At 41.6% G+C, this 52982-nt stretch carries 69 protein-coding genes and 4 tRNA genes; 53 read left to right on the forward strand and 20 right to left on the reverse strand.

All coding sequences use genetic code 11. The features are described from left to right. Positions 1 to 373 precede the first annotated feature (373 nt). Positions 374 to 556: a hypothetical protein gene (locus IV71_RS04575; protein ID WP_010017686.1), complete on the reverse strand. Its 183-nt coding sequence runs from the start codon at positions 554 to 556 to the stop codon at positions 374 to 376. A gap of 129 nt (positions 557 to 685) precedes the next feature. On the opposite strand from IV71_RS04575, the gene IV71_RS04580 reads away from it, so the two are divergent. Then, positions 686 to 1063, forward strand: coding sequence for a hypothetical protein (locus IV71_RS04580; protein WP_010017687.1), 378 nt, complete (start codon positions 686 to 688; stop codon positions 1061 to 1063). A 90-nt stretch (positions 1064 to 1153) separates the two neighbouring features. Here the strand turns inward: IV71_RS04580 and IV71_RS04585 are convergent, their stop codons facing one another. Together IV71_RS04585 and IV71_RS04590 are read right to left on the reverse strand one after the other, a co-directional pair. Continuing rightward, a complete protein-coding gene (locus IV71_RS04585; RefSeq protein WP_010017688.1) occupies positions 1154 to 1693 on the reverse strand; it encodes a GNAT family N-acetyltransferase in 540 nt (179 codons plus the stop codon). A 129-nt stretch (positions 1694 to 1822) separates the two neighbouring features. Then, positions 1823 to 2449 carry a helix-turn-helix domain-containing protein gene (locus IV71_RS04590; RefSeq protein WP_010017689.1) on the reverse strand — a complete coding sequence of 209 codons (627 nt, stop codon included), beginning with the start codon at positions 2447 to 2449 and terminating at the stop codon, positions 1823 to 1825. Between the two features lie 149 nt (positions 2450 to 2598). On the opposite strand from IV71_RS04590, the gene IV71_RS04595 reads away from it, so the two are divergent. From IV71_RS04595 to IV71_RS04660, 17 genes are all read left to right on the forward strand, one after another. Beyond that, a complete protein-coding gene (locus IV71_RS04595) occupies positions 2599 to 2799 on the forward strand; it encodes a helix-turn-helix domain-containing protein (RefSeq protein WP_010017691.1) in 201 nt (66 codons plus the stop codon). A 210-nt stretch (positions 2800 to 3009) separates the two neighbouring features. Beyond that, entirely contained in the window at positions 3010 to 4353 is a 1344-nt protein-coding gene (locus tag IV71_RS04600; protein ID WP_010017695.1) for a phage/plasmid primase, P4 family, read from the forward strand. Positions 4354 to 4610: 257 nt separating this feature from the next. Continuing rightward, positions 4611 to 4751 carry a hypothetical protein gene (locus IV71_RS07930; protein WP_010017696.1) on the forward strand — a complete coding sequence of 47 codons (141 nt, stop codon included), beginning with the start codon at positions 4611 to 4613 and terminating at the stop codon, positions 4749 to 4751. Further along, positions 4748 to 4891, forward strand: coding sequence for a hypothetical protein (locus IV71_RS07935; RefSeq protein WP_010017698.1), 144 nt, complete (start codon positions 4748 to 4750; stop codon positions 4889 to 4891). The genes IV71_RS07930 and IV71_RS07935 overlap by 4 nt, the downstream gene beginning before the upstream one ends. A gap of 2 nt (positions 4892 to 4893) precedes the next feature. Beyond that, positions 4894 to 5304, forward strand: a complete 411-nt coding sequence (locus IV71_RS04605; protein WP_010017700.1) for a DUF722 domain-containing protein — start codon at positions 4894 to 4896, stop codon at positions 5302 to 5304. 13 nt (positions 5305 to 5317) lie between these two features. Next, the gene (locus tag IV71_RS04610) at positions 5318 to 5581 is read left to right on the forward strand and encodes a hypothetical protein (protein ID WP_010017701.1); all 264 of its coding nucleotides are present in this window, start codon (positions 5318 to 5320) and stop codon (positions 5579 to 5581) included. Between the two features lie 115 nt (positions 5582 to 5696). Next, positions 5697 to 6197, forward strand: a complete 501-nt coding sequence (locus IV71_RS04615; RefSeq protein WP_010017702.1) for a hypothetical protein — start codon at positions 5697 to 5699, stop codon at positions 6195 to 6197. A 146-nt stretch (positions 6198 to 6343) separates the two neighbouring features. Further along, positions 6344 to 6820, forward strand: a complete 477-nt coding sequence (locus IV71_RS04620) for a phage terminase small subunit P27 family (RefSeq protein ID WP_010017703.1) — start codon at positions 6344 to 6346, stop codon at positions 6818 to 6820. Continuing rightward, entirely contained in the window at positions 6817 to 8652 is a 1836-nt protein-coding gene (locus tag IV71_RS04625; RefSeq protein ID WP_010017704.1) for a terminase large subunit, read from the forward strand. Before IV71_RS04620 ends, IV71_RS04625 begins: the two co-directional genes overlap by 4 nt. 13 nt (positions 8653 to 8665) lie before the next feature. After that, complete coding sequence (locus IV71_RS07940; RefSeq protein WP_010017706.1) at positions 8666 to 8830, forward strand: DUF1056 family protein; 165 nt, start codon at positions 8666 to 8668, stop codon at positions 8828 to 8830. Next, complete coding sequence (locus tag IV71_RS04630; protein ID WP_010017708.1) at positions 8827 to 9900, forward strand: phage portal protein; 1074 nt, start codon at positions 8827 to 8829, stop codon at positions 9898 to 9900. Before IV71_RS07940 ends, IV71_RS04630 begins: the two co-directional genes overlap by 4 nt. Then, positions 9897 to 10472, forward strand: coding sequence for an HK97 family phage prohead protease (locus tag IV71_RS04635; RefSeq protein ID WP_010017709.1), 576 nt, complete (start codon positions 9897 to 9899; stop codon positions 10470 to 10472). Before IV71_RS04630 ends, IV71_RS04635 begins: the two co-directional genes overlap by 4 nt. Beyond that, on the forward strand, positions 10469 to 11590 hold the full coding sequence (locus tag IV71_RS04640; RefSeq protein ID WP_010017710.1) for a phage major capsid protein: 1122 nt from the start codon (positions 10469 to 10471) through the stop codon (positions 11588 to 11590). Before IV71_RS04635 ends, IV71_RS04640 begins: the two co-directional genes overlap by 4 nt. A gap of 68 nt (positions 11591 to 11658) precedes the next feature. Beyond that, the gene (locus tag IV71_RS04645; protein ID WP_010017711.1) at positions 11659 to 11961 is read left to right on the forward strand and encodes a head-tail connector protein; all 303 of its coding nucleotides are present in this window, start codon (positions 11659 to 11661) and stop codon (positions 11959 to 11961) included. Further along, positions 11951 to 12298: a phage head closure protein gene (locus IV71_RS04650; protein ID WP_010017712.1), complete on the forward strand. Its 348-nt coding sequence runs from the start codon at positions 11951 to 11953 to the stop codon at positions 12296 to 12298. The genes IV71_RS04645 and IV71_RS04650 overlap by 11 nt, the downstream gene beginning before the upstream one ends. Beyond that, complete coding sequence (locus IV71_RS04655; protein WP_010017714.1) at positions 12298 to 12492, forward strand: hypothetical protein; 195 nt, start codon at positions 12298 to 12300, stop codon at positions 12490 to 12492. The genes IV71_RS04650 and IV71_RS04655 overlap by 1 nt, the downstream gene beginning before the upstream one ends. 108 nt (positions 12493 to 12600) lie before the next feature. Beyond that, the gene (locus IV71_RS04660; protein ID WP_010017715.1) at positions 12601 to 13758 is read left to right on the forward strand and encodes a tyrosine-type recombinase/integrase; all 1158 of its coding nucleotides are present in this window, start codon (positions 12601 to 12603) and stop codon (positions 13756 to 13758) included. 67 nt (positions 13759 to 13825) lie between these two features. Here the strand turns inward: IV71_RS04660 and IV71_RS04665 are convergent, their stop codons facing one another. Next, positions 13826 to 14155 (reverse strand): thioredoxin family protein, encoded by a 330-nt coding sequence (locus tag IV71_RS04665; RefSeq protein ID WP_010017717.1) that lies wholly within the window; start codon positions 14153 to 14155, stop codon positions 13826 to 13828. A gap of 92 nt (positions 14156 to 14247) precedes the next feature. On the opposite strand from IV71_RS04665, the gene IV71_RS04670 reads away from it, so the two are divergent. Together IV71_RS04670 and IV71_RS04675 are read left to right on the forward strand one after the other, a co-directional pair. Then, positions 14248 to 14994 (forward strand): methylenetetrahydrofolate reductase, encoded by a 747-nt coding sequence (locus IV71_RS04670; RefSeq protein ID WP_158534688.1) that lies wholly within the window; start codon positions 14248 to 14250, stop codon positions 14992 to 14994. An 87-nt stretch (positions 14995 to 15081) separates the two neighbouring features. Continuing rightward, on the forward strand, positions 15082 to 16932 hold the full coding sequence (locus IV71_RS04675; RefSeq protein WP_010017720.1) for an APC family permease: 1851 nt from the start codon (positions 15082 to 15084) through the stop codon (positions 16930 to 16932). A 96-nt stretch (positions 16933 to 17028) separates the two neighbouring features. Here the strand turns inward: IV71_RS04675 and IV71_RS04680 are convergent, their stop codons facing one another. Next, a complete protein-coding gene (locus IV71_RS04680) occupies positions 17029 to 17760 on the reverse strand; it encodes a type 1 glutamine amidotransferase (RefSeq protein ID WP_010017721.1) in 732 nt (243 codons plus the stop codon). After that, complete coding sequence (locus IV71_RS04685; RefSeq protein WP_010017722.1) at positions 17760 to 19118, reverse strand: Mur ligase family protein; 1359 nt, start codon at positions 19116 to 19118, stop codon at positions 17760 to 17762. Before IV71_RS04685 ends, IV71_RS04680 begins: the two co-directional genes overlap by 1 nt. A gap of 133 nt (positions 19119 to 19251) precedes the next feature. On the opposite strand from IV71_RS04685, the gene IV71_RS04690 reads away from it, so the two are divergent. From IV71_RS04690 to IV71_RS04750, 13 genes are all read left to right on the forward strand, one after another. Then, positions 19252 to 19854, forward strand: a complete 603-nt coding sequence (locus IV71_RS04690; protein ID WP_029489960.1) for a thymidine kinase — start codon at positions 19252 to 19254, stop codon at positions 19852 to 19854. Beyond that, a complete protein-coding gene (gene prfA, locus IV71_RS04695; protein ID WP_010017724.1) occupies positions 19854 to 20933 on the forward strand; it encodes a peptide chain release factor 1 in 1080 nt (359 codons plus the stop codon). Before IV71_RS04690 ends, prfA begins: the two co-directional genes overlap by 1 nt. After that, a complete protein-coding gene (gene prmC / locus IV71_RS04700) occupies positions 20933 to 21928 on the forward strand; it encodes a peptide chain release factor N(5)-glutamine methyltransferase (RefSeq protein ID WP_010017725.1) in 996 nt (331 codons plus the stop codon). Before prfA ends, prmC begins: the two co-directional genes overlap by 1 nt. Next, positions 21906 to 22931, forward strand: a complete 1026-nt coding sequence (locus IV71_RS04705) for an L-threonylcarbamoyladenylate synthase (protein ID WP_010017727.1) — start codon at positions 21906 to 21908, stop codon at positions 22929 to 22931. The genes prmC and IV71_RS04705 overlap by 23 nt, the downstream gene beginning before the upstream one ends. Before the next feature lie 71 nt (positions 22932 to 23002). Next, positions 23003 to 23272 (forward strand): phosphocarrier protein HPr, encoded by a 270-nt coding sequence (locus IV71_RS04710; protein WP_010017729.1) that lies wholly within the window; start codon positions 23003 to 23005, stop codon positions 23270 to 23272. A gap of 113 nt (positions 23273 to 23385) precedes the next feature. After that, a complete protein-coding gene (gene tsaB, locus IV71_RS04715) occupies positions 23386 to 24111 on the forward strand; it encodes a tRNA (adenosine(37)-N6)-threonylcarbamoyltransferase complex dimerization subunit type 1 TsaB (protein ID WP_010017731.1) in 726 nt (241 codons plus the stop codon). After that, positions 24095 to 24652 (forward strand): ribosomal protein S18-alanine N-acetyltransferase, encoded by a 558-nt coding sequence (gene rimI / locus IV71_RS04720; protein WP_010017733.1) that lies wholly within the window; start codon positions 24095 to 24097, stop codon positions 24650 to 24652. Before tsaB ends, rimI (IV71_RS04720) begins: the two co-directional genes overlap by 17 nt. Further along, positions 24642 to 25061 carry a ribosomal protein S18-alanine N-acetyltransferase gene (gene rimI / locus IV71_RS04725; protein WP_029489961.1) on the forward strand — a complete coding sequence of 140 codons (420 nt, stop codon included), beginning with the start codon at positions 24642 to 24644 and terminating at the stop codon, positions 25059 to 25061. Before rimI (IV71_RS04720) ends, rimI (IV71_RS04725) begins: the two co-directional genes overlap by 11 nt. Next, entirely contained in the window at positions 25058 to 26083 is a 1026-nt protein-coding gene (tsaD, locus tag IV71_RS04730) for a tRNA (adenosine(37)-N6)-threonylcarbamoyltransferase complex transferase subunit TsaD (protein ID WP_010017735.1), read from the forward strand. The genes rimI (IV71_RS04725) and tsaD overlap by 4 nt, the downstream gene beginning before the upstream one ends. A 187-nt stretch (positions 26084 to 26270) precedes the next feature. Then, positions 26271 to 26918 (forward strand): redox-sensing transcriptional repressor Rex, encoded by a 648-nt coding sequence (locus IV71_RS04735; RefSeq protein ID WP_056995027.1) that lies wholly within the window; start codon positions 26271 to 26273, stop codon positions 26916 to 26918. A 3-nt stretch (positions 26919 to 26921) separates the two neighbouring features. Beyond that, positions 26922 to 27965, forward strand: coding sequence for a lipid II:glycine glycyltransferase FemX (locus tag IV71_RS04740; protein ID WP_010017737.1), 1044 nt, complete (start codon positions 26922 to 26924; stop codon positions 27963 to 27965). 47 nt (positions 27966 to 28012) lie between these two features. Continuing rightward, the gene (locus tag IV71_RS04745; RefSeq protein ID WP_056995028.1) at positions 28013 to 28846 is read left to right on the forward strand and encodes an HAD-IIB family hydrolase; all 834 of its coding nucleotides are present in this window, start codon (positions 28013 to 28015) and stop codon (positions 28844 to 28846) included. A 117-nt stretch (positions 28847 to 28963) separates the two neighbouring features. Beyond that, the gene (locus IV71_RS04750; protein ID WP_010017632.1) at positions 28964 to 29737 is read left to right on the forward strand and encodes a CPBP family intramembrane glutamic endopeptidase; all 774 of its coding nucleotides are present in this window, start codon (positions 28964 to 28966) and stop codon (positions 29735 to 29737) included. Positions 29738 to 29786: 49 nt separating this feature from the next. Here the strand turns inward: IV71_RS04750 and IV71_RS04755 are convergent, their stop codons facing one another. After that, positions 29787 to 30296 carry a TetR/AcrR family transcriptional regulator gene (locus IV71_RS04755; protein ID WP_010017631.1) on the reverse strand — a complete coding sequence of 170 codons (510 nt, stop codon included), beginning with the start codon at positions 30294 to 30296 and terminating at the stop codon, positions 29787 to 29789. Between the two features lie 124 nt (positions 30297 to 30420). On the opposite strand from IV71_RS04755, the gene IV71_RS04760 reads away from it, so the two are divergent. The 3 genes from IV71_RS04760 (at position 30421) to IV71_RS04770 (ending at position 32996) form a co-directional block, all read left to right on the forward strand. Next, a complete protein-coding gene (locus IV71_RS04760; protein WP_010017630.1) occupies positions 30421 to 32691 on the forward strand; it encodes an MMPL family transporter in 2271 nt (756 codons plus the stop codon). 116 nt (positions 32692 to 32807) lie between these two features. Beyond that, a tRNA-Tyr gene (locus tag IV71_RS04765) sits at positions 32808 to 32890 on the forward strand. A 34-nt stretch (positions 32891 to 32924) separates the two neighbouring features. After that, positions 32925 to 32996 (forward strand) — tRNA-Gln (locus tag IV71_RS04770). A 101-nt stretch (positions 32997 to 33097) separates the two neighbouring features. Here the strand turns inward: IV71_RS04770 and hflX are convergent. The 3 genes from hflX to IV71_RS04785 all read right to left on the reverse strand — a co-directional run bounded on the left by hflX (position 33098) and on the right by IV71_RS04785 (position 36702). Beyond that, positions 33098 to 34399, reverse strand: a complete 1302-nt coding sequence (hflX, locus tag IV71_RS04775) for a GTPase HflX (RefSeq protein ID WP_010017629.1) — start codon at positions 34397 to 34399, stop codon at positions 33098 to 33100. A gap of 43 nt (positions 34400 to 34442) precedes the next feature. Continuing rightward, positions 34443 to 35114, reverse strand: a complete 672-nt coding sequence (locus IV71_RS04780) for a histidine phosphatase family protein (protein ID WP_010017627.1) — start codon at positions 35112 to 35114, stop codon at positions 34443 to 34445. A gap of 142 nt (positions 35115 to 35256) precedes the next feature. After that, on the reverse strand, positions 35257 to 36702 hold the full coding sequence (locus IV71_RS04785) for a hemolysin family protein (RefSeq protein WP_056995029.1): 1446 nt from the start codon (positions 36700 to 36702) through the stop codon (positions 35257 to 35259). Between the two features lie 411 nt (positions 36703 to 37113). Here IV71_RS04785 and nrdH point away from each other — a divergent pair, with 411 nt between their 5' ends. From nrdH to nrdF, 4 genes are all read left to right on the forward strand, one after another. After that, positions 37114 to 37344 carry a glutaredoxin-like protein NrdH gene (nrdH, locus tag IV71_RS04790; protein WP_010017624.1) on the forward strand — a complete coding sequence of 77 codons (231 nt, stop codon included), beginning with the start codon at positions 37114 to 37116 and terminating at the stop codon, positions 37342 to 37344. Positions 37345 to 37442: 98 nt separating this feature from the next. Continuing rightward, positions 37443 to 39614 (forward strand): class 1b ribonucleoside-diphosphate reductase subunit alpha, encoded by a 2172-nt coding sequence (gene nrdE, locus IV71_RS04795; RefSeq protein WP_010017623.1) that lies wholly within the window; start codon positions 37443 to 37445, stop codon positions 39612 to 39614. 103 nt (positions 39615 to 39717) lie between these two features. Beyond that, on the forward strand, positions 39718 to 40158 hold the full coding sequence (locus IV71_RS04800; RefSeq protein WP_010017622.1) for a class Ib ribonucleoside-diphosphate reductase assembly flavoprotein NrdI: 441 nt from the start codon (positions 39718 to 39720) through the stop codon (positions 40156 to 40158). Between the two features lie 2 nt (positions 40159 to 40160). Further along, positions 40161 to 41129 (forward strand): class 1b ribonucleoside-diphosphate reductase subunit beta, encoded by a 969-nt coding sequence (gene nrdF / locus IV71_RS04805; RefSeq protein WP_010017621.1) that lies wholly within the window; start codon positions 40161 to 40163, stop codon positions 41127 to 41129. Positions 41130 to 41183: 54 nt separating this feature from the next. Here the strand turns inward: nrdF and IV71_RS04810 are convergent, their stop codons facing one another. Then, positions 41184 to 41852, reverse strand: coding sequence for a phosphatase PAP2 family protein (locus IV71_RS04810; RefSeq protein ID WP_010017620.1), 669 nt, complete (start codon positions 41850 to 41852; stop codon positions 41184 to 41186). Positions 41853 to 41979: 127 nt separating this feature from the next. Then, a complete protein-coding gene (locus tag IV71_RS08215) occupies positions 41980 to 42123 on the reverse strand; it encodes a hypothetical protein (RefSeq protein ID WP_010017619.1) in 144 nt (47 codons plus the stop codon). Between the two features lie 95 nt (positions 42124 to 42218). Here IV71_RS08215 and mutY point away from each other — a divergent pair, with 95 nt between their 5' ends. From mutY to IV71_RS04830, 4 genes are all read left to right on the forward strand, one after another. After that, positions 42219 to 43262, forward strand: coding sequence for an A/G-specific adenine glycosylase (gene mutY, locus IV71_RS04815; RefSeq protein WP_010017617.1), 1044 nt, complete (start codon positions 42219 to 42221; stop codon positions 43260 to 43262). Then, on the forward strand, positions 43249 to 44391 hold the full coding sequence (locus IV71_RS04820; protein WP_010017615.1) for an AI-2E family transporter: 1143 nt from the start codon (positions 43249 to 43251) through the stop codon (positions 44389 to 44391). The genes mutY and IV71_RS04820 overlap by 14 nt, the downstream gene beginning before the upstream one ends. 97 nt (positions 44392 to 44488) lie before the next feature. Beyond that, positions 44489 to 44571 (forward strand) — tRNA-Leu (locus IV71_RS04825). Positions 44572 to 44641: 70 nt separating this feature from the next. After that, positions 44642 to 44714 (forward strand) — tRNA-Thr (locus tag IV71_RS04830). A 163-nt stretch (positions 44715 to 44877) separates the two neighbouring features. Here IV71_RS04830 and IV71_RS04835 read toward each other — a convergent pair. The 7 genes from IV71_RS04835 to IV71_RS04865 form a co-directional block, all read right to left on the reverse strand. Continuing rightward, positions 44878 to 45933, reverse strand: a complete 1056-nt coding sequence (locus IV71_RS04835) for a tyrosine-type recombinase/integrase (protein WP_010017613.1) — start codon at positions 45931 to 45933, stop codon at positions 44878 to 44880. A 222-nt stretch (positions 45934 to 46155) separates the two neighbouring features. Beyond that, entirely contained in the window at positions 46156 to 46920 is a 765-nt protein-coding gene (locus IV71_RS04840; protein ID WP_010017612.1) for a DUF1828 domain-containing protein, read from the reverse strand. 50 nt (positions 46921 to 46970) lie between these two features. Beyond that, positions 46971 to 47468 (reverse strand): DUF6978 family protein, encoded by a 498-nt coding sequence (locus IV71_RS04845; RefSeq protein ID WP_010017611.1) that lies wholly within the window; start codon positions 47466 to 47468, stop codon positions 46971 to 46973. A 164-nt stretch (positions 47469 to 47632) separates the two neighbouring features. Beyond that, positions 47633 to 47902, reverse strand: a complete 270-nt coding sequence (locus IV71_RS04850; RefSeq protein ID WP_010017609.1) for a TM2 domain-containing protein — start codon at positions 47900 to 47902, stop codon at positions 47633 to 47635. Positions 47903 to 47974: 72 nt separating this feature from the next. Further along, on the reverse strand, positions 47975 to 48703 hold the full coding sequence (locus IV71_RS04855; protein ID WP_010017608.1) for a hypothetical protein: 729 nt from the start codon (positions 48701 to 48703) through the stop codon (positions 47975 to 47977). A gap of 16 nt (positions 48704 to 48719) precedes the next feature. Then, entirely contained in the window at positions 48720 to 48956 is a 237-nt protein-coding gene (locus tag IV71_RS04860) for a hypothetical protein (protein ID WP_010017607.1), read from the reverse strand. Between the two features lie 15 nt (positions 48957 to 48971). Beyond that, on the reverse strand, positions 48972 to 49673 hold the full coding sequence (locus IV71_RS04865; RefSeq protein WP_010017606.1) for a LexA family protein: 702 nt from the start codon (positions 49671 to 49673) through the stop codon (positions 48972 to 48974). A 141-nt stretch (positions 49674 to 49814) separates the two neighbouring features. Here IV71_RS04865 and IV71_RS04870 point away from each other — a divergent pair, with 141 nt between their 5' ends. The 4 genes from IV71_RS04870 to IV71_RS04885 all read left to right on the forward strand — a co-directional run bounded on the left by IV71_RS04870 (position 49815) and on the right by IV71_RS04885 (position 51629). Then, entirely contained in the window at positions 49815 to 50027 is a 213-nt protein-coding gene (locus IV71_RS04870; RefSeq protein WP_010017604.1) for a helix-turn-helix domain-containing protein, read from the forward strand. 36 nt (positions 50028 to 50063) lie between these two features. Then, positions 50064 to 50771: an ORF6C domain-containing protein gene (locus tag IV71_RS07750; protein WP_010017602.1), complete on the forward strand. Its 708-nt coding sequence runs from the start codon at positions 50064 to 50066 to the stop codon at positions 50769 to 50771. An 11-nt stretch (positions 50772 to 50782) separates the two neighbouring features. Continuing rightward, a complete protein-coding gene (locus IV71_RS07945) occupies positions 50783 to 50956 on the forward strand; it encodes a hypothetical protein (RefSeq protein WP_010017601.1) in 174 nt (57 codons plus the stop codon). A 313-nt stretch (positions 50957 to 51269) separates the two neighbouring features. Further along, the gene (locus IV71_RS04885; RefSeq protein WP_010017596.1) at positions 51270 to 51629 is read left to right on the forward strand and encodes a hypothetical protein; all 360 of its coding nucleotides are present in this window, start codon (positions 51270 to 51272) and stop codon (positions 51627 to 51629) included. Here IV71_RS04885 and IV71_RS04890 read toward each other — a convergent pair. Then, a complete protein-coding gene (locus tag IV71_RS04890; protein WP_010017594.1) occupies positions 51607 to 51789 on the reverse strand; it encodes a YegP family protein in 183 nt (60 codons plus the stop codon). The two genes, IV71_RS04885 and IV71_RS04890, sit on opposite strands and share 23 nt — an antisense overlap. 72 nt (positions 51790 to 51861) lie before the next feature. Here IV71_RS04890 and IV71_RS08430 point away from each other — a divergent pair, with 72 nt between their 5' ends. From IV71_RS08430 to IV71_RS04910, 5 genes are all read left to right on the forward strand, one after another. Next, positions 51862 to 51984, forward strand: a complete 123-nt coding sequence (locus IV71_RS08430) for a hypothetical protein (RefSeq protein ID WP_010017593.1) — start codon at positions 51862 to 51864, stop codon at positions 51982 to 51984. 22 nt (positions 51985 to 52006) lie between these two features. Continuing rightward, complete coding sequence (locus IV71_RS04895) at positions 52007 to 52213, forward strand: hypothetical protein (protein ID WP_010017592.1); 207 nt, start codon at positions 52007 to 52009, stop codon at positions 52211 to 52213. 15 nt (positions 52214 to 52228) lie between these two features. Next, the gene (locus IV71_RS04900) at positions 52229 to 52453 is read left to right on the forward strand and encodes a hypothetical protein (RefSeq protein WP_010017591.1); all 225 of its coding nucleotides are present in this window, start codon (positions 52229 to 52231) and stop codon (positions 52451 to 52453) included. A 49-nt stretch (positions 52454 to 52502) separates the two neighbouring features. Then, positions 52503 to 52700, forward strand: coding sequence for a hypothetical protein (locus IV71_RS04905; RefSeq protein ID WP_010017589.1), 198 nt, complete (start codon positions 52503 to 52505; stop codon positions 52698 to 52700). Next, the coding region (locus IV71_RS04910; protein WP_156405639.1) for a DUF1351 domain-containing protein at positions 52697 to 52982 on the forward strand (286 nt) is incomplete at its 3' end. The genes IV71_RS04905 and IV71_RS04910, both read left to right, overlap by 4 nt.

A 52982-nucleotide genomic window follows, 5' to 3' on the forward strand; every position in this document is an offset into this window, starting at 1 on the left:
ATTGAAGTCACTTTCAGAGTGGCTTTTTTCATTGCAATAAAAAAACGCCATAACTTATGACGGATTTTGTTGATCATTTAATTTTGTTACAAAAATACTAATCATATCACTTCCATGAACTTCACCATCGGGAACGTTACACCATGGGCAAAAAATTAGTCTAACATTGTCTGTATCAGATTCAGACCAGTCATGTACGGTATATTTATATGGTTGCCCACAGTTCTTGCAAATTGCCTTAACTAGGTAGTTGTCATTCGAATTGTTAGTCATTAACTGATACCTCGTTTACTTTCTAAGGCTTAGTGTACTATAAAAAATACCCAAGTCTCAATAAAGAAACATGGGTATTTTTTTCAGTTTGTTAAAATAATTATTCCTCGAAGGCATCGATAACTTGCTTAACGACGTCTTTTGTTCCATCAGCTACTTTTTTGCCAGCCTCCTTAGTATCGTCAGCAAACTTCTTTCCTGCTTCCTTTGTTTCAGAAGCAAACTTCTTAGCATCGGATTCGAATTGTTCCTTCTTGGCATCGAACTTTTCTTCAAATGACATGGGCATTTCCTCTTTTCAGTTTTTCTAAAGTCAGTATACACCTAAATAAAAATAGTAGATGGTTAAAAGATAGTTATTCTAGTAATCCTGTTGAAATGGCAGTAAAATAATGTCAAAGGAGAAACTACTATGATTAAAGTTTCCGAAGCATACAAGGTGATTGATTCATTTGAAAACCCACTAAACAAGCAGGAAGAGTTTAGCAACAAAGAAAACTTTCATGTTAAGAATAATTTTATTGAGTATCATAACCAAAAGGAACACTGGCTTGCTTGGTTGGACTCAAAAGCGCCCACAGCGGACTTTAAGGACGTTTACGTGTATATTCGCTGTGCTCCCATGTTGAGTTACTTAGCGGACGGTTTGGGGCTTGATACGGACGATTTTGTTACTTACATTCAGCACGTCAAAGGGATTAACAATTCTAATGCTGTTGTTGAGTCACGTATGTTTCGTGAAGCCTTTCCGTATTCCGTAATCGAAGAAGCCATGAAAAAGAAAATGTAATCGAAGGGGTGGTGATTTGCCACCTCTTTTTTGTTACATAAAGAAAAGCCCACCATGGTGGCCGACTTGTTAATTAGTATTGCTAAGCATTTACTTTTGTTTTGCTAACCAGTCTGTCTGAAAGATAGCATAGCAATCAATGTTTACCCACTTTCCTTCGTAAAATGCCTCATCTTTGAGAGTGGCCTCTTTGACAAAACCAGCTTTATTATACGCCTTGACAGCTCCAATATTAAATGGGTAAACCGATAACTTCACTTTATGCATGTTAAGGTTATTGAAAGCGTAATCCAAAATCAAATTGAGTGTCTCTTGACCATATCCCTTGGCACGGTCTTCCTGTTTTGGAAAGCCAATACCAAGTTCACAAGAATGATTCCGAATATTGAAATCGAATAAGCTAACAAAACCAATTAAGCTATCGTCGATGACCTTACGCACTGTAAATTCGACAAATTCATTACTCTTGGATGCTTTACGAAAAATACTTTCCCAATCTTGTGCCGTCAATGGGTGGATCATATCCATTGACAGTGGATTAACAAAATCATTATCCCATTGCCAGCTTGCGAAGTTTTCTCCGTCTGAATCGTGGTAATGTGACAATTTGACGTTTTCACCTATGAACATATTAATCTCCCCTAATCTAATGTTTTTTTAATATATCGTATTTGTAAACGATTGTAACACAATCTGAACAACCGTACCTGAAAGTACGCCTGTGTAATCAGATAAATAGACATAATAAAAACCCCTGACCTAGTCGTCGGAGTTTTTTTTGTTTTGTTGTTCTTCTGCTAGCGCAGTTTTAGTAATGATATTAATACTTTCATTTTTCAATTTATTTGATATTTCTTTCAATAATTTATTATGTTCTAAACTTTTATTAGAAGCTACGTAAACTAAATTATCAATAATTGTTAGCAATTGTGACCTCAAACTAATATCACTGATTTGTTCATTAAAATTAAGTTCTGTTTCTGTTGACTCCTTATTTAATGTATTTAGGTAAATAAGAATTGGGGTAAGTTGCTCTGACTTTATGCGGTCTTGTCTGGCTTGCCATTCTCTGTTTAATTGTTGTCCTCCGTTTTCATCAAAGCGCGAAAGAAGTTTATCTAATTCGCTTTGATCAATTACAGGAATTTCTTTATTTTCATTTTGACTTGAGAATATTCCGTCCATTGCATGACGATAAGGGCTTGTACCCTGCAAATAAGCAACATCTACGTTGAAAAAGTCCGCGAGTTTTTGCCATGTTGCTAGTTTGGGTTCACGTTCGTTTCTTTCGTAAAGTGAAATAGCTTGGGTTGAAATACCCAAGTAGTCCGCAAGTTCACCTTGGGCTATATGTTTATTTTTTCTTAATTCTTTAATTCTATTCATGGCTTAATTATAAATTAAAAATAACTAATAACAACAAAATGATTATATTTCTATCTAAAATTAAACTTTTTGTTGATTTATATTGATGACGATGCTATATTTATTTTGTTGATTAAACAAATTGTTGAATTTTTATAGGAGGCGAACAATTGCCAGTAATTAGTAACGATATGGCCAAGGCCATCAAAAGACAACGGGGCGAACTTAATTTAAAAGTGAGTGATCTAGCAGAGCAGACAAACTTGTCACGCTTTACCTTGTACCGTGTTCTAAATAGTACAGGCGAATACGTGACAAACAAAACCTATAATTCACTAAATGAATGGTTATTGAAGGAGGAAACAAAATGATGGCATGGATATTTCAATTCATAGGATTGTTGACTGTTATAGGTGGCGCATTTGTCACCGGACTTACGATTGGAGCGGAACTGAATGAAAAATGACACAAAAAAAGCCCTTGAACGAAAGTTTGGCGACCGAGTTCAGGGACTGAATAAAGATATTCAACAAGATTATATCATTTTGTCGAGTGAAGGTTAATAGGAAAGGAGGTTTAGTTTGACAGAAGAAAAAAAGTTACCGCCCTTTATTTACTTAGATGATAAAGACAAGGAAAAGGTTGATCAGCATAAAGTTGTTGAGATTATTTTAGACAAAACCAAATTTTTCAATACAACAAAACATTTAGCTGGCTATTATTACAATGGTCAGTATTGGGAACAACTAAAAACTCGTGCCGTCCGTGATACGTTTTTAAAAAACTTTACTAGTCGGTTATTGAAAGATTATGTTACCTCTAAGTTACTTCGTGACATTTTGGAATTAGTTTTAGCTAGGTCTTTAGATGACCAGAAGGCCTTAAATTTTGAAAAACGAAAGTCATTCGCGTCTTTCAAAAACACAGCGGTTGATGGGGACTCAATGGAGTTTGTTCCGAATAGCCCATACCTTTATTTATTAGGTGGTTTTGATTTTGAAATTAAAAAAGGAGATTGTGACAAAACAAAGGCATTATTTGAGTCAATTTTAGGTGAAAACAGTCAATTTATGATTGAGTACGTTGGTTCAATGTTTCATCGAACCTATCGACCATTTCAATATATGGTCATCATACAAGGTAAAGCCGGTTCAGGTAAGTCTTATCTTGTCGAGTTAATTCGTAATGTGCTTGGTAAAGATATGACAACTAGTTTATCTTTGGAGCAAATCTCGCAAGACAAGTTTATGACAGCCAACCTTCTAGGATCGTATGCCAACATCAAAAGTGATTTGAACAATGATTTTATCCCAACGTTTGAAGTTATCAATAACTTGACCGGTTCTGACTCTCTTCAAGTTCAGTTTAAGGGAGAAAACAGTTTCGCTTTTGTTAATCATGCGAAATTACTTTTTACTGCTAACGAAGCCCCATCAATTAAGGTGAATGAAGGAATTCGTCGACGGGTTAAAATCCTCAACTCTAAAGCACCAAAGCATGTTGTCGAAAAAAACGAAGAGACAGATTATTCAAAATATATGGAAGAACGTTCAGCATTTGTGTACTTTGCCATGTCTTCATACATGAAGGCAAAACAGATTGGAGATATGAAAATAACACCAGACATTGAAAACACGACAAAAGAATGGTTTGTTAAAGGCGATGTTGTAGAAAACTGGGCTAATGAACACTTACAAAGTGATGAAAATATAAATCAAAGAAAAGACTTTATCTATACCATGTTTTCTCAAGATTTAATTTATGATGGAGAAAAAATTACAACCACTAGGCAAAAATTTTATAGGCGACTAGAAGAAATAGGATATACCTTGAGTAAGTCGAGGTCTTCAACATCAGGAAATGATGACACATATGACAAAGGAACACCTGCTAATAGAATTATGGGATTTAAGTATGTTCCATAAAAACTGAATATGTTCCAGAAATGTTCCGGGCTTTTACGTTGGCACTACTGGTTTGTTCCAGATGTTCCATAAATTATTAAGTTATAACGTATAGAAAAAATAAATAAGAATAAATATATATATAGTGAGTCACACTTTTTTGGAACTTTCGGAACAACCGTTGATATATAAGCATTTCTGTTGGAACATTCTTGGAACAAAACCGGAACAATGCGTATATAACCGGAACACTAACACTACACAAAGGGGAAATAACCATGAACCAATCAATTAAACAATTAAACTCACTATTTGATGAACCTGTATTTGTAGAAGAGGGTAAAGACTTAAGGTTAGCAACACCGGATGCTATGAAACGATTGAAAGAGTTAGCAATGAAAATGGGGTGCAAGTCATGAACAAGCTGGACAATTTAGACATGTTGGAAATCAAGGCAACAATTGAAAAGGAATTAGTCAACCAGACACGATGGATTATTGGTTCGCAAATTGTAACGGTAATTATCGTAATGATCATCATGAAACTGTCTAGGGGGTAGCCATGGCTGATGAAGTAGACCGTAAGTTTAAGATGTATTTTTCTGGGATTTGGCAACATAACCTAGACTGGCGACACTTTGAGTTAGACCACCAACGAGCGCCAACTGATGACAATATTGGTGGTGGCAGGTTGCAGAATGTAAACGTGGCTAAGAACGCTGTAGAGTCTAAAGTAGCCCGTAAGATAGATGACCCCATCGTTCATGACTTGACGATGCGGATTGAGTCAATGGAACATTTTTTGCAGATACTATCAGACCGTGACATCAAGATGTTAGAGTTGCGATTTAAGAAGAACCCGGATAAGTGGGACATTGTCGAGTCTAAGTTGTTTCGGTCAGCAAGGCGTTTAAGTGCCGACCTAAAAAGAATTAAGGCAGAGTACCGAAACGGTATTTATTGGATAGATTAAAAGGAGAAGATACATGAAACAAGAAGAGAAGTTTACTGACCTTGAATTGATGCAACAAGCAGTGATCCAAAAGTTACAGGAAGATAAAATTGAGATGGCTCATGATTGTCAACGACATTTTACATTGTCACAGACACTGGCTAAGTTGTTTGGGTTGCTTGGAACAAACGTTCCTAATGTGATACGTGGAGACTATACAACACACCCAGTATCAGAAGAGGAACGCAAGCGAATTAAGCGTGAAATTAATGAAGGGTTTAAAGAAGACATTATCTAGCCTGTGGATAACTAAAAGCCTGTTGACAGTGTCCTTTTCTCGTCCCTTTAACAGCCCGTTTAACCCATAGAAACATGGCATAATTGTAGTATGGAATGATAAGCGGAGGTACGTAATGAGATTACATCGATGTGCCGAAGTTGGTTGTCGTGAGTTGATTAAGTTAGGACATGATTATTGTGACCAACATTATCAGACAAGAATGTCTGCCTTTGATAAGAAACGTAAGCGAGACCAAGAGTTAAGTAGTCAGACCTTACGAGGACAACATGAACGTTATCGTTACTTCAAGAAATACAACGAAGAGGTTCGTCCAGAGTTAGGTCATGAGTTTTATCAGTCTAAAGAATGGGAAAAGATTAGTTTATATCTCAAGCAACGTGACATGTACACAGACGCTGTTGATGGTCGAGTGTATGACCAAGGCAATTTAATTGCTGATCACATCGTTCCTCGTCGTTTGTTGAAGACGAAAGCCGAACAGTTGGACATGTCGAACCTATGGCTACTATCTCGCTCTCATCACAGCCACAAGACGGCTATTGAACAAAAGCTATCAGACAGTCAGCTCAAACACGTTAATCGTGAATGGTGGATAAAAGTATTGAAGGATTGACTCGGTCAGTCCTTTTTTTATTTGATACCCCCCGCCGTTTACGTTCGTCAGGGGAGCACATACCAGGGCTGCCTTCCTCTTTAAAACAAACAATTATTTTTTCGTTTTTGGAGGGCTGACCAATCAGATTAGAAAGGAGGTATACAATGCCAAGAAAAGCAAAAATTACAACTTCTGACAGCGATAGAGCCTATCAACGTCAACGAACAGAAGCCTTGAAAGAAGCTAACTCAGAAATGGCCAAGCTATCAGAAAAACCACCTCTTCATTTAAAGGGAGTGGCTAATCAATTGTGGGCAACGCTTGTTCCAGAGTTGAACAAGTTGGGATACATTACTAGTTCTGATAACTCGACTGTTGAAGCTTTTTGTATTAATTACAGTGTCATGCGTGAAGCTTACGATAGTATCAAAGAAGTAGGTGCTATCTATGAAAATCAAGGTCGATATTATAAAAACCCAGCTACTGCTGTATTGAACGATGCAACAGGTAAGGTCAAGTCCTTAGGTGGAGAATTAGGATTAAGTCCAAGTTCTCGGGCAACCTTGATTGAGCGAGCGAACGATGGTGACTCATCCTTAACTGGTGATGATCTAGTCAAAATGTTTGGTGATAGCCAATGATTGAAAAATATCAAGATGTTATCAAGGAATACGGATTAGAAGAACCAACGATTCATTACTGTGTGGATGTTCTTAATGGAAAAATCATTGCTGGAGAGAAAATTAAGTTAGCCTGTGAACGGCATTTGTCGGATTTACAACGAGTTAAAAGTGACCCAACGTTTCAATATATTTATGACTCCGAACGAACACAGCGAGTAATTAAGTTTAGTAGCTTGCTTGTTGATTTGGAAAGCCGTGAGCCCTTCAAAATAAGCCCGTATGAGTCTTTTATAGTTGGGCTACTGGAAGGTTGGGTCGAGCCTCAAATGCACGGTAAGCGTTTTGATAGGGCAATTATTTCAATGTCCCGTGCAAATGGTAAGACTGCCATTATGGCGTTAATTAGTTTGTACAACTTCCTGTTTGGTCAACCTAAAACAAATCGCCAATTGGCGGTAGCAAGTGCAGATACGGCACACGCTGATGCGTTGTTTAAGTACATGTCGAGCCAATGGGCAAACTTAGCAGATGGAACGTTCTCAAAGATGGCCAAGCAGTGGGGAATTGAATATAACCAACGTGAAATGCGAATTAAAAGCCAGTCAACGACCATGAGAAAACTAAGTGCTTCATCCAGTACCACTAGTGACGGAATTGGTCACTTTAGTTATGCGGTTGTCGACGAATACCATTTGTTTAAAGACCGGTCGTTTATTAATTCGATTACATCAGGTCAAGCATTCTTGCCGGGGTCACAAACTATTTTCATCAGTACCAGTGGGACAGATGTTAGAAGTCCAATGTATGCCGATTACAAACGTTATAGTTCATTCCTTAGTGAAAGAACATGGCAGAAGATAGATAATATTTTGTTCCTTGCTTGGGAACAAGATAGCGATGATGAGGCCTTTGGAAATCCTGATTTATGGCAAAAATCGAATCCTCTTTTTGAATTAGCTAGTAAAAAACAGTCAGCGATTCCCAAACTAACAGCAGAGCGAGATGAACTTAATTCTCAAGGTCGTTTACCTGATTTTTTGGTAAAGAACATGAACCGTTGGCAAAATGCCAAAGAGAACGCCTTTTTACCTGTTGATTTACTAAACCAAGCGATTATATCAGACTTTGATATGGCTGGTAGAGACGTTTATATTGGTTTTGATTATAGCCAAACAAACGATGATACAGCTCTTGCTTTTGTATTCCCATATGCTGATGAAAACGGTAACCAGAAATACCATTTATATCAACATTCTTTTATTCCACTAGCCAAACTTGGGACAATTGAGGCAAAAGAACAGCGGGACGGTATTAATTACCGTGATGTTGAAAGTAAAGGGTTTGCCACGATTACACGAGACAGGTTCGGATTAATTGACGAAGATGAGGTGTTTAACTTCATGTTGTCATTTATCGAAAGGTACGATCTCAACGTAAAGGCCATTCTGTACGACCAATGGGGCGCTGGAAAGTTTATTAGACGACTAGATGAGGTCAAAAACGAATATTTAATCATACCGGTTCGTCAAGGTATCAAATCGTTAAATGAACCAACGAAGTTTTTGCAGACATCATTTGTTAAAAATCAGATAACCATGTTTGACGATAGCGCTATGTTTGGAGCATTGGCCAATGCAGTCATTGTTGAAGATAATAACGGTATCAAGATTGATAAACATACTAATAGCGCAAAAATCGATATTGTCGATGCTGTAATCAACGCTTTATATGAAGGTATGTGGTATTTTACGCAATTTAGCAATGCACCAGAAGATAATAGCAAAAGCCCGTTTGTTGGCATGTCCCAAGAAGAAATTAACGATTATTTTACGAAAGAGTTTTCATTTTAGAAAGGAGTGTAATATGCAAAGTTTAGGTAAGTACTTACCATTTATCTTGATTGTATTAGGTATGCTTGCCATTTCCTATAGTGCGATGATGATTTCAATGGCCTTAGGTTGGCTGGTAGTTGGTTTGAGTTTATGTACGGTTGCTTATATTCTTTCTCCTAAAGGAGGAAAAGTATGAGTCTAAAAAATCCATTTGAAAGACGGCAGGTAATTACAACCAGTAGTTACTTGCCTTTTATTATGAGCAGTTCAGGAACATCAATTGTCCCTAATGAATTAATTGGGGCAGAACGTGCTTTGAAGAACAGTGATTTGTACAGTGTCACGAGCCTGATTAGTGCTGATGTAGCCGGTTCTAGTTTTGTTGGTAATGATAAAAAGGCGTTGTCACTATTAAATAAACCAAGTCAATTGACTAATCGTTATAACTTTTGGCAGACAATGGTTTTAGAGTTGCTATTGTCAGGTAATGCTTTTGCCATTATTGGCAAAAATGAGTTGCGATATGTTCCTAGTCAGTCCGTTGTAATTGATTTAACAGACGATAAGTTAACTTATCAAGTGAACCCATTTGGTGACTACCAAGGTGGTAACTATTCGTCCGATGAGGTCTTACATTTTAAAATCATGACCTATGGCATGAATGGGCAAGAATTGGTAGGACATAGCCCATTAGAAAGCTTGACCAGTGAAATTAGTCAGCAAGAACGGGCTAATCGTTTATCTTTGGCAACACTAGCACAAGCTATTAATCCAACGTCCGTTATTAAAGTTCCAGATGCAGTATTGAGTCCCGAAGCAAAGGACAATGTCCGTAAAGAGTTTGAAAAAGCAAACACTGGTAATAATGTTGGTCGCAGTCTTGTATTAGATCAAAGCGCAGATTTTCAAACTATTTCAATCAATGCAGATGTGGCTAAGTTCCTAAACAATGCGACTTATCAACGTAGTCAGATTTCTAAGGCTTTCGGTGTTCCCGATAGCTATTTGAACGGTCAAGGTGACCAGCAAAGCAACTTAGAGATGATTCAAAGTATGTATGTCAACGGTCTTAATCGTTATATCGAGCCTATCGTGAGTGAAGTACGGGCCAAGTTTAGCCCTGATATCAATCTAGACATGAGTAGTATTTTGGATTATTCAAACGCTATTTTTAAGCAGGACGTATTGAACTTTGTTGATAAACAGATTTTAACTGCCGAGCAGGCACAAAAGATTTTAATTGATAAGGGGGTAATTACTTTATGAAAAATAAAGAAATTCGCAACTTGTCACTTTCAGAAGTGCAGTACCGGAATAGCGATAATCAAAACTTTGTCGGGGTTATCTCTGGTTATGCAGTGGTCTTTAATAAGGCTAGTCAAAACCTAGGTGGATTTGTTGAATACATTGAACCAACGGCTTTTGATGGTGTTGATATGTCCGATGTAGTCGCTTTGTATGATCATGATTTCGCTAATGTATTGGGCAGAACATCTGCCGATACGCTAAAACTAACCATTGATGAACAAGGTTTGTATTTCGAGTTAAATATCCCAGATACAACTGTTGGACGGGACGTTTATACCAACATCCGAGCAGGTAACCTTCAAGGTATGAGCTTTGGTTTCACGGTTGTTAGTGATAGTTGGCAAAACGGAAGTGATGGCGTAGCCATTCGACAAGTTGACTCAATTGGACAACTTTTTGAAGTCTCTGTCGTCACCATGCCGGCATACCAGGATACAAACGTTGAGGCTATTCGGTCGTTAAGAATGGTTGCTGATAAGCAAAAGATGTTGTTATTGCTAGATGTATATGAAAAGGAGAATGCAGAATGAAAACGTCAGAAATTGAAGGACAAATTAAGTCCTTGAAGAAACAGGAAGCAGAAAAAATTAATGAGGTTCGCACATTGGCAAACAGTGATCAGTCAGATGTGGCTGATGTACAGGCTGGAATGAAGGAAGTAGAAGAATTGCGCAGTCAATTGGCTAATGCTAAGAAAGAACTAGAAACGGTTCAACGTGCAAAAGAGCTACTTGATGATGAAGCAAAAACAGAAGAAAAAAAGGAGTCCGAAGACATGAAAATTAACCCTAACCAAGAACAAGAAACTGCAGAAGTACGTGATTTTATCCATTACCTAAAGACTGGTGAAAAGCGTGATAACGGAATGACAACAGTAGATGCCGGTGTTGTTATCCCAAAGGAAATTTTGAACGTACAAAAAGTACCAACTGACAATCGAAACTTGGCCTCATTGGTAAACCGAGTAATGGTTTCATCTGGTATGGGAACATTGCCAATTCTGCAAAAGAACACGGCACGCTTGACGACTGCCGAAGAACGAGCAGAAAATCCAGAAATTACTAAGGCTATTTTGAAGAACGTTGATTATAAGGCACTCACGTATCGTGGCGCTTTGCCTTTGTCTATGGAAATGATTCAAGATGCACCTAATCTAAAGGAATTGTTGAACACTTATGTACAAGAAGCCAAGGAATTGACGGAACAGTACCAAATTGGTCAAGTTTTGCAGACTGCAACGCCTGTTAAGGCAGGGTCAGCCGATGAGTTGAAGACGGCTTACAATACTGGGCTGGCTAACTATAACCGCCAATGGGTTGTGACAGAGTCATTTTACAATGCAATCGATTTGTTGAAGGACGCTAACGGTCGTTATCTGTTGCAAGATTCGATCTCTTCTGCAACTGGTAAGTCATTGTTTGGTGCAAATGTAACGGTTGTATCTGATGATGTTCTGGGCGGTGGAGCAAAGGGCTTTGTTGGTGACCCTAAGGCCTTTGTTCTTGAGGCTTTGCGTTCTGATGTGTCAGTAGAGTGGGATCACAACGAAAACTATGAACACATTCTTGCTGTTGCTTTGCGTGCTGACTTTAAGCCAGCAGATACAAACGCCGGTAAGTTTGTTTCATTTGGCGAAACAGGTAAGTAATTGTCCATAAGTGGACAACATAAACATTCCCCAGTAGTGGGGAGTACATATATTGAAGGAGAACAGCAATGAATATTGTCACTAAAGAGGAATTAGCTAAAGAATTGAATATCGACTTAACACTAGATGAAATGAGCACAATAACATCATTAATTGAGTCTGCTAAGGCTTTGATTAGTTCAGCAATTAAATTAAACGTCACTGATGAACAGTTATTAAAAATTAATGGTGAGCTATATAACCGGCTGATTAAGACATTGGCAACGAGCTTATACTATGACCGAGAGCTAACGTCAGGATACTCAAAAGGAACGATGATTATGTTGACGAATTTACGTTCAGAGGCGTTGGGGGTTAGTGATGAAGTATAAACCAAGTGATTTTAATAAGATTGTCCGTTTGGGGTCTATCGAGAGTGTTCCTAATGAAATCAATGGAAATCTTATGGAAACGTTTGTGGAAGACATGAAGCTACACTATGCACCAAAGACACGAACGATGACACAACAGTATACGCTGTTAGGAACGAAGCTAGAAGACACCATTTTAATTGTCATTAGACACAATTCTGCTGTACAGGATAAGATGCTGGCACAACTCCCAGACAATAAATACTATGAAATTGTGGGTATTAGTCCTGACGAATCGAACAACATTATTAAATATGACATTGTCACATTGAAATTAAGCCAAAAAGGAGTGGAGTGATGGAAAAACTGGAAGTAATGGAATGGCCGAAGTGGTTACGTCGTAATCAAGCCCACCGTTATTTAAGCGTTGCGGATAACACGTTTATGAAAAACTATGTAAAGAATGGAAAAGTTAAAGCTTATCCAACTGCTCATGGTATCCGTTATGATCGAGATGAAATTGATGAAGCCGTTCGTCACTATTACGACTAATGTTAGTCAGAAACTAAATATTGTGGAATAATGAAAGCGTGTTAGTTTGAAAAAACCACGCTTTTTTATTTTGACTTTTTACTCAATCATCAGAAGGAAGAATAAAAAATGCAAATCAAAGAAGTTGATAGCAGAAGTGGTAAAACGTATGAAGTAGTTGGATATTTAGGCCGAAATAAAGACGGTACTAAAGCAAGAGCAAAGAAGAGGGGATTTGACACAAAGAGAAGCGCAGAGCAATGGTTTAATAATCAAAAATTACTGTTTGAAAATGGCGAGAGTCGTTACAATAAAAAAACAACCCCCGATGTCATGACCATTCAGGAGTTGTATGATATGTGGCTAGAAACCTACCAGTACACTGTAGAAGAAAGTACACTTGGTAAAACGATGAAAACAATTGAATTACACATACTTCCCAAGTGGGGTAAGGTGCTCGTAAGTGACATCAAGCCAATTGATTTACAACGCTATATTAACACATTGCAGGGTCAGTTGTTGCACTATCGAAAAGTGGTCGCTCATTTGAAAAGGTTGGTTAGATTAGCCGTGAGAATGGATATGATACCAGTTGACCCATTCACTAAAGTTGAAATGCCAAAGCAACGAAGGAACAAAAATAAACCAAAGCAGTTTATGGATGTTGATGAATTTAAGGCTTTTATTGATGTATTAGATAATCAATATTGTAATGTAAACCGACAGGCTTATGTCTTGCTAAGGTTGGCCGCATTCACAGGTATGAGAACAGAAGAATTACTAGCCTTGCAATGGAAACACATTGACTTTAATGGCGGATATATCCACATTGTACAAGCGCTCGGAAGAGGCCTTAGAGGTGGAACGTACTTGAAGGAACCGAAAAGCGACAGTAGTAAGAGGACAATAAAAGTTGATAGTGGTATGATGTCCGTACTCGCTGATTTCTATGATAATAGTTCCAATAAAACAGAAGATGATTTTGTCTTTAATGTTCATGGAGATAAATTAAACATAGGCCGTCCGAATAAGTGGATGCATGATGTCAGCGAGCAGTATGGCGTGGCTGTTGGGTTATCTATGCACAAGTTACGCCATACTTGGGCAACGTTGGCTTTAGATCAAGGAGCCAGTATCAAACAGGTACAAACTTATTTGGGTCACGCTGATGTCTCAATGACATTGAATGTGTACAGTGATATTACGAAGCGAGCAAGTGATGAGACGGGTAATGTTCTCTCAAAACTAACATTAGAGGAACACAAAAAAGGGCACAAAGTGCCCTAGATATAGGGGCGATGCTTAGTAAATGATTCCTAAGGAATCCACCCCTCTTTCAGTGTATATGGTTGATTTACTTCAAAGTGTCTTCATACCATTCAGTAATTTGCTTTGGCGTCAGGCGCTCCCCATGGCCGATTTGGTCGATTTTTTGTCCGTTTTCAAAGAGGACAAAGGCGGGAATCCCCTTCAAGCCAAACTGGCTGGCCCAATCCAAATTTTGATCGCGGTCAGCATCCATCCAGTCGGCTGTTTTTTCAACTTGGTCGCGAATGGCTTGAACGAAAGGTTTAATCACTTTGCAGTCACCACACCATTCGGCTGAAAGGAAAACGATGTGACGGCCAGGTGCTTCAATAAAGTTTTGGAGTTCCTGGTTTGAATGTTCTTCTGGTTGATACATAATTGACCTCCAATTTTTCTTCCATTGTAGCACAGAAGTTAAAATTGGACTAGTTGCATTTTTGATTGAGGAGAGGGCTAATGTGCGGGAAAATGATTTGTGAATTATACCAAAAAAGGCACGGAAGAGTTCTTTCAGCTGAACTGACAAAACAGAAAGCAGAAAAGCTCTTACAAAGTGGTCTAACAAAAAGAGAAGAAGGATTCGCGTTCTTTTCTCTTGTTAATCAGGGGCAAACAGAAGACGACTTTACTTCCTTGTTGGCCCTTGCTGGGCGTCTCCAACGAGCGATTGACCGACCAATCATGGTTCATCTTCGCACCGGCGATTTAAGTCCGCAAATGCTTCCTGAGTTTTTCGAGCAGATAGCAGAAGCAGAACTGGTTAATTTTTTGATTATCGGTGGGGATAAGCGAGTTCATTCCGGTGGTTTTTCCACCACCGAAGATTTGCTGAAAGCCTTGAGAAAGGGGACACCCGATCGCTTGTCCCTCGGAGCGACTATCGATCCGAGCCAACCGGCTGCCCCGTTGAAGGCAAAAGTTCGACAGGCAGCGGGCGCCGATTTCCTAATTAGCCAAGTTCTTTTTGATGAACAGCCCCTGTTAGCGTTGCAGGATAAACTACGCAAAGCAAATCCGACGTTTTCAATACCACTCATACCGGGACTTTTGTTGAAGCCGACTCTTGGTCAGCTTCGTTGGGTGAATCACGTGTTAAAAGTCGCTATTCCTGATGACTATTATGCCCAACCAGCGCTAGCCGGGCAGAGGCTACGGACACAACTGAATCAAGTAAATTTTGTTGGGGAGCATTTTTTTACAGTTCCTGAAAAATAAGGCTTGGTAAAGACCTACCCACCTTTTTTTCTTTTGTTAAAAGGGGTACAATAAATACTTATTAAAGAATAAATTTGGAGAGAAACCATGTTTCGAAACCTTAAGCGTGTTGTCATCGGAAAACCTTTGAAAAGCTCAGAGGCAGCAGGACAGTCATTGACCAAGTCAAAAGCGCTGGCCCTACTTTCTTCCGATGCGCTATCATCCGTTGCCTATGGAACGGAATCAATCACATCTGTATTAATTACCGCGGGCGCTGTGGCCCTGTGGTTGCAGTTGCCAATTGCGATGATTATTTTAGTCTTGCTAGGGGCAATCGTCCTTTCTTATCGACAGATTATTAAAGCCTACCCAAATGGTGGCGGTGCCTACACCGTTGCCAGTCAGAATTGGGGGGCCAAGGCCGGCTTAGTTGCTGGTGGTTCTCTTTTGGTCGACTATATGCTAACGGTTGCCGTTTCAGCTTCGGCAGCGGCTGACGCTATTACGGCGGCGGTACCTGCTCTTTTAAATTTTGCGGTACCACTATCCATTGCAACAATTTTGATCTTAACGGCTTTGAATTTGCGTGGGTTACGTGAATCGGCTAACTTCTTAATGGTTCCCGTTTATTTCTTCATTGTTGTGATGACGATTACTGTCCTCTGGGGGCTCTTTCAGGCTGCTACCGGAGCAATTCCCGCTCATCAAGCCGCACGAATCGGCACCGACTTTTCCGGTTTGACCTTGATTTTCTTTTTGCGTGCTCTGTCTTCTGGTTCTTCCTCTCTGACTGGTGTGGAAGCCATTTCCAACGCGGTACCAAACTTTAAAGAACCGAAAGAAAAGCATGCGGCGACGACTTTGACCATGATGGCTGCTATTTTGGCCTTCTTCTTCCTTGGCATTACTTTCTTGTCTTACTGGTATGGCATTCAGCCAAACAGTCATTCGACTGTTCTTTCACAGATTGCTGCGCAAACTTTTGGCGGCCATAACCTGTTCTTCTACTTAGTTCAGTTGGCCACTGCCCTTATTTTGGCAGTAGCGGCGAACACAGGTTTTTCTGCCTTTCCGGTTCTGGCCGTTAACTTGGCCAAAGACAAGTACTTGCCCCATCTTTACTTGGACAAGGGGGACCGTCTCGGCTACTCGAATGGGATTTTGTCACTTTCCATTGGGGCCATGATTTTGACGGTGATTTTCCATGGGAACACTGATAATTTGATTCCGCTTTATGCTGTGGGTGTTTTTGTACCGTTTACCCTATCACAGTCAGGCATGATCATTCACTGGTATCGCAATCGTCAGGAAGAAGGTTTCTGGTGGTTTAAGTCCATTATTAACTTTATCGGGGCCGCCATGTCGGCGGGCTTGGTGATTGTCCTCTTCGTGACCCGTTTAAATCACGTTTGGCCCTATCTCTTCATCATGCCCCTCGTGATGTTCATGTTCTTCCGCATTCGTCGTCATTACGAAGCAATTGCTCGACAGTTGCGTTTGCAGTACGTTAATAACGTTGAATCGGTTCGCCATGAATACGATGGTTCAACGGCCATTGTCTTAGTCTCGAACTTGACCCGTGTCACTTCAGAAGCCGTTGATTATGCGCAGTCAATCGCTACCAAAGTCGTGGCGATGCACGTGTCCTTCGATGACAACCCTGGACGTGAGGAGAAGATTCAGGCGCAGTTCAAGGCAGACTTTGGGGATGTACGTTATGTTGACGTTCACACGTCCTACCGCTCCATTGTTAAACCAGTCGTGAACTTTGTTTCCAAAGTGTCGAAACAGTCAGAAAAGGTCAACCATTCCGTAACCGTGATTATTCCGCAATTTGTGCCAAAGAAGCCTTGGCAAAACATTTTGCATAACCAATCATCGTTGCGCCTGCGAGCGGCCCTGTCCACAATGGATAACATCTCCATTTCAACTTATTATTACCATCTATCCGAATAAGGAAAATAAAAAAGTCGGTCAACCATGCTTCAATGTATGGCTGACCGATTTTTTGTTTATGTGCACAAAAAAGAGCAGTGAAGACACTGCTCTTTTTTAGAATGTTTCTGCTGGCACTTTTTCAAGCTTGGCCTGCCAGTCGACGTCTGGGTACTTGCGTTCCAGAGCCGTTGCCAAGACACGCTTAGCCAGGTTACCATTGCGGGTAAAGATGGGACCGTGGAAGTAAGAACCGTAGACGTTGTGGTAAATAACACCTTCCGACTGGTCCATACCATTGTTTCCGCGACCAGAAACAACGGTTCCAAGTGCTTTTTCACCCTTACCTAAGAAGGTGCGTCCTTGGTGATTTTCAAAGCCATGGTAGGTTTCACCAGTTTCGTTGTTCTTGATGACGATGTCACCGGTTAAGCGAGTACCCTTGGCGACTTTGACGGATGGGTCGGTCATGTTGGTTGTGTAGTGGTCCATCACACCGATACCATCGACTTTACTACCATCGGCCATTTCCATGTAGTGACCAAGTAGCTGAAAGCCACCACAGACGGCCAATAGGGGACCATCGTTTTCGATGTATTCCTTCAGGCCTTCTTTTTTGCCAGCCAAGTCGTTGGCGACAATGGTTTCTTCGTAATCCTGACCGCCACCAAAGAGGACAAAGTCGTAAGCCTTTGAATCAAAGTCATCGTTCAATGAAACCAGCTGATCATCGATTTCAACGCCGATTTGCTTGGCGTAGTAGCGTAAGGCAATAATGTTACCATAATCGCCATAAGTGTTCATTAAGTCACCATAGAGGTGGGCGAGTGTCAGTTTATAATCAGCCATTAGTACTCCTCCTTGATGTAGCCCTTTTCGCGTAAGACGGCCCGAACCTGCAGCATGGCCGTGTAGGTGGCAGCCAAGTAAACCTTATCGGTTGGGGCTGCTTCAATTGCCTGGACAATTTCTTCTGTTTTTGGGAAAGTCTCTTGGATGGGGAAGCCGGCCATTTTGAGACGGACGGTGATATCCTTGTAACGTTCTCCCCCGGTCATGACGGCCTTCAGTTGGCTATCATGGAGCCGTTCAAATTCGGCATCCCAAATCCAGGAGGTGTCGATTCCGTCAGCGTAGTTGGCGTTTAACATGGCAATCAGGGTAAAGGGTGCTGGCTCGGTTTCCATCATGTCAATCACGGTGTTGGTACCGACCGGATTTTTAATCAGCAGGATGGTGAGGTCTTTATTACCAATTTTGAGCGATTCTTGCCGACCGAAGACTTGCTTGTCTTCATCGAAGGCAGCAGCCATTTGGGCTGGCGTCACGTCGAATGCCTTTCCAACGCTGTAGGCGGCCAGTGCGTTGTAAATGTTGTATAAACCACCAATTTCCATTTTGAGTGGTTGCCCATCAATGGCAAAGCGAGAAGACTTTGGGGTCAGCTCATCAATGGCTGTGACCGCCGTGTCGAGATGGGGGCGCTTAAAGTCGTCTGTGACGGAGAAGTAACGGCCAAGGTTGGCGTAGGTAATGAAATGATAGTGGAGGACGGAGTGATCAGTGGGGCTCAAGATACCATCTGTATTATTAGGGGCTTTTAAGTCTTTGTAATCGCTTTCTTTAACGTTATCAAACCCGTAATAGAGGCGCTTATTTGGGTAATCACCACGAGCAAAAATTGGTGAATCACCATTGGTGATGACTGTCGCATCGGGTGCCTGCAGAATGCCGTCAATGATTTTTTGATAAGTCGTGTAAATCTCACCGTAACGATCCATCTGATCACGGAAAATATTGGTCAAGACAAAATACTTCGGCTGGATGGCCTTAGCGAGTGACAACACGTTGGCTTCATCTACTTCCAAAACTGCAATTGGCTTTTTACCATTGGGCGAAGGAGTGATTTTAGTTGTTAATAATGTTCCAGCGATTCCCTGAACCATGTTGGATCCGGAGGGATTGGTAATAACGGAGTAACCCCCCGCTTTTAAGATGCGTGTGATTAGAGCGGTTGTTAGGGTTTTCCCGTTGGTTCCCGTGACCACGACGAGATCAAAGTCTGTGGCTATGGCTGACAACACGTCGGGATCAATCGAAACGGCTAGTTTCCCAGGTAATGATGTACCGCCTCGTTTCAAAACGTCGTGTAAAACAAAGTGCGCTGATTGGGCCGTGAACTTGGCCAATTGGCTTTTCAAAGACATGAAACGCCCTCCTTTTCTAAATCCTTATTTTACCACGGTTCGAAAGCTTTTGAGAAATTGGTCTGGCCCATCGTCAGATGGCCTAAAAATTGCTATACTAGATAGGATAGAAAAAAGAAAAATGGTGAATCTTTTGGCCCAGTTATACTTTGAATATGGAGCAATGGGCTCCGGTAAATCAATTGAAATTTTAAAAGTCGCACACAACTACGAATCGCAAGGAAAGCACGTTCTTTTGTTGACGCCCTTGATTAACGATCGAGATGGCGTGGGGATGATTGCTTCGCGAATTGGCTTGAAACGCCCCGCCAGGGTTATTGAGCCACAGGCCAATCTTTACGACATGATTCAAGAAGAGTTAACCGAACGGGAACTCACGGCTGTTTTAGTGGATGAAGCGCAGTTCTTAAAAAAGGAACAAGTGGATCAGTTAACTTTGGTAGTGGATCGCTTGGATTTGCCGGTCATGACTTTCGGTTTGAAACAAGACGCCTTTAACGAACTCTTTGAAGGGGCGAAGCGGCTGATTGAGATGGCCGACAAGTTAGTTGAGATGAAAACCATTTGTTCTTTTTGTGGTCGCAAGGCAACGACGCAACTACGTTTTGCCAATGGGCAACCTCAGTATGAGGGAGAACAGATCCAAATTGGTGGCGATGACACCTACAAGCCGGTCTGCCGTTACCATTGGTACCATCCAGATTTGACGATGTTAGAGAAACAGGGGGATGCGTAATGGATCCGATTTTTGCTCAAATTCAAACGGTGGTTGACCGTTATGATGAATTAAACCAAATGTTGGCCGATCCCGACGTGATGGCTGACTCACAAAACTACATGAAGTTATCCAAGGAAGCTGGTCAAATTCGCGAAACGGTTGAAACCTACCAGCGTTATCAAAGCGTGGTTTCCGGCATCGAAGAAGCCGAGTCGATGTTGGGTGATCCTGAAATGGATGATTTGGCCAAGGAAGACTTGGCGACTTTGAAACCTGAAAAGGAAGAGTTGGAAGAACAACTCAAAATTTTGATGCTGCCAAAGGATGATAATGATGATAAGAACATCATCATGGAAATCCGTGGCGCAGCCGGTGGGGACGAATCTTCGCTTTTCGCAGCCGATTTATTAGGCATGTACCGGCGTTATGCTGAATCGCAGGGTTGGCAGTTGCAAATCATTGATGAAACAACTACCGAAGTTGGCGGTTACAAAGAAGTAGCGGCCATGATCACCGGTGATAAAGTCTTTTCGAAGTTGAAGTTTGAATCTGGCGCTCACCGTGTACAACGGGTACCAAAGACTGAAACACAAGGTCGTGTGCATACGTCAACGGCCACGGTTGGTATTATGCCCGAGTTCGAAGAAGTTGATGCGGAGGGGTTAATTGATCCAAAGGATGTTCGCGAGGACGTCTACCGTGCCTCTGGTGCCGGTGGTCAGCACGTCAACAAGACCTCTTCGGCAATCCGGTTGACCCATGAACCGACCGGTATTACGGTGGCGATGCAGGATGAGCGTTCTCAGCAGCAAAACCGTGCCAAGGCCTGGAAAGTCTTGAATGCCCGTGTTTACGATCATTTTGCACAAGAAAACCAGGCCGAGTATGCTGAACAGCGGAAGACGGCCGTTGGTTCTGGTGACCGGTCAGAACGAATCAGGACCTATAACTACCCACAAAACCGGGTAACTGATCACCGAATTGGCTTGACTTTGAACAAATTAGACCGCATCATTGCCGGTGACTTAGGTGAGATTATCGATGCCCTCGTGTTGGCCGAACAGACAGCTAAGTTGGCTGCCTTAAATGAACAATAATGGCTGAAGAAGACAAGCGAACGCTTGGTGAATTGAATAACGTTGGCATGGGACGCTTTGATCGACAGGTTGGTCGGTCCTCAAAGTATGGGGGCACGAACCAACCGAAAATTGCCCTTCTAGAAGCCAGAAAGTGGGCACTGGCTGAACTTTTGGCTGCTGGTTTTGATGAAGCAGAGTCGCTTGATAACATCGACTTTCTGTTGACGGGTGCTTTAAAAGTCAATTACGGCATGTTACGAGCAAACCTGACCCGGATGATGCCAAATTGGTTGGCCGAACGTTGGCCGAGCTGGATTGCGGGACTAGTTCAAGGAAAGCCAGCCCAGTATGTTATTGGTGAAGCACCGTTTTACGGTCGCGACTTTTTGGTTGACGAACGGGTACTAATACCAAGGCCAGAAACGGAATTGCTGGTCGATTGGATTTTGAACGATTTAAAGCGTTCACCAATTCAATCTGAACGTCCCACCGTCCTTGATGTTGGAACTGGTTCTGGTGCCATTGCTTTGACTTTAGCAGCGGAGCAGGCATCGTTGACCCTCACTGCAGCGGATATTTCAAGGGATGCTCTGGCGGTTGCCTGGGAAAATCGTAAACGATTCCAAGTGGAAAATCGCGTGAAATTAGTTGAATCCGACCTCTTCGAAGCGCTCGGCGATAAACGATACGACATCATTGTGTCTAATCCGCCTTATATTAGAAAAAATGGGCAAGATGAAATGGATGAGTCCGTGGTGGCCTATGAACCGGACTTGGCACTGTATGCCGATCATCAGGGGCTGGCCTTGTACGAGGCCATGGCAAAGCAACTGGCTGATTATTTGCAGCCCGGTGGTCGGGCCTATTTTGAGATTGGTTATGACCAGGGAACGGTTTTAAAAAAGATTTTTCAAGATGAACTGCCACAAGCCCAGGTCGATTTAAAACAAGACCTGGCAGGCTTAGACAGAATGATTCGAGTGAAACTTGATGGAAACAAAAACATTAAATAATTCAACAAAAGCGATTGAAGTAGCAGCCAAACTCTTGCAATCAGGGGAAGTCGTGGCCTTTCCAACGGAAACTGTCTATGGATTGGGAGCTGATGCCACGAATGACGAAGCAGTCAAAAAGGTCTTCGTGGCAAAGGGACGCCCGTCCGACAATCCTTTGATTATGACCGTCGGGGCCATTGAACAACTGCAACCTTACGTTGAGTTGACGGCACAGGCAAAGGAATTAATGACGGTTTTCTGGCCGGGTTCTTTGACCATTATTTTACCGATTAAAACGGGAATGGTGTCGATGCTGGTGACAGGGGGACTCGAAACGGCTGCCGTACGAATGCCGGCCAACCAGGTGACACGCCAAATGATTCGACTGGCCGGTGTGCCAATCGTTGGGCCCTCAGCGAACACTTCTGGTAAGCCATCGCCAACCACGGCTGCTCATGTTAAACACGATATGGCTGGTAAAATTGCGGCCATTGTTGATGATGGGCCAACTCAGGTAGGGGTTGAATCGACGGTGGTTGATTTAACGGCTAAGCGACCAACAATCTTACGAACCGGAGCTGTGAGCCAAGGTGATTTGGAACAGGTGTTGAAGACTGAAGTGATCGATGCAACTAGCCAAAAGGCATTGGCAGCAGACCAGGTACCGAAGGCACCGGGGATGAAGTACCGGCATTACGCACCAGATAAAGAGGTGGTGATGTTCGACCCACTCGATTGGCAGGACTTGCAACGGGTACTCACTACTAGTGATGCGGTTATGGCAGAAGATGCCTTGTTGATGGACATTGATGCGAGAAAGCAAGCATCCTGGTCTTTGGGAACTGGCCTGGAGCAAGCGAGTGAGAACCTTTTCGCTGGATTGCGTTACTTTGATGACCAATCGGTAATCAAACGAATTTACGTCGAGTCCATGCCGGATATGGGAATTGGAAAGGCTTATAATAATCGCTTGGGGAAAGCCTCGGGCGGACGGCTTTTCCAAGGGCTTGACAGTGAATAATCCTTGCTATTTTGTAAGCGCTTTGATAAACTTAAATCGTGAATAAGACTTTTCCAAAAGGAGAAAGAAACATGGCAGAAACAAAAGAATTTAACATCATTTCCGAAACAGGTATCCACGCTCGTCCAGCAACTTTGTTGGTACAGGCTGCTTCAAAGTTTTCATCTGAGGTAACCTTGTCATATCAGGGTAAGGAAGTTAACTTGAAGTCCATCATGGGTGTGATGTCACTTGGTGTTGGCCATGGCGCAGATGTGACCATTAAAGCTGACGGTGACGATGCTAAGGATGCCATTCAGGCCGTTTCAACCGTTATGCGTAACGAAGGCTTGGCAAAGTAAAGCAGTCGTTGACTGATTTTCTTTTAAAACCGCTTTAGGCGGTTTTTTTATTTGAAATGAAGCCGTTCTCTAGTAAAATGAATAGGTAGAACAGGCATCATAAGGGGGCTGTAATGAAAGTTTTGGCAATTGATACAAGTAATCAACCACTACTGGTGGCGCTTTCTGAAGATGGTCAATTGGTTAATTCCTTTTCGACCAACAAACCTAAGAATCATTCGGTCGATTTGCTGCCAGCAATCCAAAACTTGCTAAAAGAGGCGGCCTGGTCACTGCAGGATGTGAATCAAATTGTGGTGGCGAAGGGACCGGGTTCCTTTACAGGCCTAAGAATTGGCCTAACAGTAGGAAAGGTGCTTGCTGATACGTTGGATAAGCCACTGCTGGCTGTTTCGTCTTTGAAAGCCCTTGCTCGTCAAGTCCAATTACAGGCTGGTCCTAAGACCGTTGTATTGGCGCTTTTTGATGCCCGTAACGATAATGTTTTTGCAGGTGCTTACCTCGGAAATCAGGTAGTGTTAGAAGATGGTCACTACCCAATTGATGAGGTGTTGCCGTTGATTGCCCAGGTAAACGAGCCGGTGATCGTGATTGGGGATGGCCAGCACTTTGAGGATGTACTTAATGAGGAGCTGGGCCGTATGCCACTCACCATTCTCTCTGAGGAGGAATCATTGCCAAACGGGACGGGACTGATTAGTCTTGCTCCTGAAACCAAAGCCGTTTCAGATGTTGCGAATTTAACGCCTGCTTACTTGCGTAAGACACAGGCTGAGTTGAATTGGGAAAAGGCCCACCAGGGTCAACCATTGGATAAGCCTTATGTTTTTGAAGTTTAGGAAGAAAAAGAAAAAGAAAGAAAAGCCCGTCGCCCAGACACTCATTGACTTTCCAACCGAACGACTTGAAATCAATGGGGATGTGCTAACCCTTCGGTTGGCGACGGTATCTGATATTCCGGGCCTAGTTGCCATCCAAGAGGCAGTTTACAACGGGTATGCTCCTTGGGTTTCTCGTGATTTTTATCATGAACTGACAACTGAAAAAGATCGCCTTTACCTTGCGGTCTCCAAAAGGGATCAAGTGGTTGCCTTTATCGCACTTGTTCGACGCGAACAGGTTCCGGACTTGCATATTGCTAACTTGGCTGTCTTGCCCGTCTGGCAAGGACAAAAGGTGGGTTCCTACCTCATTAATACGGCTAAAGCCGTTGCCTGGGAAATTGGATTACCGAAACTTTCCTTAGAAGCCAGACGCTCAAATACGGGGGCGTTAGCGCTATACGACCGTCTGGGCTTTCATGTCGAAGATGTGATTGAAAATTACTATGTCGATAACAAGGAAGATGCCATTTCCATGGTGGAAAACCTTGAGGGCTAGGCTGGCAACGGTATTGGATGCACCCATGATTGCGACTTTGTTTCACAACGCCTTTGGTGGGCATAGCCCTATACCCGAAGCAGTGATTGTGCAGCAGCTACAAAGTCATCGGGTTCACTATTTGATGGAGGAACGCGGCCGTGCTGTTCTTTCCTTTACCGTTGTTTTGGACGAGGTTGAGATTGACTACTTGGCCGTGCTGCCGGATAATCAGCGTCAGGGACTTGGGCAAGCGCTATTGGGTCACTTATTAGAGCAACAGGCCGGAAACCGCATTTTGCTTGAAGTGGCGGCCAATAATCAGCCTGCACAAAAACTTTATGCTAAGATGGGCTTTCAAACCTATAACGAACGGAAAAACTATTACCAAGACGGTCAAACCGCCATACTAATGGAGAAAAGATCATGACAACTTTGATTGCATTTGAATCCAGTGCGGATGAAACTTCGGTGGCTGTCGTCAAAGACGGCAATCAGGTGCTATCGAATGCGGTGGCCACTCAAATTAACTCTCACCAACGATTCGGTGGGATTGTTCCTGAGGTTGCCTCCAGACATCATTTGGAGTGGATTACTAAAACGCTGGATATTGCCTTAGATGAATCTGGTGTGAATCCTGACGAGCTCGATGGCGTAGCTGTTACTTATGGTCCAGGTCTTGTTGGCTCTCTGCTGGTCGGGTTAATGGGGGCAAAGACCTTTGCAATGGCTCATAACCTGCCGTTGATTCCAGTGAACCATTTAGCTGGGCACATTGCAGCGGCAAACTTCAACAAGGCAATTGAATATCCCGCCATCGCGTTGATGGTCTCTGGTGGTCACACGGAACTGGTGTTGATGGAAAAAGAAAATTCCTTTGAAATTCTCGGGGAAACCTATGATGATGCGGCAGGGGAATCATATGACAAAGTCGGTCGGCTCATGGGCTTAAACTATCCGGCTGGAAAGGCGATTGATGAACTCGCTGATCAGGGAGAAGTGACCATTGATTTTCCACAGGCGATGGCCCATGAAGCTGGCTATGACTTTTCTTTTTCAGGACTGAAGTCTGCGGTAATCAACCAAGTGCATAATGCCGAACAGCGCGGTGACGTGATTGACCAGAAAGACTTGGCCGCTTCCTTTCAAGCTGCTGTCATTAAGGCTTTGATTGATCGGACAAGACGGGCGTTGCAGGATTTTCCTGTGCGTTCACTTGTCTTGGCTGGTGGTGTAGCAGCTAACAGTGGATTGCGACATGCCTTAGCGGAATTGATGACCGAATTTCCCGATACTGACTTTATCCCAGTTCCCAAACAATACACAGGGGATAATGCCGCCATGATTGGGGCAGCCGGTTATTGGAATTATAAGCAAGGTATCTTTGCTGATTTAGATTTAAATACACATCCAGGGTTGGATTTTCCTTTGCGGGAAAAGAAAACGGACTAAACAGGGAAAACCTGTTTTTTTTTATTTAATTAATTTAGAACTGTTAAGGTTTTATGTAACAATAATGTGATAAAAGTATTGTGAATTTTTAACAAGTTTCTTTTTTAACGCTTGATATTATGCTATAATTTATACATTATAGTTCACAAGGAACTGGACTTTCACAAAGTATTGAATGGAGACGAATATGAACGAACAAGCGCAGATTCCACGCGCAACTGCTAAACGGTTGCCGATTTATTATCGTTATTTAACTTTTCTTGAAGATGCGGGCACAAACCGAATTTCTTCAGCCGAATTAGCCGAAGCAACGAAGTTTGATGCTGCTACAATTCGTCGCGACTTTTCCTATTTTGGTGCCCTTGGTAAGCGTGGGTACGGTTATGATGTGAAGGCCTTGCTTTCTTTCTTTGCCAAGGTTTTGGATCAAAATTCGTTGATTAACGTGGCATTAATTGGGGTTGGAAACTTGGGGCATGCGCTGTTGAATTTCAACTTCCACCAATCATCAAACATGCGAATTGCCGCTGCCTTTGACATTAATGAGCACCGGGGCAAGATTTTGTCTGGTGTGCCAATTTATGATATGTCAGAATTAGAGGAGCAAATTAAGGCACAACGAATTAATATTGCGATTTTGACAGTTCCTCAAGAAGCTGCACAAGACATTACGGACCGTTTGGTTAAGGCTGGCGTGAAAGGGATTATGAACTTTACACCACTCCGTGTTTCAGTTCCAAAGGGTGTTCGTGTTCAAAACGTTGACTTAACTAACGAATTACAGACTTTGGTGTACTTTATTCAAAACTATGCATCCATCACAACGGGGAAGTAAAAAATGGCAGTTCTTGATCTGACAAATAAAACAGCAGTTAAAAAGTTTCAAGACTTTGTACGAACACAGGACGGGGGACAGGTCACTCAGGACCCCAAGTGGGGTGAACTGAAGGCGAACTGGGGGCATCTTTACCTTTATCGTGAAAACGCTGCCGGCGAACTGACGGCCGCGATGGCTGTTTTAACCATTGAGGCGGTTCCTGGAAAGCTGTTAGCTTACTGTCCTAAGGGACCTGTTGCTGATATTGACGATGTCGACTTGATTAAGTCCTTAGTTCAAGAAGCGTTGGATAACTTACCTGATAACGTCTTTTTGCTTCGAATGGATCCAGAAGTTTTGTACAACAAAGGGTTGAATGCCCAATATGAGGCGGCCGGCTTTGTTACCCGAAACACAAACGTGACCTATATGCACGGTAACATTCAGCCTCGACGAAACGTCAACCTCTTTTATGACGGCCGAGGTGAGGGCGCCGAGGTCATTACCAATGAAGATGAGCTCATGCATCACTTTAAGAGTGATTACCGTAATCAGATTCGTCGGGCAATCAAAGACGGCGTGACCATTACCTCCGGTCGTTCAAAAGAAGACATTGATGCCTTCTTTGAAACGTACAAGATGATGGCGAAGGCGCAAAATATTACGCACCGTCCGATTGATTATTTCTACCGAATGCAGGAACTCTGGGCCGATGACCCCGCCTTCCGTGTGTTCTTAGCCCACTTTGATGGTCAGGTAGTTGCTGCAGGGATTGGCTTTGCATATGGCGACAAGATCTGGTACATGTATGCCGGTTCGAACCGTGCCTATGCCAAACACTATGGTCCATATTTAGTGCAGTGGGAAATGCTGAAGTGGGGCTTGTCTGAAAAGAAGACCCGTTATGACTTTGGTGGCGTTGGTTCCTTTACCCCAGACGATGGGCTCTACAAGTTTAAGCACGGCTTTGCTTACCACGATCCACATGTGGAGTACATTGGTGAACTGGATTGGGTTGTTGACCAGGCGGCCTACGAAAAGTATCTAGAAGGTTTTGCTGAATAAGTGATGAGCCATTGAGCCGTCCTTCGACTAAACAAGAAAGGCGAACTATGACGATTAAATTAATTGCCTCCGACATGGATGGTACGTTTTTGGCTAACGAAGACCAGTATGACCAGAAACGTTTTGCAAAACTATTAAAAGAGTTAAAAGAACGAGACGTCCGTTTCGTTGCTGCTTCAGGTCGCCGTATTCAAAATTTGCGTGAATTGTTTGCGCCGATGGGAAATCAAGGACTCCTTGATCAAATTGATTACGTTGGATCGAATGGTTCCGTTGTCCAAACTTCTGACGAAGAGTTGTACGCTGTTTATTTAACGGCTAAACAAATTGAAAAAGTCATTGAATGGAACAGCTTGAATCCGCAGTCAGCAGATAATTTGATTGTGCTTTCAGGTACGAAGGGAACCTATGTATCCAACCATGCCAGTCAGGCTGTCATTGATCAATTAGCTCGCTTTTACCCAAACGTGATGCAAGTGGAGAAATTGCTCTCGATTGATGATCAAATTCTTGGTGTTTCCTTCATTTGGCCACATGACGAAGTTCAGAAGTATGTCACGGCGATTGAAGAAGTTCTGGGACATGAAATTCATGTTACGGGCTCTGGCTTTGGGTCTGTCGACATCTTGCCAAAGGATGTCAACAAAGCCAATGCGTTGGCTATCTTGCAAAAACATTACGGCATTTCAGATGATGAGGTGATGGTTTTTGGTGATAATTCCAATGATTTGGAAATGCTAAAGAAGTATCAGGAGTCCTTTTTGATGCCGAATGCGGCGGCATTTATGCACCAAGTTCATGACCGAGAGGCGCTGGCAACGAATGAAGAAGCCGGTGTGATTAAAACGATTGAAGAAAAACTCAATTTGTCGCAAAAATAGGTTGAAAAGAGGGGGGGTATCCTCCTCTTTTTATCATTTATATTCATCATCTTTGCTGACCGCGGTGTCACTTGATTCTGAATTGTGTTACCCTAATCAAAGATAAGAGGAAGAGATATGAAACACTTTACGGCTTTTTTAAAACAACACCAGCGCATCACTTGGACAGCAACGAGTTTGTATAAAGTCCTGGCTTGGCTTTGCTTTTTCTTTTTTGAATATTTGGCCATGGCGATGTTGCAGGGGTCGATTTTAGTTTCGGGAAGAGAACGTTATTTGTGGCTGCTTTGTGGTTTTTTGCTTTCTTATTCATTTATTCGCTTTGCCTTTCAAACCTTAAAACAGCCGATGCAAGTTCATGCAAAACGAATTCGGCAGCGCTTTTCGTTTAAAAAGGTCGACTGGCCAAAACAATCGGAATGGTTAAATTTAGCCGGCATCTACTTAATTTCGCTTTCCGGTATGATGATTTGGGGTGTTTTCGAACAACTCTTCTTGTCAAAATGGACGAGTGGTACAACCGAAAACCAAGCAGCATTGGATGATTTAATGCACTTCAGTGGTGTTTACTCGACGGTCATCCTATCCTTTATTATCGTGGTGATGGGACCGCTAATGGAGGAGTTGGTGTTTCGTGGCCTCTTTTTCCACTATTTTAAATGGGCAAAGGCGCCATGGGTAACCGTGATTTTGTCCGGATTGCTTTTTGGACTTTACCATTTAGGCTCTTATACTTGGCTGTCACTACTTGATCTGCCACCATACTTAATCATTGGAACTGGCTTGGCCTATGCCTACAATAAAACCGGAAAACTATCATCGTCGATTTTGATGCATATGTTTCATAATGGTTGGATACAAGGAATGTCATTGCTTGTCTTATTACGTTAAAGTTGAAATAAAAAACGCCTGCCGGTTAGGGTGGGCGTTTTTACTTGTTTTAATCAATGCCCGGGAATTTCTTTTCTCGGATGATTTCATCGAAGAGGGCGTAATCCTTTTGAAAGGAATGCGGAGTTGATAACGAGGCATTCCAGATACGAATTACTTGCATGTTTCCAAGTAGCCACAGGATATCAGAGGATGAGGCCATGGCCGTTAGTTCTTTAAAAACAGCGTTGTAAAATTGGTCTTCGAAGGTTTTGTCTTGCAGCTGAAAGTCGAGTACGGATAGCGATTCAGGAAAGGTGAACTTATTGATTGTGGTGAATGGCTGTTGGCGGAAGGATTCAATATCAATCTGATTGGCCATCACGTGAAGTGCTTGTTGAATGATGACATCCAGTAGCTCATACTTATCATCGAAGTGGCGATAAAACGTATTGCGGTTAACTTCGGCTTTCTCACAAATATGCTTTACGGTTAGCTTGGAGAAGGGGATGACGGCTAGGAGTTCACCAGCAGTATCCAGAAGGTGTTCGTGCATTAGCGTGTAGGTTTTATTAGCCATAAAAGGGACACTTTCTTTATTTTGTAATGTTTGTGGGACAGTATCTCAATTTTACCCCTTTACCGTTTTTATTTCCATGCCTAGAATGAATTCAGATGTTAAATCAATATAAAGGAGATTCATTATGCTTAAGCGATTGGGAGAATGGATTTATCAAAATAAATTCAAGACCTTCTTCGCCTGGATTGTTGTTGTGTTGGCTTTGGGAGCAGGGGCAGTTGGTCTCGGTTCGCACTATAGCCAGAGCCTAACCATTTCAGGTATTCCGTCGACGGATATTCAATCGACTTTGCAAAAGGAATTTAATCAAAATCCAAATGCAGGGACGATGAAAGCGGTCATCCAAGAAAAAAATGGGGACGTTACAAATGATGCCACGAGGGCCGATGTAGCAGCCGCTATTAAAAAAGTTCAGGACAAGTATGGTAAGGACATTAAGTCCGTTGCTAATCCTTACGAGTCGAACGCGGTTTCATCCGATAAGACAACCACGTACGTGGATATTACTTATAAAAAAGACGCCAATGATGTGCCGCGAAAGGCCATTGACGGCGTGATGGATATCTTTAACGATAAAGTAAAGACTGCAAACGTCAAAGTCGCCTACACGGGTTCTGTACAAGTTCATGAATTTGAAGTTGGTGGTGCGTCCGAAGTCATTGGAATTGTCATTGCTTTCGTTTTGCTACTGGTACTTTTCCGTTCCTTTGTGACGGCTGGAATGCCAATCATTTCCGCCCTGGTCGGCTTGGTTTCTGGTATTTTATTGGTAACAATTGGAACCAACTTCTTGACAATGGCCTCCGTTTCACAGACTTTGGCCGTGATGCTGTCATTAGCGGTTGGAATCGATTACTCACTCTTTATCCTAAATCGTTATAAGACAGATTTGGCTGATACCAATGGGAACAAGCAAGAAGCTTTGGGTCGCGCTGTTTCCGAAGCTGGTGCTTCGGTTGTCTTTGCCGGTGTAACAGTGATTATTGCTGTGCTCGGCTTGGCCTTCGCCGGTATTGAGTTTGTGACGACGATGGGAATTGCCGCAGCCTTTGCTGTTGCCTTTGCCGTTTTCTCAGCCTTGACTTTCTTGCCAGCCTTGATTGCTTTGCTTTCAAAGTTCATCAAACCTGCTACTAAAACAGTTGATGAAATGGCTCAAAATCCATCAAAGATTACGAAGTTTTTGACGGGGCACCCCTGGACGGTGATTGTTGCCGTTGTTGTTGCCCTGGGTGCGATGGCTATTCCAACGCATAACATGCGTTTGGGTATGCCATACAATGGGTCACTGCCTGAAGACCGAACGGAACGTCAAGCCTATGACATGATTTCCGATAAGTTTGGTGAAGGCGTTAACTCACCATTGGTTGCCGTCGTTAAATTGGATACCGATAAGGATGCCAACCAAAACCAGGCTAACCTAGAAAAGATTGCCAAGCACATTGCTTCTTTGAAGGGTGTTAAAACGATGCAGACTTTGTCTGTCGATCAGACAAAGGCAGCGGCTTTGCAAGAGCAGCTAACCGCCCAGGCTCAGCAACAAATGACTGCCCAAGCGCAAGCAACTGGGCAAATGCCAACGCAGGCAGAACAGGACGCAGCTGCTGCTAAGATTAAGTTAGCAATCATGGCCCAAGCTGGTCGTCAGTACATGGTGTCAGATGATGGTAAGTATGCCCTAATGCTGATTACACCAACAAAGGGTTCAGAAGCAAAGCAGACAACGGACTTGGTTAACAAAATCAAGGACTACTCCGATACGACCAAGTCTAAGTATGATGCCAAGATTACTTTGACTGGTATCAACGCAGTGAACCTCGATATTACGGCTAAGTTGAACAACGCCACGCCAATCTTTGTTGCAACAATCATGATTTTGGCCTTCTTACTTTTGATGGCGGTTTTCCGTTCCTTCGTTGTGCCCGTGGTCGCCATGGTTGGCTTTGGCTTGTCATTACTGGCTTCCTTTGGCTTTACCACGCTCGTTATCCAAGAAGGCTTCATGAAGGATGTCTTCGGTGTTTCAAAGGGTGCGCCATTAATTGCCTTCTTACCAATTATTGTGACCGCCATTCTCTTTGGTTTGGCAATGGATTACGAAGTCTTTATGGTGTCACGTGCCCGTGAAGAGTATCAGAAGACGGGTGATAATGACCGTGCGGTTACTGTTGCCATGCAGGACTCTGGTCCAATCGTTGTGACGGCTGCGCTAATCATGATTGCTGTCTTTGGATCCTTTGCCTTGAATTCAGACCCAACGGTTAAGTCCCTGGGCTTGGCTTTGGCCTTCGGAATCTTCTTCGATGCCTTCTTTATTCGCTTGCTCTTTGTTCCAGCGATGTTGAAACTCTTCGGAAAGATTAACTGGGCGTTCCCCGGTAAAAAGAATTCATAACAAATGCCATTAAAAGCCTGACCAGTCGGTCGGGCTTTTTTTGTTTAAAAATAATTGCTAAAAAGTCTTGCGGCAAATGGCTAGGCTTGTTATAATATTTAAGTCGTAAGGCATTCGGGAGTGTAGCGAAGTCTGGCTAAACGCGACGGACTGTAACTCCGTTCCTTCGGGTTCGTAGGTTCGAATCCTACCGCTCCCATCGCTGCTGCAATAAGCAGCTGGTATCTTACGATTGCCCCTTGGCCAAGTGGTAAGGCAGAGGTTTTTGGTACCTCCATGCGCTGGTTCGATCCCAGCAGGGGCAATAGGCCGTTATGGCAATCACTCTTGGCAGACTAGTTAGTCTGCCTTTTTAATTTGTTTAAAACAAAAAAAGACGCTCATTTTAATTAGTGAGCGTCTTTTTTTATTGAATATATTGTCGGTAGCGAGCGATTTCTTCGCTAGAGAGTTTGACGGTGATGAGACTACCACTTTCGTTAAACTCCTGTGCGAGTAGTTCGTGTTCATCTAAAATGTTGGCAGTCACGGCAGAGTCAGCAAATGGGATGGCCAATGTTACTTTTTTACGGTCCGCAAAGAGACGACTCTCGATGAGTTCTAAGAGAGCATCCTGTGATTTGCGGTCACGTGCTGAAATGGTAATCGCAGCATCGCCATCGAGCATTGGGAAAGCCATATCCGCCTTATCTGCTTTGTTATAAACAGTAATCATCGGCTTATCCTTGATGCCAAGTCTTGCTAATGTCTCCTCAGTGGTCTTCATCATATCCGCATAGTGTTCATCCGAAATATCGACGACTTGTAGGAGTAGGTCGGCTGTTGCGGCTTCTTGTAAAGTCGATTCAAAGGCAGCGACCAAATGGTGCGGCAGTTTTGAAACAAAGCCAACGGTGTCTGACAGAAGAAACTTGCTTTTGTCGGACAGGGTTAACTGGCGAATGGTGGTGTTTAAAGTGGCAAAGAGCATGTCCTTTTCGAAGACTTGCTTACTTTGATCACTTTCAGCTCCTTGACCAAAACGAACGAGAAACTGGTTCATTAAAGTCGATTTCCCGGCATTTGTATAGCCGACCAAGGCAACGGTTGGGATGGCTGATTCCTGTCGCTTCTTTCCCTGTGTCTGACTATCCTTTTGCAAAGCGGCGAGTTCTTTCTTGATAGCAACCATTTCAGAAGTTAAGCGCCGACGGGATTGTTCGAGTTTGGTTTCACCAGCACCACGAGAGGTAAATCCGGCTCCACCGGCACCGGTCTGCTGATCAAGTGAAACGGACATTGAGGTTCGTAAACGAGGTAATTGGTATTCTAGACGGGCTAACTGTACTTGTAATTTAGCAACCTTTGTTTGAGCACGTTTGGCAAAAATATCTAAAATTAAGCCAGTACGGTCAACCACTGTTGCCTGTGTTGCCTTTTCTAGGTTCCTGATTTGAGAAGGTGAGAGCTCATCATTTGTCACAATCAGGTCGGTTTCGTAGGTGTTTACCGCGATACGCAACTCTTCGACTTTTCCTTTACCGAAGTAAGTGGCGGGGTTGGGCCGTTCAAGTGACTGGATAAAGGTTTCGACCGGTTCTAAGCGATTGGCCCGGGCGAGGTTTGATAACTCCTCTAGTTCATAATCTAAGTTCTGCTTTTGATTCTGCTTTAAGGCAGCCAGTAAGACTTTACGAACTGGCTGGGCTGTTTGATTTTTTTCTTCCATGTACACCCTCTTTTAAAAGTCATTGTTGACTCTGTGTGTTGTTTTACAGTGTATCCTGGCTATCGTTAAATAGGTCGACCCGTCCACTGTCTGTGCCCGTTAGATGAATCTTAGTGACGGCCCCGTTGTCAATGGCGTGTGCCGCCATTTCTGGATGGCCAAAGTAATTAACGATGGCACGGATGGTCGTACCATGAGCAACAACCAAGATTTGGTCACCGTCTTTGTGTTCGCGAAGTAAAAAGTCAAAGCCGTGTTGGATACGTTGAATAAATTCGGCATAGTTTTCGGCAAGGTGGTAGGGATCTGCCAAAGCAAATAAGTTCATTGATTCCGCCATGCCTCTCTTTTGGATCATATCTGAATAATCACTGTATGGATAATCCGTAAAGGCGTTTAACTGTGTCAATGCCACTTGGGAGTCGATACCCTCAAACGAACCAAAGTTTTCCTCTCGAAAGTCAGGGAGTTGTTGTGGCCAAATTGGTGAACCTGCTTGATTTTCGGACAATAGGTACTTGGTAGTGTGAATGGCACGAGTTAGATCAGAAGAATAAGCACCATCAAAATGAATGTTTTTCAGGCGTTTTCCAGCACGGTGACCATCTTCAATCCCGGATTCAGTGAGTGGTGCATCGGAGTGTCCCTGTAGGCGACGAGTGAGGTTAAAGTATGTTTGACCATGGCGAACGAGGTATAAATCAATGGCAGTCATGAACAGCCTCCTTTAGTAGTTCTTTTCATCGATAATTAGTAGTCATTAACCCTTAGTTTACCACGAAAGAAAGATAGTGGGCAGGGCATCGTTATCGTGAGTAAAAGAAAAAGGCAGCCGAAGCTGCCTCACCTTTTGTTGGTTAATCTTTCTTTTGATCTTCCTGATCGTTTTCCTTATCACGAAGGTGGAACTTACGGCGCTCGTTGCTCTTTTCTTGTTCTTCGTTGCCGTTTTTATCGTCTTCCTTATCATCTTCGGACTTCGGTTCGGGTTCGGGGTCAAGTTCCTTAACCGCAAACTCAGGGATAAAGGCGTTCTCGTAATCTAAGGCAGTAACCTGATAATTGGCGATGCGAAGTGAATCACCCGTTCGGAAATCAGGATCGCGTTTTAAGACATAACCAGTTAGGGTAACCGCTTCATCTTCATCAAGTTCTTTCACATCGGTGTGGAAGTAACGTTGGAAGTCATAAAGGGTGGTCTTACCGGAGACCTTGTAACGGCGGTCACCAAGCTTTTCGATGTATTCGTCGGATTGGTCATCCATCTCATCACGAACTGAACCGAAAAGTTCTTCATAGATGTCTTTGTCGGTGATGATACCGGCCGTACCACCGTATTCATCGACAACCACTGCGATTGGTGAGCGCTTCATCACCATTTCATCCATCACGTCGTGCAAATCCATGTTTTCAGGAACAGCAGGAATATCGCGCATGATTTTGGCAACAGGTTCTTGACCTGAGATACGACTTTGACGAACCAGGTCGTAGTTGAAGACGTAACCAAGCACCTTATCTTTGTCACCGTCAGCAACGACAGGGAAGCGAGAATGACGCTTTTGCAAATATTCATCAAGACCAGTGGCGATTGAATCTGATACGTCAATCACGTCCATTGATGTTCGGTCAATCATGACATCGACAGCGACTTTGTCATTCATTTCAAAGGCACGTTGCATGAAAGTCAAATCTTCCCGGTCAAGTTCACCCGCCTCAGCGGCGTTTTTTGAGAGGGAGAGAATCTCGGTCTGTGAATAGATATCGTCATCGTTTGTCACTTGGAAACCAAGTAAGTGAGTAACCCAGTTCGATAGATGGTCCAAAATCCAAATCATTGGGAATAAGGTGATGTGGAAGAAGCGGACCGGTTTCACGATGAACAAGAGGACTTTGATTGGTTCTTCAATGGCAATGTTCTTTGGCACCAGGTCGGTAAAGACGGCGTGTAGGACAGTGAAAATAACGATGGCTGCCACAGAGGCTACTGGCTTAGCAAGGTCAGTGGGTAACAGGTGGGATTGAATGATTAAATCAGCCACCGTTTCTTCACCAACCCAACCTAAGATAAGCGAAGTCAACGTAATTCCAACTTGAGCGGTTGAAAGGAACTCCGTCAAGTGACTCACCATGTGGATGGCAGAAGCGATGTTTTTTGAAGGCTTGTCGCGATCAGCTTGCAGCGCTTCAAGAGCGGAAAGTCGCACCTTGACTAATGAATACTCGGTCAAAGTGAACAATACAGCGAGTAAAAGAATAAAGACAATAATAATTGTATTAATTAAATACGAAGGACCAGAATCCAAAACAAATACCTCTTTCAGTTAAAATAAGTTATTTATCTACTATTATAGCAAAAAAGGGCAAAAAGTGAGTAATTGAAAACAGACTGGTCGGCAAATGCTTTTTAACTTTCACAAGGCTCGGTAAAGGGCAACTGGTTACGCTAGCGCTTTTGAGCTAAAAGATGAGAATGAGGAAATGTCATAAATGACGAGAATCCGAACGATCCGAGCTGAGAACTGGTTGTATACAAGAGCACAAAGTCAAAAATAAAACCCGGTATAGTCGGCTTTTACGAACAAATGTTTGTGCAGACATATTTAGACCTTGAAGTCTATTTTTAAACCGGTAAACTAGAGATTGTTCCGTCGGTTCATCCCCATCAAAGGTGGGGGTTACTAACGATAAATTTTTAGAGAAAGAAGGACCAAAACATGCCACAAGTAACGGTCTTTACCAAAAATAACTGTGTTCAATGCAAGATGACAAAGAAGTATTTGGACCAACTGGGCGTTGCCTTCAGTGAAATTAATATTGAAGAACAGCCACAATACTTAGCACAATTAAAGGAACAAGGTTTCAAGCAAACGCCTGTTGTTCAAATTGAGGGACATGATGCCTTTTCTGGTTTTCAACCGGCAGCATTGAAGAAGTTGACTGCTTAATCTCTGTGCCGCTGTCAGAGCTTCTCAGCAAGGAAGTACAGACAGCGATTAATGCTTAAAAAGATTCTCCCTTTTTGGAGAGAACGGAAAGGAATGCTATGTCCTTATTAGACATTGACATTGATAATGTTAAATACTTTGACTTGAACAATCAGGTGAACATTCCCAAAGATGGCCAAATTCAATTGGAAAAGGATCAGGAAGCCTTAGCTGCTTTTATGGAAGAGAACGTTCGTCCAAACATGAAAAAGTTCTCTTCTATTCAAGAACGTTTTAACTGGATGATTGACCATGACTTTTTGGAGGAAGGGTTCGTTAAAAAGTATGACATGTCTTTCATTGAAAAGCTGTATGCCTTTTTAGAGGGCGAAGGTTTCGAATTTGCCTCCTTTATGGCGGCCTTTAAGTTTTACAACCAATATGCCCAAAAGACTAATGATAAGGCATACTACGTGGAGTCTTACATTGACCGTGTTGCAGTGAACGCACTTTTCTACGCGGATGGGGATGAAGAACTGGCGCTTTCCTTAGCCAATGAAATGATTCACCAACGTTATCAGCCCGCAACGCCTTCTTTTTTGAATGCAGGACGTGCCCGTCGTGGGGAATTGGTATCTTGTTTTGTTTTGCAGTCAACGGATGACATGAATTCGATTGGGCGGATTATTAACTCCGCACTGCAACTATCTAAAATGGGTGGTGGTGTCGGGATTAACCTATCGAACGTTCGTGAAGCCGGTGCACCAGTGATGGGAATTGCTAATTCAGCTGGTGGCATTGTGCCCATCATGAAGTTGCTGGAAGATTCCTTTACATTTTCATCACAGGTGGGTGCACGGCAGGGTGCTGGCGTTGTTTACTTGAATATTTTCCACCCCGACTTAATGACTTTCATGGCCACTAAAAAGGAAAATGCGGATGAAAAAGTCCGTGTGAAGACCTTGTCACTTGGCCTGATTGTCCCTGATAAGTTTTATGAACTCATCAAGGCGAACGATGAGATGGCCCTCTTTTCACCAGCCGATGTCGAACGTGAGTACGGCGTACCATTCAACTATGTTGATATTACGGCTGAATATGACAAAATGTTGGCTAACCCGAAAATTCACCACCGCATGGTTTCTGCTCGAGTGGTGGAAGAAGAAATTTCGAAGTTACAGCAAGAGTCAGGCTATCCATACATTATGAACGTTGATACGGTGAACCGTGCCAACCCGGTTGCTGGTAAAATCGTGTCTTCAAACTTATGTTCCGAAATTTTGCAGGTGCAAACGACTTCGCAGATTAACGACATGCAAGAATATACCAAGATGGGTGAGGATATCTCATGTAACTTGGGGTCCATTAACATCGTGAACATGATGAAGACGCCTGATTTTGCGGCCTCAGTTGAATCGATGATTCGTGCTTTGTCCTTTGTTTCTGATAATTCTGATTTGAACGTCGTCCCATCGGTCCAAAATGGAAACCAAAAGAACCACGCCGTTGGTTTGGGAGCCATGGGCTTGGCGGCAATGTTTGCTCAAAATCAAATGATGTATGGTGATGAGGAAGCACTGGACTTTACCAAGACATTCTTTTCAACTTTGAACTATTATTCCATCATGGCTTCCATGCACATTGCTGAAGACCGTGGTGAAACATTTGCGGATTTTGACAAGTCCGCCTATGCGGATGGTTCCTATTTTGATCAGTATTTGAACCAGGACTTTTCACCAAAGACTGAAAAGGTGGCTAAACTTTTCTCAAACATTCATTTGCCAAGTAAGGCCGACTGGGAGCAGTTGAAGAAGGAAGTAATGGCCAATGGTTTGTATAATGCATACCGTCACGCCATTGCACCGACCGGTTCGATTTCGTATGTCAATAACACGACTGCCTCCTTACACCCCATCATTAACCGGATTGAGGAGCGCCAGGAAGGGATGATCGGTAAAGTTTATTATCCAGCACCCGGTCTTTCAAACGAAACCCTCCCTTACTATCAATCTGCCTATGACACAGATATGCGGAAAGTCGTTGATGTGTATGCTGCTGCGCAGCCACACATCGACCAGGGAATGTCTCTGACCTACTTCATGCGCTCAACCATTCCGGAAGGATTGTACGAGTGGAAGGATGATCGAACAAACAAGATGACAACGCGTGATTTGTCGATTTTGCGTAATTACGCCTTTAAGAAGAATATTAAGACGATTTACTATGTTCGTACCTATACCGACGATAACCAGGAAGCTGGCGTTAATGAATGTGAGTCTTGTTCCATCTAATTTTCATAGCAAGCTTTGCTTGCTGTACATAGCACGTCCTTCTCTTTCGAGAAGTTTGTTTTAAACTGACTGACAAATGGAATCATTTGTGGAAAGGAGCATAATGGCTGAATATCGAATTTTGTATACCTCGATTGAGGGCAATACCACATCCTTCATTAACAAATTGAAAGAAGAAGCTGAAAAATACGGTGACCAATTGTCCATTCTGGAAGTGGGAGATGAGGTCGAGTACGCTCACGAGGAACAACCGTACGTTGCCTTGGTACCCACCTATTTGAATGGTGGGACTGGGACAGGTCCAGAAGTCGTTGAAATCTTTACAAACGGCTTGGGAGACTATATTGATTTTGGTAACAACACCCGCTATTTACGTGGGGTGATTGGTTCTGGGAACCGCAATTTTAATGATCAATACATTTTGACGGCTAAACGTTACGCAACGAAGTACCATGTGCCGGTGATTGGTGATTATGAGTTGCGTGGCACGCAGCGTGAAGCTGAAAAGATTTATGCAAGTATCAAAGAAACGTTAGGAGAGTAGCGATGCAACACGTTAATCAAGGGTCTTATACGGCCGTTAACTGGAATAACATTGAGGATTCGCTTGATAAGGCAACTTGGGAAAAGCTGACTCAGCAATTTTGGTTGGACACCCGTGTTCCCATTTCCAATGACTTGCGGGTTTGGCGAGGGGAACTAGATGATTCAGAACGCCGTGTCTATAATTTGGTTTTTGCTGGTCTAACGACTTTGGATACCTTGCAGTCGCAGGATGGAATGGCTTCACTCCGTGCTGATGCTGTGAACCAAAAAGAAGAGGCTGTTTTGAACAATATCCAGTTTATGGAATCCGTTCATGCCAAGTCCTACTCGTCTATTTTTGAGACGTTGAACAATAAGTCTGAAATCGATGAGACCTTTGATTGGGCCGATCATGATGAATTCCTACAGTACAAGGCCAACAAAATTAATGATATCTATCAGGATGGGACGCCCCTTCAAAAGAAGGCGGCTTCAGTTTTCTTGGAAACGTTCCTTTTTTATTCTGGTTTTTATACGCCACTCTATTATCTTGGTCATAACAAGATGGTCAACGCCGCAGAAATTATCAAGCTGATTCTCCGTGACGAATCGGTACATGGCACTTACATTGGTTATAAGTTCCAAGTGGGCTTCAATAAGTTAACTGAGGAGGAGCAGGAAGAATTAAAGGCTTGGATGTATGACTTGCTCTTTGATCTGTATTCAAATGAAGAGCAGTTCACGCATGAAATTTACGATGAAATTGGTTGGACGGATGATGTTTTGACTTTCTTACGTTACAACGCCAATAAAGCGTTGATGAACCTTGGTCAAGAACCGATGTTTCCGGAATCAGCTGAAGATGTCAATCCCGTTGTGATGAACGGTATCTCAACTTCTACTTCTAACCACGACTTCTTCTCTGCCGTTGGTAATGGTTATTTGCTTGGTGAAGCTGAATCAATGGAAGATGACGACTATAACTTTTAATCACACAAAAAAAGCGATGCTAGATCAGCATCGCTTTTTTTCATGGTTTTGTTATTACGCTTCTTGATCTTTGAATAACCAAAACTTCTTTTTTAAGAAGGTTGCCACAGCAGGGTAAAGGGAAGCACAGAAAATCACCCAAACGTAGGCTAATAAGAAAGCGCCAATGGTATCCGTCAGGAAGTGAGCAGAAAAGTAAAGGCGAGATAACATGGTCATCAATGATAATGTTATCAAGAACCACTTGGTTAAGAGACGAACTAGAGTCGATGAAATGTTTGGTGTAACCAACAAAAACATAATGAAAACAGTTAACCACATGGCTGTCACGTGCTGTGATGGAAAGGATGCGCCACTATCTGTCAATAAATGACCAAGTGGACGGTCGCGGTGAACCAAAACCTTAATGATTTGCGTGACCACGATACCGCCAACGACCGTTAGGAAGACCCATAGAGCAGGAAGCTTCAAGTCTGCCAATAGCAAGACGATGGCTAACAAGATACCGTAGAAGAGGTTCATCGCTGGTGACCCAAGGAATGTGGCGATGGACATGATAACGTCGCCATAGGAAGTTTGGATGGACGACATGAACGAGCGAACGGCTTCATCCATGTTGGCGGGCCAAGTGGCGTTTGTGCCAATCAAAACGGCTAAGACAATGAAAAGTAAGGCGGCAAGTAAGGCGTGCCGTCGTTGTTTATTAGTTACGGATATAATCATATTGGCTACTCCAAGTTCTTCGTTACATATGTTTAGTATAAAGATTGCGGCAAGACAAAACAAGGTAAAGCCAAGTAAAAACTGTTAATTTTTTGCAAAAAAAAAGTTAGCCGTTGGCTAACTTTCTTTACTTTGTCTTGGGAAGCTCAACGTCTTTTCCCTTTGCCCATTGTTGCAATTGTGCAACGGCATCCAGGCGACGCTTCTTCTTTGCATCGTGGCCAACCTTACGGCCGCGGGCAAATGAGTTCAATGGTGTCTTGATTGCCATAGTGGTAACTCCTTATATTTAAACTTTAAAATCTATCGTACAGAATTTGATTATACCCCAATCACAGTGGCTTTTCAAGTGTTATACTATTGGTTATGGAGAATTGGAATCAAGAAACAATTGAAAATTTCCGGAAGGATTTATTAGCCTGGTATGATCAGGAGGGGCGGGCTCACTTACCCTGGAGAGAAAACACTGATCCATACCGTGTGTTAGTTTCGGAGTTGATGCTTCAACAAACGCGCGTTGATACGGTGATTACCTATTTTAACCGGTTTATGACGGCTTTGCCAACGGTACAGGCTTTGGCCAATGCACCAGAAGAGCAGGTGCTAAAGTTGTGGGAGGGTCTAGGTTATTATTCCAGGGCTAGGAACCTTCACCAAGCTGCCAAAGTCGTGGCTTTTGACCTAAAGGGGGCCTGGCCAGAGTCCTACGATGATTTATTGTCACTTCCTGGTGTTGGACCATACACAGCCGCAGCAGTAGCGTCAATTGCTTTTAATCAGGCGGTTCCCGCCATTGACGGCAATTTTTTTCGAGTATTTTCTCGTTTATTAAAGATTGACGATGACATTGCCAAGCCAAAGACCCGGCGTGTTTTTTATGATGCTGTGGCACCGATTGTCGATCCAAAACGGCCTGGGGACTTTAACCAAGCGATTATGGACTTGGGGACGTCGTACATGAAGACGAATGATCCAGATACCCTTCATTCACCAGTAGTCAAGTACAATGCTGCTTTTCGAGACGGCGTAGAGGATCAGTATCCAGTTAAATCGAAGAAGAAAAAGCCAATTTTACAACGATTTCAAGCCTTGGTTTTGTATAATGAAAAGGGCGATTTACTGTACGAACAGCGTCCGGATTCTGGCCTGTTAGCCGGTTTTTGGACGTTACCATTACGGCCAATCGACTCGATTGAGGACCTTCAGGGTGAGCAATTGACTATCAAAGCAGTTACCCATGTTTTTTCTCACCGTAAGTGGGAAGTCTGGCCTGTCAAAGTCGAACAGGTCGAAAAGCTAACTCATAATCAGCGTTTCCTATCACCGGCTGAGCAGGAAGCAATGGCTTTACCAAAACTACAACACAAGTTATTAAAGAATTTAAAGGAGCAACACGATGTTTCCAAATGAAAAATTGAAACACCTCTTCTTTTGGACGATTGAACTCTTAGCGATTGCGACACTACTATTCATTGTCTTTCGCTTTGATTTCCTAATGAAACCAATTTCGGTATTTGCTGGAACTGTTTTTATTCCATTGTTGGTTTCTGGGTTCTTGTATTATTGTTTAAAGCCATTGCAGAAATTGATTGAAAAGATTCCCTTGGGCAAACGCAGGGTACCCCGGAGTGTGGCGGTTTTACTAACTTTTACCATCTTCATGGTAGTGATTATCGGCGCCTTTATGATTTTCGTTCCCCTGATTTTAAATGAAATTACCAATTTAATAACGGCAATGCCAAGTGTTGTCAATCATATTCAGGATTATGTAAAAGACATGCTGGAAGAACCATGGTTCAAGAAATTGAATTTGTCGATTTCCGATGATGACATTCGTAACGCGGTGTCCACTTATGCTTCATCATTTGTCCGTATCACTGCCGGAACGCTCACCGGCTTTGTTGGAGCTGCTACTTCGTTTACAATTGGGGCTTTGACAGTGCCAATCATTCTCTTCTACATGCTTTCCGATTCCAACCGTTTCTTACCGGCGCTGCAAAAATTCTTTCCCAAAAACCGTTCGGAAGATGTCATGGTTCTCGGACGTGAACTCGATAAAACAATTGAACGCTATATTTCTGGTCAAGCTATCCAAATGCTATTCGTTGGCTTCACCATGTCGATTGGATTTGGCATGATTGGGTTACCATACATCTGGCTCCTTGGCTTTATTGCCGGTGTGGCGAACATTGTGCCATACGTAGGGCCTTTTATTGGGGTGTTCCCAGCGTTGCTTGTTGCGATTTCCATTAATTGGAAGATGCTAATTGGTATCATTATTTTGATGGCGATTGTTCAGCAGGTCAATGGTTCCATTATTTACCCAGCTTTAATCGGAAAGTCGCTCAGGATTCATCCGTTGACCGTGATGCTTTTATTGTTGGCAGCCGGAAATTTGTGGGGCATGGTTGGAATGATTGTTGTAGTACCGTTTTATGCCATTATTCGAACAATTATTTTATACATTGTTAAGTTACGACAGGTTCAGCAGCATGAAGAAACCGTATCGAATTTGACGAAAAAAATTGAAGAAGACTAATTTAAAAAGGACAGTGATTTAATCACTGTCTTTTTTCTAACTTTTTCCTTGACGAAGGTCTGAAAATCCAGTATCATTTAATAGTCGCTTAAGACATGCGGATGTGGCGGAATTGGCAGACGCGCTAGATTTAGGTTCTAGTGGATTATATCCGTGCAGGTTCGATTCCTGTCATCCGTATAACCAAAATATTTTATCTTTTGGTTGTCAACGAAGCTAGCATTTGCTACAATTATTGAGTACTTATTTTGCCGACTTAGCTCAGTTGATAGAGCACCTCACTAGTAATGAGGGGGTCAACGGTTTGAGTCCGTTAGTCGGCATTTGATATGATTTTATGCAATGCAGCTAAAGCCCGGTGTTATCGCCTTTAACGTGATAACACCGGGCTTTTCTTTTGTTTTAGTAGTCAGTTTTTTCTGCGTAATTCTGCCTAATTCTGTGTGTTTCTGTAAATATTTAGACACTTTTTAGACACTTTTTGTCCTAAAAAATAGACGTCATGATACGCTGTGTCTTTTCCTCTTCACTTTCTTTTTGTGAGCTGAGAAGGTGGGTGTAAACGTTAATTGTTGTTGAAATATTTTTGTGCCCAAGCCTCGATGAAACATATTTTATATCAATACCTTGGCTTAATAATAAAGATCCGTGTGAGTGCCGCAATGCATGAAATGAAACTGGTTTAATGTTTAATTCCTTGATTGCTGCTTTTAAAGCCTTTCCGGCACCATAATTACTGATGTCGGCGATTGGACCTTCAATACCTATTAGCTCATTTAGTAAGTCATCATCAACAGAGATTATGCGGTTGCTTGATTCTGTCTTAGTGGACTTAACATGACGGTATTGATCAAGTGCCTTATTAACTGATATTGTCTTTTTTTCAAAATTAATGTCGTCAGATTGAAGGGCCATGATTTCACCAATACGCATCCCGGTATGAATTGATATATAAATTGCTAAGTATGATTTAGCATGTGGATATGTAGCAAGCTTACTTTTAATATAATGATCTAGTTTAATAAGTTCGTCTTTTTCAAGGAACTTTTCTGATGCTGACTTTCCAACTGTTCCTGTAAGTTGGATGCGAATAGTGGGGTTATTCTTAATTATTCCATCAGCAAAGGCATCTTCTAATGCTTGGCTAATATGGTTCTTTCGTTTAGCAACTGTTTCTTTTGAATGGTCTTTACCAAATTCATTGATGAAATTCTGGAAATCAGTACGTGTGAAATCAATAAGAGTAGCGTCAGGCATATACTTAATAATATTGTCGAGCGTATTTTGATATTGATACTGAGTGGCTGCCTCCATTTTTGATTTATAGGTATCAACCCAAGTCTCAAAATAATCTGATAACAACATCTTTTCATATTTACTTTGTAACTGATCAGTATAACCAGCTTCTATCTCTGATGCCCAAATAACGGCTTCTTTTTTAGTACGAAAACCTTGCTTGCTAATTTGTTTGTATTTTCCGTTTTCTTTAACAGACACTCTTGCCCGATATTTTCCTGCAGTTGTTTTATGGAATGTAGCCATGATTACTCCTTTAATTTTGGAAAAAGTACAAAGTTAAAATAAAAATATGTTTTTAAAAATCAACAAAATGTCTGTTTTGACGATTTACAACTAAAAATTAAAGTAAACAAATGTTCAAAATGCTATTTTTGTACAAATAAAAAGGCCTGTGGGCCTAGTTAAAAGTATATTTTGAGTTAGCTTTATTGCATTTAAAATAGGTTAATCCATTTACCCTAGTATTTATGATACAAATTTTTCTATCCATTTTTTTCTATCTGACCATGGTAATACGTCAATTCCATAACGATTGAAAGCTGTTGTAAATTTTGGAGATATATCATTACTATCATTTGCAATTACAAAAAATTCTGAATTAGGTTCATTATCCTTGGTATCCATTATGCTAAATAAAGGACTTGTAATTTGGCTACTAGTTGGATTATTAACAACTTTAAATAAACTTCCTTTGTGTTTTCGTGTACGACCGATTTCTATTTCAAAAGAATTTAATCTCCCAGCACGACCGAGTATCATACGATTTTCAGAAATTGGAATTTCTTTATCCAGAAAATAACTAGTCACATCTTCTATAAAAATACTAGAAACATTGCTATGCGAAGTCATTAACATGTCATTTATCGTTATAATAGCCTGAGTTAACCGCATCTGTATGTTTGGTATATCAAGTTTATCTTCAGTATGAATGCTTAAAATGTCTTCATTGAGTGAAATGCCAAAATTATTAAGTGTATTTTCTAAGAATTGTTTTCTACGTCCTTTTTTATTGAAATTAATTCCTAAAATATCTAGTTCGCTAAGGGTATATCCATCATCATCAATTGTAAATTTATTCCCGTTCTGAGATAGATAGAGTGTAATAGCATCATTATATAAGTCAACAAACGGGGTGATTATTTTGATTGAATCTTCTAAATTAGTAAATTTTATTTTTTTAGTGGCCCATTTAGCATACGATTCTTGTAAATTTTCTAAATTTAAATTCATGGAATATACCTCCTTTCAGCAATAAAATTATATATTAACAAAATTTCCAATTAAATATCTAATGAAGTTTCTTCTGGATCACAAATACTTAACTGATTTCTATTGGCAATGTTAATTCTTTCTAAGAAATCATACACAATATTTTGAACACAAATAACATCATATTTGGTTAATCTTAGTCCTGATTCTGGTGCGTCTATGGGTAAGGCAACTTTTATTCCATATAATGAGTATGAAGCAATGTGAATATGGGGTGTTTCAATAATTGTATCACTATACTGATAATTACCTCTTGGATTATGATGTTCTGGGCCAATTACATCTAGTCGAAGCAACACCTGGGATTTATCTGATCCACTTCTAAGTTGAAGAGTTAACTTTTTAACTCGATGTCCATTACGTGCAAAGTCAACAAAATATTTTTCAGAACTTGATTTTGCATTGTAGTATAACTTGTTTCCATGTTCTGGTAGTTCTAATAAATTTGGTTTGTCTGTAATTAATTTTTTTAAGTCATCAATCATTTGTTGGATTGTTTTATTTGACAATATAATTCTCCTTAAATATATCTAATCCTTTTAATGTGGTTGCAGCACATATGTACGCCCCAATGGGCAGTGATCTAGTTTACCTGCTGAAATGCCTTTTCTAATCTTTCAATATTAGCCACCACCTTTATAGTTAAAGTTATGTACGCCCCGAGAGGGCATTGTTACTTTGAATATCGACCGTTAAGGAAGGTGATATCTTGAGTATCTGAATAAGTGCTATAGGCCTTTACGATTGATATAATGAAATCAACTAATGGCCAGATTCCAAGAGTAATCCATGAACCAATAAGCAACTTAAAGATTCCAAGGCCAATTTGACCACGAACGAATCGGTCAACGCCTAAATAGCCGACTAAGAAGTTGCAGACCCACACAAAAACATGCTTGTTAATCTTGTTTACTTTAACGTTACCTTGAATAGTTGTTTCCATAAAAACGCTCCTAACAGCTTTTAACGTGGTTCGGTTATTGCACGTATTATGTACGCCCAAATGGGCTTTGTGTTAATAAACAATAGTTGTTTTTGGCTTTTCTTGAGTTACTGTCTTTCCCTGATATAGGATAGCACCAAGTCCATCATCTTTATTATCATCTGCTTTGTAAACAGTTGTAACGCCAGTTTGATAGTCGTCGATTCGATACATTTTTACATTACTGATGGTTTCTGAATACATCATATTACCGTTTGACATCTGTGTTCTTGGCACATAACTTGCTTGATCAGCAAGTTTCTGAGTAGATTTAGATCCAAAATACTGGGCTGCTGATTTTTCACTATTTGAATCGTCTGCTTTTTTCTGCTTTTCATTATTATTTTTTTGGTTGACTTGTTGTTGAATAAATTTAGGGCTTCCGCCAGTCAATTTTCCGTCAGCAAAATAGAGGGTATTATTGCCGTATGTCATGACTCGGTCATCTTGGCTTGATGGCTTTCCTAATTTATCCGAAACTTCATTTTGAGTCATTCCTAATTTTATGTTTTTGAAATCATAACCATCAGATTTTGTACTGATTTTTTCAGCGTTATTTGATGATTGACCAAAAGTAGGAATTGCAGTTGCCACGAATATCGCAAAAAATAATAAAGTACCAATAAGAGATGATAATAGTTGCTTCTTAGTAATAGTTTTAGTTACGAAAAATTGTAAGGTAGACTTAATCGTCAACACCATTCCAGTTATAAATAATAAGAAAAATATAATACAAATCGCTGCTATTAAAATTGAAAACATATACAATGTTCCTCCGTTATTTTTTTAAAAAATCTAGATACTTAGATGCACTTTCCAACTTGGTTATCATTTTAGTGTAAACTTCTTCTTTTTGCTTATTTGTTATTTCTTTTGAAGCTCTGAAATGAATGATTCCATAATCTGTTTTTAGGTAAACGTCGATTACATCATCAGGAGAATTAACGCTTCCAAATTCAGAAGGCAAGCACCTATAGTGAAAATCAACTTTATCTGGGTTTTTAATTTCTATCATAATATTTTTCCATTATTAAAACGATGATTGCTGATGAACTAACTTACCAATAATTTGAATTGGTGGTTGTCCATTATCAACGTCTTCTTTACTATACTCGAAGGGTTTGAACTCTTCCTTTAACCAGCTATCTGGTTCAAATCGAATACGATCAGGGTACTGGTACACGTGTTTTAGAGTTGCAGATTCTCCGTCAATAATAACACCGCAGATGTCGCCATTAGTAATTTCGCATGTATCAATTTTTGCCAAAATAGCTACAGCACCATTGGGTACAACCTTGTTCATGCTCTCTCCGTTAACACGAAGTCCAATTAAATTATCCTTGCCGTACCTTTCGATGAGTTCATCGTCTATTTTAACGTTGCCTTCAATGTCTTCCTTGGCCCCCTCAGGGTATCCTGCAGAAATGCGACCATAGATAGGAATGGATACAGTGGATGGGTTAGAACTGATAGGTAATTCATTAGAAATATTATTAGGGACATTGTCAACAATACCAGCCATTTTAAATATCACAGATTTGTCAACTCTTAAACCATGAGCAATTTTTTCAAGGGTACTTGGCTTTGGTATGCTACGTTTAGCATTTTCTACTTGAGATAAAAAAGGATTAGATACACCAGATTGAAGTGCTAATTGTCGAATGCTAAATCCTTTATTTTTTCGCAAATCTCTTATATTGTTTCCAAATTCTTCCTTAGTGACATCATTCATTTTAATTCCCCTTGCTAGACTATTATATAAGGAGTTTAACAAAAGTTTATACATATTTTATAAAAAGTTTATCAAAAGTGCTTGCAAAAGTATTCGTTCGATTGTATAATTCTTATATACTATTAGAAAGGTGATGAGTAAATGCCACGATATTGGAAGGTTAAGAATCCTGATAAATGGCCTGATTTGTTATCCGAAAACGGTTATAGTGAAACTTCTATGGGTCGTAAAATTGGTGTCAGCTATCAATCTATGTACGGATATAAGAATTACGGCGTTGGAATGAGCCCGGAAAAAGCAAAAAAGGTTGCTATTTTATTGGGTGGTGAAATCAGGGATTTTTTTTATCAGTAAGTGCTTGCAAAAGTATATCTTATAAAGGAGGCCAACATGGCAAACGAAGTAAAGGTATTTGACAACCTGAAGGTCAAAGAAGAAAACGGACAAGTTTTGTTCGACGCAGAAAGTGCAGCTATTGGAATTGGAATTATCACTTTTGCCAAAAGTGGCAAAAATTATGTTCGGTGGAGTCGTGTTAATGAATATTTAAATTCTGCCACTTCTGGCAGAAAAGTTGGGAAAGGCGATTTCATTACTGAACCACAGTTTTACAAGCTAGTTATGAAAGCTGGAAGTACTCAAGCAGAAAAGTTCCAAGATTGGGTTACATCAGAAGTCCTGCCAAGCATTCGAAAGACTGGTAGTTACTCGGTACAAACTGACCCAATGGCTATCTTAGCGACAACGTTTGAAGCATTGAAACAACAAGAAGATAAACAGGAAAAGCTTGAACAACGTTTGAATAAGTTCGAAGCTGATCAGGAAATCCGAAGTTGGGAACAAGCAGAGCTATTACAGCTTCGTCGCAATCGGGTGTTTGCGGTTCTTGGAGGTAAGTACAGCCAAGCATATAAAGAGTTGTCTAGTGAAGTGTTCCATGCGATTGCAAAGGACTTTAAGCGACAGTTCAGTGTGCCTCGTTACAACGCACTGCCACGAAAGTATTTTGCAGAAGCAAAGCGGTTCTTGAGTTTGTGGGAACCAAATAACTTAATGGATCTAGCAATTCGTGGTGCTAACCAGGACCAGACGGCGTAAAGGAGGAGTATATGAAAAAAGAAAAGGCAAACGATATATCAAACGCATTGTCAGGTATCAGCTATTCAGATTGGAAAATTGTTCAAAGCGTTATCGAAAAAAGATTCCATCAAATTAAAAAAGAGCTAACTTCCGAAGAAATTGGCTCAAGGTTAACAGCTTTTAAATCAAATTTTGATGATTAGTCATCGACTATTTGAAAGCTAAGTGGGCTAACTCGATACTCTTTGTTTTCAAATAATACATGAACAAAAGGGTAGTCAGTTAGATATCCAGGAATTGTATTCATTTCAATAGAATCTAGAATACCGTTGCTTTTGTACCAAGTAATCGGATCCATACGGTCTATTGAAACAACACAATTTGGGTCAGTTGTTAAGTCTATCCACCCCATAGGGGCGAGATTTGCGTATATGTGTTTAGACATAACTATTCTCCTTTCAATTTACTAGGCATTGGGGTGCCAGTGGTTAAAGGATAGCAAAAAAAGGAGGAGACATGGAAAAGAAAGATAATTTTTTGGAATTAGCAAAAAAGATGTTTCCAAATCCTACGCAAGAGGTTTTAGAAACACCTAAAAAAGTCTATATAGATGGACATCCAATTGATTTCGTTAGCGAAGTGGAGTCGGAAGTTTTTGGTAAGGACATAGTAAAAGTGAAAATGACCTTTTTGGCTAAAAGCTTTAAATCAGAAAGCATGAAAGAAAAACCAGAACTATCTCAAGAATTAGAAAACATTAAAAGCACGCTCGATAGTATTGATGTAAACAAAGAGAGCAGTGCTGACACACTACTCTCAATGTCTGCAAAGATTATTAACTTAGCTAACAAAATCAAAGCTTCTCGCTGTCAATAACATAAGTTCCGGTATCAACGTTCTCTTTAATGGACTGAATTGTTTTTTCAGCGCTACTTTTCAAAAGATAAGTTTCACTTTGGGCAACTACTTGGCCATTTTCAGATTTCAATAAGAAATAGTATTGGTCATCGATTGATTTTCTAATTACAAAATACATGACACTATCCTCCTTTCATTTACTAGGTACGTCACTACCAGTAACAAAAGGATAACAAAAAAGGAGCGAAGCATGAAAAAAGAAGATGAAGAATTTTATCAAATCCCCAATTGGGTTTCTATAGTCGTCAGTATAATCGGCGGTCTCATTGGTTCACTAACAACTACATTCCTGATGTATATGTTTTCAAAATGATACCAAAAGAAAGGAGGCAAAAATGGTTTTTGACCCTAACGGCAGTCGAATGTTCACCATTAAAGGGCTAATGGAAGAAATGAAGACGTCGCGAGAAAAAGTTGAGCTTCTTATTAACATGCCTGGATGTCCTGAATTTTATTACCCAACACAAAAGAGGCCGGTATATCCAGAAGCTGAAATGGCAGCGTTTATTAAAGCGCATACGACTTATAGAAAAGATATTTAGAAAGGAAGTGATGAAATGACAAATAGCATGTTTTGGAATGGAGTAATCAACTGGTTCTTCCTATTTGGGGCAATCGGTGGATTTATTTACATTGTGACCCTGTCGCTGGATAAAAAACCATTGTTTGGTGACAACGACGTGGATCGTGACATTGCACATAACGAACGCAAGAAAGCACAACGATTTTTTAAAGCACAGAAAAAAGCTCTCAAGGCTGCAACCAAGAGAGCTAAGGCATAAAGTTTCCCAGAAAGAAATTTATGCCTCTAGTATATCACGGAGGATAAAAATGACAATTGAAAACAGCATGATGATGCACCCAGAAAACACGCAACGGATTGAACGGTATGAACAATTGCAGGATGCCATTTATGCAAAGCGTGACGAAATTAATGATCTAAAAAGTACCAAGGAAGACTTGGAGGCTGACATTGACGAGAAGTACGCAGAACTTGGTGACTTACAACGGGAGGTTGCAGAATTATGACAGAAGCAATTACACTTCCGTCTGAATTAATTCAAGACGGAAAGATTGAGTTTAAAAACTTAGATCAGTACCTATCCATGGCCGATAAGTATGTTGAATATGGCAACAACTTTGTCGTGACAGAAGAAACCATGAAGGGTGCTAAGGACGAAAAAGCGCTGATTAACAAGATGGTTAAGGAGTCGGCTTCAAGGCGTTCTGACATTGAAAAAAACATGCTTGCTACTTGGCTACCAGTTAAGGAAAAGATGATGAATGCCGAGAAGAAGCTCAAATCGGCAG

This window comes from Fructobacillus fructosus KCTC 3544 (assembly GCF_001438695.1).
Lineage (GTDB): Bacteria > Bacillota > Bacilli > Lactobacillales > Lactobacillaceae > Fructobacillus > Fructobacillus fructosus.

Coding starts and splice junctions, on each gene's coding strand:
- IV71_RS04575 (WP_010017686.1), bottom strand. CDS start 556: ATGTCATTTGAAGAAAAGTTCGATGCCAAGAAGGAACAATTCGAATCC.
- IV71_RS04580 (WP_010017687.1), top strand. CDS start 686: ATGATTAAAGTTTCCGAAGCATACAAGGTGATTGATTCATTTGAAAAC.
- IV71_RS04585 (WP_010017688.1), bottom strand. CDS start 1,693: ATGTTCATAGGTGAAAACGTCAAATTGTCACATTACCACGATTCAGAC.
- IV71_RS04590 (WP_010017689.1), bottom strand. CDS start 2,449: ATGAATAGAATTAAAGAATTAAGAAAAAATAAACATATAGCCCAAGGT.
- IV71_RS07930 (WP_010017696.1), top strand. CDS start 4,611: ATGAACCAATCAATTAAACAATTAAACTCACTATTTGATGAACCTGTA.
- IV71_RS07935 (WP_010017698.1), top strand. CDS start 4,748: ATGAACAAGCTGGACAATTTAGACATGTTGGAAATCAAGGCAACAATT.
- IV71_RS04605 (WP_010017700.1), top strand. CDS start 4,894: ATGGCTGATGAAGTAGACCGTAAGTTTAAGATGTATTTTTCTGGGATT.
- IV71_RS04610 (WP_010017701.1), top strand. CDS start 5,318: ATGAAACAAGAAGAGAAGTTTACTGACCTTGAATTGATGCAACAAGCA.
- IV71_RS04615 (WP_010017702.1), top strand. CDS start 5,697: ATGAGATTACATCGATGTGCCGAAGTTGGTTGTCGTGAGTTGATTAAG.
- IV71_RS04620 (WP_010017703.1), top strand. CDS start 6,344: ATGCCAAGAAAAGCAAAAATTACAACTTCTGACAGCGATAGAGCCTAT.
- IV71_RS04625 (WP_010017704.1), top strand. CDS start 6,817: ATGATTGAAAAATATCAAGATGTTATCAAGGAATACGGATTAGAAGAA.
- IV71_RS07940 (WP_010017706.1), top strand. CDS start 8,666: ATGCAAAGTTTAGGTAAGTACTTACCATTTATCTTGATTGTATTAGGT.
- IV71_RS04630 (WP_010017708.1), top strand. CDS start 8,827: ATGAGTCTAAAAAATCCATTTGAAAGACGGCAGGTAATTACAACCAGT.
- IV71_RS04635 (WP_010017709.1), top strand. CDS start 9,897: ATGAAAAATAAAGAAATTCGCAACTTGTCACTTTCAGAAGTGCAGTAC.
- IV71_RS04640 (WP_010017710.1), top strand. CDS start 10,469: ATGAAAACGTCAGAAATTGAAGGACAAATTAAGTCCTTGAAGAAACAG.
- IV71_RS04645 (WP_010017711.1), top strand. CDS start 11,659: ATGAATATTGTCACTAAAGAGGAATTAGCTAAAGAATTGAATATCGAC.
- IV71_RS04650 (WP_010017712.1), top strand. CDS start 11,951: ATGAAGTATAAACCAAGTGATTTTAATAAGATTGTCCGTTTGGGGTCT.
- IV71_RS04655 (WP_010017714.1), top strand. CDS start 12,298: ATGGAAAAACTGGAAGTAATGGAATGGCCGAAGTGGTTACGTCGTAAT.
- IV71_RS04660 (WP_010017715.1), top strand. CDS start 12,601: ATGCAAATCAAAGAAGTTGATAGCAGAAGTGGTAAAACGTATGAAGTA.
- IV71_RS04665 (WP_010017717.1), bottom strand. CDS start 14,155: ATGTATCAACCAGAAGAACATTCAAACCAGGAACTCCAAAACTTTATT.
- IV71_RS04670 (WP_158534688.1), top strand. CDS start 14,248: ATGATTTGTGAATTATACCAAAAAAGGCACGGAAGAGTTCTTTCAGCT.
- IV71_RS04675 (WP_010017720.1), top strand. CDS start 15,082: ATGTTTCGAAACCTTAAGCGTGTTGTCATCGGAAAACCTTTGAAAAGC.
- IV71_RS04680 (WP_010017721.1), bottom strand. CDS start 17,760: ATGGCTGATTATAAACTGACACTCGCCCACCTCTATGGTGACTTAATG.
- IV71_RS04685 (WP_010017722.1), bottom strand. CDS start 19,118: ATGTCTTTGAAAAGCCAATTGGCCAAGTTCACGGCCCAATCAGCGCAC.
- prfA (WP_010017724.1), top strand. CDS start 19,854: ATGGATCCGATTTTTGCTCAAATTCAAACGGTGGTTGACCGTTATGAT.
- prmC (WP_010017725.1), top strand. CDS start 20,933: ATGGCTGAAGAAGACAAGCGAACGCTTGGTGAATTGAATAACGTTGGC.
- IV71_RS04705 (WP_010017727.1), top strand. CDS start 21,906: ATGGAAACAAAAACATTAAATAATTCAACAAAAGCGATTGAAGTAGCA.
- IV71_RS04710 (WP_010017729.1), top strand. CDS start 23,003: ATGGCAGAAACAAAAGAATTTAACATCATTTCCGAAACAGGTATCCAC.
- tsaB (WP_010017731.1), top strand. CDS start 23,386: ATGAAAGTTTTGGCAATTGATACAAGTAATCAACCACTACTGGTGGCG.
- rimI (WP_010017733.1), top strand. CDS start 24,095: ATGTTTTTGAAGTTTAGGAAGAAAAAGAAAAAGAAAGAAAAGCCCGTC.
- tsaD (WP_010017735.1), top strand. CDS start 25,058: ATGACAACTTTGATTGCATTTGAATCCAGTGCGGATGAAACTTCGGTG.
- IV71_RS04735 (WP_056995027.1), top strand. CDS start 26,271: ATGAACGAACAAGCGCAGATTCCACGCGCAACTGCTAAACGGTTGCCG.
- IV71_RS04740 (WP_010017737.1), top strand. CDS start 26,922: ATGGCAGTTCTTGATCTGACAAATAAAACAGCAGTTAAAAAGTTTCAA.
- IV71_RS04745 (WP_056995028.1), top strand. CDS start 28,013: ATGACGATTAAATTAATTGCCTCCGACATGGATGGTACGTTTTTGGCT.
- IV71_RS04750 (WP_010017632.1), top strand. CDS start 28,964: ATGAAACACTTTACGGCTTTTTTAAAACAACACCAGCGCATCACTTGG.
- IV71_RS04755 (WP_010017631.1), bottom strand. CDS start 30,296: ATGGCTAATAAAACCTACACGCTAATGCACGAACACCTTCTGGATACT.
- IV71_RS04760 (WP_010017630.1), top strand. CDS start 30,421: ATGCTTAAGCGATTGGGAGAATGGATTTATCAAAATAAATTCAAGACC.
- hflX (WP_010017629.1), bottom strand. CDS start 34,399: ATGGAAGAAAAAAATCAAACAGCCCAGCCAGTTCGTAAAGTCTTACTG.
- IV71_RS04780 (WP_010017627.1), bottom strand. CDS start 35,114: ATGACTGCCATTGATTTATACCTCGTTCGCCATGGTCAAACATACTTT.
- nrdH (WP_010017624.1), top strand. CDS start 37,114: ATGCCACAAGTAACGGTCTTTACCAAAAATAACTGTGTTCAATGCAAG.
- nrdE (WP_010017623.1), top strand. CDS start 37,443: ATGTCCTTATTAGACATTGACATTGATAATGTTAAATACTTTGACTTG.
- IV71_RS04800 (WP_010017622.1), top strand. CDS start 39,718: ATGGCTGAATATCGAATTTTGTATACCTCGATTGAGGGCAATACCACA.
- nrdF (WP_010017621.1), top strand. CDS start 40,161: ATGCAACACGTTAATCAAGGGTCTTATACGGCCGTTAACTGGAATAAC.
- IV71_RS04810 (WP_010017620.1), bottom strand. CDS start 41,852: ATGATTATATCCGTAACTAATAAACAACGACGGCACGCCTTACTTGCC.
- IV71_RS08215 (WP_010017619.1), bottom strand. CDS start 42,123: ATGGCAATCAAGACACCATTGAACTCATTTGCCCGCGGCCGTAAGGTT.
- mutY (WP_010017617.1), top strand. CDS start 42,219: ATGGAGAATTGGAATCAAGAAACAATTGAAAATTTCCGGAAGGATTTA.
- IV71_RS04820 (WP_010017615.1), top strand. CDS start 43,249: ATGTTTCCAAATGAAAAATTGAAACACCTCTTCTTTTGGACGATTGAA.
- IV71_RS04835 (WP_010017613.1), bottom strand. CDS start 45,933: ATGGCTACATTCCATAAAACAACTGCAGGAAAATATCGGGCAAGAGTG.
- IV71_RS04840 (WP_010017612.1), bottom strand. CDS start 46,920: ATGAATTTAAATTTAGAAAATTTACAAGAATCGTATGCTAAATGGGCC.
- IV71_RS04850 (WP_010017609.1), bottom strand. CDS start 47,902: ATGGAAACAACTATTCAAGGTAACGTTAAAGTAAACAAGATTAACAAG.
- IV71_RS04855 (WP_010017608.1), bottom strand. CDS start 48,703: ATGTTTTCAATTTTAATAGCAGCGATTTGTATTATATTTTTCTTATTA.
- IV71_RS04860 (WP_010017607.1), bottom strand. CDS start 48,956: ATGATAGAAATTAAAAACCCAGATAAAGTTGATTTTCACTATAGGTGC.
- IV71_RS04865 (WP_010017606.1), bottom strand. CDS start 49,673: ATGAATGATGTCACTAAGGAAGAATTTGGAAACAATATAAGAGATTTG.
- IV71_RS04870 (WP_010017604.1), top strand. CDS start 49,815: ATGCCACGATATTGGAAGGTTAAGAATCCTGATAAATGGCCTGATTTG.
- IV71_RS07750 (WP_010017602.1), top strand. CDS start 50,064: ATGGCAAACGAAGTAAAGGTATTTGACAACCTGAAGGTCAAAGAAGAA.
- IV71_RS07945 (WP_010017601.1), top strand. CDS start 50,783: ATGAAAAAAGAAAAGGCAAACGATATATCAAACGCATTGTCAGGTATC.
- IV71_RS04885 (WP_010017596.1), top strand. CDS start 51,270: ATGGAAAAGAAAGATAATTTTTTGGAATTAGCAAAAAAGATGTTTCCA.
- IV71_RS04890 (WP_010017594.1), bottom strand. CDS start 51,789: ATGTATTTTGTAATTAGAAAATCAATCGATGACCAATACTATTTCTTA.
- IV71_RS08430 (WP_010017593.1), top strand. CDS start 51,862: ATGAAAAAAGAAGATGAAGAATTTTATCAAATCCCCAATTGGGTTTCT.
- IV71_RS04895 (WP_010017592.1), top strand. CDS start 52,007: ATGGTTTTTGACCCTAACGGCAGTCGAATGTTCACCATTAAAGGGCTA.
- IV71_RS04900 (WP_010017591.1), top strand. CDS start 52,229: ATGACAAATAGCATGTTTTGGAATGGAGTAATCAACTGGTTCTTCCTA.
- IV71_RS04905 (WP_010017589.1), top strand. CDS start 52,503: ATGACAATTGAAAACAGCATGATGATGCACCCAGAAAACACGCAACGG.